The following is a 56,522-nucleotide window of genomic DNA, read 5'->3' on the forward strand; positions in this document are numbered from 1 at the left end:
CGGCTGTACCGCACGGGTGATCTCGTGCGCTGGAACGCAGAGGGGCAGATCGAGTACCTGGGCCGCATCGACCATCAGGTGAAGATCCGGGGCTTTCGCATCGAGCTCGGGGAGATCGAGGCGCAGCTGCTGTCGCAGCCCGAGGTGCGCGAGGCCGTGGTGGTGGCCAGGCAATCCCCCGGCGTTGGTCGCGCCTCGCTCGTGGGCTATGTCGCGGCGCATGCCGGGCAGGCCGCCGACAGCGTCGTGCTGCGCGAGCGCCTCGGGCGCGTGCTGCCCGACTACATGGTGCCGCGCGCCATCGTCACGTTGCCGTCGCTGCCGCTGAACGCCAACGGCAAGGTCGACCGCAGCGCGCTGCCCGACCCCGAAGCGCTCGGACGCGAGCGCGCATTCGATGAGCCGCAGGGCGAAGCCGAAGAGGCGCTGGCCGGCATCTGGCGCGACGTGCTCGGCGTGGAGCGCGTGGCGCGCGACGACAACTTCTTCGAGCTGGGCGGTGACTCGATCCTGAGCCTCAAGCTCATCGCGAAGGTGCGCCAGCAACTGCCCGGCGGCAGCCAGCTCGGCCTGGCCGACGTGATGCAGGCGGGCAGCCTCGCCGCGCTGGCCGACCGGTTGCAGCAGCGCCTGGGCGATTCGCACCACGCGGTCTGCTTGCATGCGGGCGGTGCGGGCATTCCGCTGTTCTGCATGCCGGGCCTGATCGTCAACACGCGCGAGTTCCAGGTGCTGGCGCAAGCGCTCGAGGGCGACCGGCCGGTGTACGGCTTCGTGAGCCACGTCTACACCGCCAAGCGATGGCGCGGTTTCGCGATCCACGAGTTGGCGGCCGAGTACGCGGACTTCATCCTCGCGACGGCCACCGGCGGGCGCTGCGCGCTGCTGGGCTGGTCGCTCGGCGGCGACCTGGCCTTCGAAGTCGCGCGGCAACTGGAAGGGCGCATCGAGGTCGCGTTCATCGGCGCGGTGGACGTGTTCGAAACCGAGCCCATGATCCCCGCCGGCACGCTGACGGCAGCGCAACGCGCGCAGGCCGACCAAGCGCTGGCCGAGTGGCTCGCGCGCTCGGAGATGGCCGCGCAGTGGAAGGCGCTGATGGCGCGCATGGACGAACGGGAGCGCGACTGGGTGGCCGAGCAGATGCTCGACCCCGTAGAGGCGTTTCCATCGGACGGCGCCGGCGACGAGGCGGCCGAATACCTGCTGTGGGCGACGCTCGACAGCCGCGTGCAGTCGATGCGCTATGCGTACGAAATGTTGTCGCGGCCGGTGCACGTGTTCCAGGCCGAGAGCTCGCTGCGCAGGGACGGACGGCTGCGCGACTGGTCGGCCCACGCACCGGTGGCGGCGACCGACGTGCTCGAGAACGCCGATCACCTGGACATCATTCGCCACCCGCAGTTGGGTGCGCTCGTGAAGCAGCGGCTGCTGGCTGCCGACGCGGCGTAGTTTTTTCTTTCGCAGCGCCTGCGGGTGCCGCATGAAAAAAGGCCGGATGCCTCGGGGGCATCCGGCCTTCTTGCCGTCTGGCGATCTGCGCTTACCAGCGGTAGGTCGCGGTTGCGAGCACCTTGCGCTGGTCGCCGTAGTAGCAGCTCTGCGAGGGTGTGTCGCAGTTGGCGATGTAGGTCTTGTTCGTCAGGTTGCGCACGTTGAGCGCGAGGCTCCAGTGTTCGAAGTCGTAGCCGACCATCGCGTCCAGCAGCGTCACGCCGGGCACCCTGATCGGCGAGCCGCCGCCGTTGCCGCGGGTGGGGCCGGTGTAGCGCACGCCCAGGCCGACCTTGATGCCGTTGGCGAAGCGGTAGTCGCCCCATGCCGACAGCTGGTTGCGCGCCACGGCGTTCGCCTGCTTGCCGATTTCCTCGGGGCGCGCGCTCGACGTGACGATGGCGCGCGGCGTGTAGCTGTACGACGCGGTGAGGTTCATGCGGTCGGTGGGCTGCGTGGTGGCTTCCAGTTCCAGGCCGCGCACCGAGATCTCACCGGTCTGCTTGGGCTGGAATTCGGTGTCGTAGCTGATGTAGTTCTTGCGGCGCAGGTCGAAGATGGCGGCGCTGAAGCTGTTCTTGGTGCCCGGCGGCTGGTAGCGCAGGCCCACCTCGTACTGGCGGCCCGATTCGGGCTTGAAGGGCTCCTTGGTGACCGGATCGACCACGCCGGTCGGCTGGAACGATTCGGAGTAGCTCAGGTAGGGCGCCCAGCCGTTCGGTGCCAGGTAGACCAGGCCCGCGCGGCCGGTGAACTTGTGGTCGGACACGGTGGTCGAGGTGCCGTCCAGGCGGCTGAAGACGCTGCTCTTGGCGGTGTCGTAGCGACCGCCCAGCGTCAGCTGCAGCGTGTCGCGCCACTTGATCTGGTCCTGCAGATAGACGCCGGTTTGCGTGAGGCGGGTGGCGTTCACTTCGTACGGGTCCGGAATCTCGAACGGGCCGTTGAAGTAGTACGGGTTCGCGATGTTCAGGTCGGGGGCCGAGCCGCCGCTGTAGCTGTTGGTCTCGAAGTTGTTGTGCTGGTAGTCCACGCCCACCAGGATCTTGTGCTTCCAGTCGCCGGAGCGAACGTCGGCCTGCACCTGGTTGTCCATGGCGAAGGCGCGCACCGATTCGCGGCTGCCGAAGAGGGTGCGCGAGAGGTTCTGGAAGTTGACCGGATCGAACTCGTTGTCCGGATTGACCGTGGTGAAGTTCGGTGCCTGCAGGCCGCGGTAGTCCACCTTCAGGCGACCGGCGCGCGCGCTCTGGCGGAACGTGACGGTGTCGTTGAAGCGGTGCTCGAAGTTGTAGCCGAACAGCTCCTGGTCCTGGTTGAAATGATCGAAGTAGGGGTTCCCCTGGAACAGCTTGGCCGGAATGAACGTGCCGATGGCGCTGGGCACCAGCGAACCGGCCCACGGGCGGTTGCGCGTGTACACGCCCGCGCGGTTGCGCATGACTTGCGCGTACAGCGTGAGCGAGGTGTCGTTGGTGATCCTCCAGGTGAGCGAGGGCGCGAGGTACGTGCGGTCGTCGGCCATCTTGCCGGCCGGCAGCTGCGCATCGCGCAGCACGCCGGTGAGGCGGTAGAGCACCTTGCCGTCGGCGTCCAGGGCGCCCGAGAAATCGCCCGCGACCTGGCGGTGGTTGTTGGTGCCAACCTGCACCTGCAGTTCGCGGATGGGCGTGGCCGTGGGAAGCTTGCTGACCACGTTGACAACGCCGCCGGGGCTGCTCAGGCCGTAGAGCACCGAGGCGGGGCCGCGCAGCACTTCGATGCGTTCGGCGCCGTAGTTCTCGGTCTTCCACACCGAGAAGCTGTTGGCGTTGCGCAGCGGCAGGCCGTCCTCGTAGAAGCCGGGGCTGTAGGCATCGAAGCCGCGCACGGCGATCCAGTCGTAGCGCGAATCGGAACCGAAGGGCGCGATGTTCACGCCCGGCGTGTAGCCCAGCGCATCGCGCAGCCGCGTCGCGCCGATGGCCTGGAAGCGGTCGGCCGTGATCACCGACAGCGATTGCGGCGTCTCGATGATCGGAATGTCGGTCTTCGAGCCGGCCGTGCTGCGGCGGGCGAGGTAACCGTTGACGTGTCCGTTCTCTTCCGTGTCGGCATTCACCGTGACCGAGGGCAGCGCGGCGCCCGTGCCGGCGTTGGCCGCATCGGGTTGCGCGGCCGTCTGGGCCGAAGCCGACATGCCCCAGAAGGTGATGACAGTTCCGAAGGCCGCCGCGAGCGAGGCATTCAGCAGGCGTTGGCGAGGCAGGGGAAGAGTGCGCATGAGTAGGACAAAAGGTGGATGGATGGAGGGACCGCGCGGATTCTAATGAGAATGGTTCTTATTTTGATAAGACTGTGAAATCGCATGGTCCGAATGACGCGTTTCCACTACAAAGCCCGTTCCCTTGCCGCTGGATGCAGGCGGCCTTTCGACGGCCGCATGCCTCAAAGCGCCGCCGACAGCGGACGCCCCGAGATCACCGCCGCGTCGTCGCGCGGCAGCCAGAGCGCATCGCAGAAATAGCGCTCGCGCAGCATCATCACGAGCATCGCGCGCTTGTGCGGCAGGTCGAATTCCTTCACCTTGGCGTAGCCCGATTTGTCCAGGTTGCGGATCTGCTGCACGTGGTCGATGCGCGGCTCGCCCATGGCGCGCTGCGTGCGCGGGTCGCAAAGAAAGATGTAGTGCGAGATCGAGGTGAGCCAGGCCGTCGCACAGGCCTTGCCGCGGAACGCCGGCTCTCCCACCAGCACGTGCCAGCCGCGGTCGTGGTCGTCCACGTCGTAGAAGGGCGCGATGCGGCTTTCCTTGGCCCAGTACATCTCGAAGTAGGCAAAGGGCTCGCCGTCGAAGCTCGCGATCATCGAGTACATGTGCGGATCGCGGTCGATCGCATCCAGGTAGGCGCGGTGCTTGTCGAGGTCGCCTTCTTCTTCCCAGATCTTGGCCACGTCGGGGTCGTTCATCCAGCGGTTGAACAGCGGCAGGTCGCGCTCGAAATCGATGCTGCGAAACGAGAAGGTCTTGCCCAGCCACGGAATGAAGCGCTGGTAGAGCACGCCGCGCGGCTTGGGCGGGCGCACCGGATGCCGCTTGCCGTTGGTCAGCGCGAACTGCAGCGCGATGGGCGTGTGCACCGCGGGCAGCCACAGCCGCGCGTGCTGCCACAGCATGTCGCGCCACGCCCGCGCCTCCGTGCCGCCCGCGATGGGCAGCAGCACGCCCGACTGCGCGAGCTCGGCGAAGCGGCCCGCATCGGCCACGACGATCGAGCGGTTCGCCGGGTGGTGCGCGAACGCGGCCTCCAGCGCCGCGAGCAGATGCGTCGCCGTGCCCGGGCCCGCTGTCTCGCCCTCGACCTGCGCGAGCGCAAGGCCGGGGGCCGCGGCCGCGCCGCCGATCTTCCATTGCGACAGCGCGCCGGTCGCGCGCGTGCGCACCATCAGGCTCGCGCCTTCGAGCGTGACGTCGTGCGCCTGGCCGTCGGCGTACGAAACCAGCGGGTTCTTCGGTCCCGTGTCTGCAGCCGGGGCCGGCTGCGGTGTGACGAGCGTCATAGGTCTCCTTGGGTGTTGTGTGCGCCGTGTGCGCCATGTGCGCCATGTGCATCGGACGGGCGCCGGATGTGCGGGGCCAGAAGCGCCAGCCCCTGGTGCATGGCCGGAAAGAGGCTGCGGTTGAAGTTGTTCCAGCGCAGTTCGAGGATCGTGTCCTCCGGGTCGATGTCGGTGCCGAGCACGTCGAAGATCACCTCGCCCGAATCGATGCCGTTGTCCACGTAGTGCAGCGAGGCGCCGGTCTTGCGCACCGTCGGCACGGTCGTCTTCTCCATCGTGGTCCAGTTCGTCACCTTCTGGCCGCGCACGCCGTGCAGCGCATCGAGCGTCGCGCACGCGCCGCGCCGTTCGTACGGCGACTCGATGCGGGTGATGCCCGGATGGATGTTGACGATCTTGCGATGGAAGTGCGCCCCGGGGCGCACCAGTTCGTCGAGGATGACCAGGAGCCCGTCGAGCACGACCGCATCGGCCTGCAGCGTCAGGAGCTTGTCGAGCAGCGCGCGCTCGAAGGCGCTCTTGCCCGCGGCGCGCTCGGCCTTGGCATCGAGCGGCAGGCGCCGGTACGCCGAGGGCACCGGATGCAGCATGTCGCGCAGGAGCCGCCCCTGCGCCCGCAAATCCTTCGGAAAGATCCACTTGCGCTCGGGGTGCCAGGCGAAGCCGTAGTCCTTCAGCGCCGCCTGGTCGCGCGGCGATTGCGCGTCGTCGTCGTAGACGATGCCTTCGAGCGAATAGTCGTCGCCCAGCGGCGTGGTGTCGAGCGCCTCGGCCAGGTATTCGAGCGGCGACTTCATGTAGCGCTGCTCTCCCTTGAAGTCGATGTGCTGGCCTGCCTTGTCGGCGGCGGCGTTTCGCAGGGACAGGATGTAGACGAGCTTTGCCTTGGGCATGGATGTGGGATGAATGAGTGACGTTGAAATCCGCGCGGCACCCGTGGGGGCGGGCGCGCCTCCCAGGGAGACGAAATCGCGCCGGATCTGTTCATCGCACGGCGTTGTGCGGCACGCTCAGGACCCGGGCGCCTCGGTTTCTGTTTCGGTCTCGCGGTGCGCCGGCGCCAGCGGGCAGGCGCCGCAGTAGTCCTCTCCGGGCAGCAGGTGGTAGAGACAGCACTGGCGGTGCAGCTTCACCGTGTCGTAGTGGTCGTCGTGGAACATGCGCACCTCGCGCTGCCGCCCGTGCAACGGGTTGTCGAATCCCTGTTGCAGCGTGGGTTCGGTGCCGCCGCAATGGCGCGGGGGCCAGACCGGATCGCGCACCAGCCGCGCCCAGTCCTCCGCGATCGCCGGCAGCCCGGTCAGCGCCAAGGCTTGCTCGAAGACCACGTCGAACTCGCGCGCCGCGTTGCCCCAGAGGATCTTGGGCGCGAGCCGGGTCAGCGGGGCGATCGTCTCGAAAAGCGGCGCCAGGTGCTGCCAGAGCAGGGGCGCATAGCGAATGGTCGTCGCCGCACCCGGCATCGGCGCGCCCGTGTGCAGGATGTGAAAGCTCCCGGGATTGCCGTCGTCGTCCAGCACCACCCACGTCTCTTCGGCGCCGATGGGAAATACCTGTTCCAGCACCGTGGCGGCCGCGATCACCGGCGGCAGCAGCGCCGCCAGGTATTCGAGGCTCCAGGCCGAGGCGATCGGGCGCAGGTCGCGCCCGTCGCTGCGGCGAAAGCGGGCGCTGCGGCGCATCACATCCATCAGCGCGTCGGGCGCGAGCAGGTCTGCCACGCGCACGGCGCCGGCCGGTGCGACCGGCGCGCACTGCAGCCTTTCGCCGAACGGCCGCAGGTCTTCGCCTTCGAACAGGGGCGCGAGGATCGGGATCATGGGTTCGTGGGCAGCAAGGCAGTGAGACGGTGCGCGGAGTCCATCCAGGGAAGACGCGCCAGCGGCCCGCATGTTCATGCGTCCTCTCTTTCCAATCGCCCGCGATGCCGCCGCGTGAACATCGGCGAGGCCGGATCGTCTATGCAAGGAGCGGCGTGATGCCGCCGGGGCCGTGCCTTCGGGCGGGGTCGTTCTCCAATCGTTTCCGGTCCGGCGGCGGGTGTCTGTGCCGCGCGGCCGCTGTCTCGCCTTCATGGGCGGAAAGAGTTCTCGTATGTCATCTGCCAGTGGCAATGCCGCGGAGGTCCGGCGCCTGCTGAAACCCTTCGCCCCCTGGTTCGTGCTGTCCGCGGTCACCGGCATCGCCGCGGGCGTCGCCACGGTCGCGCTGCTGCGCACCATCAACCAGGTGCTCAACCAGGAAGGCGGCATGGCCGGCGGCCTGCTGCTGACCTTCATTGCGCTGTGCGGCGTCGCGCTCTTCGGCCGCATGGCCTCGGACGTCTCGACCAACTTCGTCGGCCAGCGCCTGGTGGCCCAGGTGCGCAAGAGCCTCGCGCAGAAGATCCTCGCGGCGCCCATCGATGCGCTGGAGCGCTACCGCACGCACCGCCTGATGCCCGTGCTGTCGCAGGACGTGGACATGATCAGCGATGTGGCCTTCGTGCTCTCGTCCACGCTGATCGCGATCGCCGTCGCGCTCGGCTGCCTGGTCTACCTGGCGATTCTTTCGCTGCCGCTGTTCGGCCTGCTGGTGGTGATGCTGGTGATCGGCGCCACCATCCAGATCATGGCGCAGGCCCGCGCCGAAGTCGGCTTCTGGAAGGCGCGCGAATACGAAGACCAGCTGCACAAGGCCTACCGCGCGATCAGCGAAGGCGCCAAGGAACTGCGCATGCACCGCGCGCGCCGCACGCACATGTTCGGCGGCCAGATCGAGCGCATCGTGGACATCATCCGCAGCGTCAACGGCCGCGCGATCAACACCTACGTCATCGCCTCCGCATTCGGCTCGGCGCTGTTCTTCCTGCTGATCGCGCTCATCCTGGGCTGGGCCGCGTTCCGCAACACCGACCCGGCCGTGCTCAGCGGCTTCGTCCTCGTGCTGCTGTTCCTCAAAGGGCCCATCGACTCCATCGCGCTCGCGCTGCCCAACGTCGGCCGCGCCAAGGTCGCCTTCCAGCGCATCGCCGACCTCTCGGCGCGCTTCGCCACGCCCGAGCCGCACCTGCACCTGGAGCACCCGGCCAGCATCGCCGCGCTCTCGCACGGCATCGGCATGCGCGGTGTGCGGTATGCCTTCGAGCCCGCCGAAGGCAGCGAGCCCTTCGTGCTCGGCCCGATCGACCTGCAGCTGCGCCGCGGCGAGATGGTGTTCGTCGTGGGCGACAACGGCTCTGGCAAGACCACCCTCATCAAGCTCCTGCTCGGCCTCTATGCGCCGCAGCAGGGCGAGGTGCTGCGCGACGACGCCGTCGTGACGCCCGAGACCCGCGACGACTACCGCCAGCTCTTCACCACCGTGTTTTCCGACTTCTACCTGTTCGAGGACCTGGTCGCCAACAACAAGGGCGAAGAGAGCGCGCAGGCCTTGCCGCAGGCGGCGCTGCCGTACCTGCAACGCCTGGAAATCGCCCACAAGGTCAGCGTGAAGGACGGCTCGTTCAGCACCGTCGACCTCTCCACCGGCCAGCGCAAGCGCCTCGCGCTCGTGCACGCCTACCTCGAAGGCCGCCCGGTGCTGGTGTTCGACGAATGGGCGGCCGACCAGGACCCGACCTTCCGCCACCTGTTCTATACGGAGCTGCTGCCCGAGCTGCGCGCCAAGGGGCACCTGCTGGTGGTCATCTCGCACGACGACCGCTACTTCCACCTGGCCGACCGCGTCATCACGATGAAGTCGGGCCGCATCGCGGAAGACCGCGCGCGCGCGCCGCAAGGCCTTGCCGCGTGAAGGCACTGCAGCACTCGCTCAGCGCCGCCGTTTCGTTCACCGCCCCGAATCAGCGATGCCGTGCATCCGCGGGCGTTCGCACATCACCACAGGAGTCGACATTCCATGCAACACATCCATGACCTGATCGGCGTCGGATTCGGTCCGTCGAACATCGCGCTGGCCATCGCGCTCGAAGAAAAGCGCCACGGCGCCAAGCCGGTGGATGCCTTGTTCATCGAGCGCCAGTCCAGCTTCGCCTGGCATCCGCACATGCTGCTGGACCAGGCGCACATGCAGATTTCGTTCCTGAAGGACCTGGCCACGCTGCGCAACCCGACCAGCCGCTTCACCTTCATCAACTACCTGCACGAGAGCGGGCGGCTGCCGGACTTCATCAACCTCAAGAGCTTCTTTCCGAGCCGCCACGAGTTCAACGACTACCTGGGCTGGGCCGCGGGCCAGTTCGAGGCGTCGTGCGCCTACGGCGAAGAGGTGTTCGAGGTGCTGCCCGAAAAGCAGGGCGGCGAAGTCTCGCTGCTGCGCGTGCGCTCGCGCGGCGACGACGGCCGCGTGCAGGAGCGCCTGGCGCGCAACCTGGTGGTGAGCATCGGCGGCACGCCCAACATTCCCGAGGGCTTTCGCGCGCTGCGCGGCGACGGCCGGGTGTTCCACTCCAACAGCTACCTCAAGGACATCGCGCGCCACGGCCAGGCCCAGCGCGTCGCGGTCATCGGCGCCGGCCAGAGCGCGGCCGAGATCTTCATGGACCTGCAGGGGCGGCCGAACGCGCCGCAGGTCGACCTCATCATGCGGGCGCGGTCGATCCGCCCGGCCGACGACAGCGCGTTCGTCAACGAGGTCTTCAATGTCGAATTCACCGACTACGTCTACAGCCGTCCGCAGGACGAGCGCGCCGCGCTGCTGGACGAGGTGTCGCAGACCAACTACGCGGTGGCCGACCTGGACCTGATCCAGCAGATCTTCAAGGTCTTCTACGACCAGAAGGTGGCGCGCGGCAACCGCCTGCGCATGCTGCGCCAGCACGACGTGCGGGCGGTGCGCGCCGCCAGCGACGGCGTGCACCTGCAGCTGTTCGACCAGGACGCGGGCCGCGAGAGCAGCGTGCGCTACGACGCCGTGGTGCTCGCCACCGGCTACGTGCGCGAGCAGCACAAGGACCTGCTGCAGCCCCTGGCCCCCTACCTGGGCGACTTCTCGGTCGACCGCTACTACCGCCTGGCGGCCACGCCCGACTTCCATCCGGGCATCTTCCTGCAGGGCGCCTGCGAGGACAGCCATGGCATCAGCGACACGCTGCTGTCGGTGACCTCGGTGCGCACCGGCGAGATCGGCAACGCGCTCCTGGCCGCCATGCCGCGCATGCGCAGCAGCGCGCGCAGCGAATCGACGCTCGCCCGGATCTAAGCCCGCCTGACCGGCGCCCGGCCGCCCGGCCGGCTCTTTCCCGCCGCGCCGTGCGCGCACGGGCAGGCAGTCGGCGGCCACGGGGTGCCTTGCCTTTTCTCCATGCGAAGAATCATTCCTCTCCTGCTTGCCGCCGTGCTGTCGGCCACCGCCGGCGCCGGCTACCTCTGGGCGCGCCGCCCGGCCACCGACATCGAGTCGGTGCCGGTGGTGCGCGCGAACATCGAATCGAGCGTGACCGCGCTCGGCACGCTGCAGCCGCGGCGCTACGTGGATGTCGGCGCCCAGGTCTCGGGGCAGATCCTTCGGCTGCTCGTGCAACCGGGCGACGCCGTGCAGAAGGGGCAGCTGCTGGTCGAGATCGACCCCAGCGTGCAGCGCGCGACCGTCGATGCGGGCCGCGCCTCGCTCGCGGGCCTGCGCGCCCAGCTGGCCGAGCAGCGCGCGCAGCACCGGCTCGCCGACCAGCAGCATGCGCGCCAGCGCCGCATGGCCGCCGATGGCGCCACGCGCGAGGAAGACGTGCAGGGCGCGGAGGCCGCGCTCGCCTCGGCCGCCGCGCGCATCGACAACCTCGCCGCGCAGATCGCGCAGACCCAGGCCACGCTCAAGGCCGACGAGGCGCGCCTGGGCTACACGCGCATCTTCGCGCCGATGGCCGGCACGGTCGTCTCGGTCGAGGCGCGCGAGGGCCAGACACTCAACGCCACCTACCAGACGCCGAACGTGCTGCGCATCGCCGACCTCTCGTCGATGACGGTGTGGTCCGAGGTGTCCGAGGCCGACGTGCGGCGCGTCAAGCCCGGCATGCCGGTCTACTTCACCACGCTGGGTGCCGACCAGCGCCGCTGGCACGGCAAGGTGCGCCAGCTGCTGCCCGCACCGCCGACGCCGGCGCCCAAGGCCGGAGGCTCCGAGGGCGGCTCGGCGCCGCAGACGGCCGCGAGCAAGGTCGTGGTCTACACGGCGCTCTTCGACGTCGACAACGCCGATGGCGAACTCATGCCGCAGATGACCGCGCACGTCGCCTTCGTCGAGGCCTCGGCCAAGGATGCGGTCTCGGTGCCCGCGAACGCGCTGGTGCCGGTGGCGGGCGGCCGCGCCGACCGCGCCGCGGTGCGCGTGCTGCACGCGGACGGATCGGTGCAGACGCGCGAGCTGCGCATCGGCGTGCGCAACCGCGTCGCCGCGCAGGTGCTCGACGGTGTGCAGGTGGGCGATCGCATCGTCACCGGCACCGCCGAGCGCAAGGCGGCGAAGCCGTGACCTCCGTGGCGCCTGCGGTGGGCGTGCCGCTGATCGAACTGCAGGACATCCGCAAGTCCTATGGCCCTCCTGCCGGCGAAAGCACCGGGGCTGCCGAAAGCGCCGAATCCCCGCCGCCCGCGATGGTGTTGCGCGGCATCTCGCTGAAGCTCTTCGCGGGCGAGTTCGTCGCCATCGTCGGCGCCTCGGGGTCGGGCAAGTCCACGCTGATGCACATCCTCGGATGCCTCGACCGGCCGAGCAGCGGGCGCTACCTCTTCGAGGGCGAGGACGTGGCCGGCTTCGACGCCGACGCGCTCGCCTGGCTGCGCCGCGAGGCCTTCGGCTTCGTGTTCCAGGGCTACCACCTCGTGCCGACCGAGTCGGCGCGCGAGAACGTCGAGATTCCCGCGCTCTACGCCGGCATGCCCGAGGCTGAGCGCCGCGTGCGCGCCACCGCCTTGCTCGAGCGGCTGGCCATGGGCGCGCGGCTGGACCACCGGCCCAGCCAGCTCTCGGGCGGCCAGCAGCAGCGCGTGGCCATCGCGCGCGCGCTGATGAATGGCGGCCGCATCATCCTGGCCGACGAGCCCACCGGCGCGCTCGACAGCCAGAGCGGCGCGGAGGTAATGAAGCTGCTCAACGAACTGGCCGACGCGGGCCACACGGTGATCCTCATCACGCACGACCGGAACGTGGCCGCGCAGGCGCGGCGCGTGATCGAGATCCGCGACGGGCAGATCGTGGCGGATTCGGGCGGCATCCCGCCGGCCATCTCAGCTTCGACTGCTGCACCGGCCGCGTCGCGGCGCAACGCCCGCCACGCACCCCAGGCCTCGCTCGCCGCCGACCTGCACGAAGCGGCCCGCGCCGCCTGGCGCGTGATGTGGAGCAACCGCTTTCGCACCGGCCTCACGCTGCTGGGCATCGTGATCGGCGTGGCCTCGGTGATCGCGATGCTCGCGGTCGGCAGCGGCTCGCAGCAACAGGTGATGGCGCAGTTCGAGACCTTCGGCGTGCGCACCATGTTCGTCGCCGCGCGCGAGGGCAGCGTGCGCGCGCCCGGCGCGCCGCTCACGCTGGCCGATGTCGAAACGGTCCGGGGCCTCGCGAACGTGGAGGCGGTGGCGCCCTACATCGAGGACCGCGTGGTCGTGCGCCGAGGCAACGTCGACCATGCGGCCGAGGGCGGCGGCACCACCGTGGGCTTTGCGCATGTGCTCGGCTGGGGCGTGAGCGAAGGGCTCATGTTCGACGAGGCTGACGAGCAGCGCGTGGCCAAGGTCGCGGTCATCGGCCAGACCGTGCGCCGCGCGCTCTTTGCCGACGGTACCGACCCGATCGGACAGGACGTGCTGATCGACAAGGTGCCCTTCCAGGTGGTCGGCGTGCTCGCCGCCAAGGGCACCAGCGACGGCGAGGACCAGGACGACCGCGTGGTCGTGCCGTTCTCGGCCGCCGCGGCTCGCCTCTTCGGGCACCAGAACCCGACCTGGATCGGCGTGCAGGTGCGCGACATGGAGCAGGCGACGCAGACGGCCGAGGCCATCGAGACCGAGCTGGCCGAGCGCCGGCGCGTGCGCGACGTGCGCGTGTGGAACCGCGTCGAGGCGATCCGCGTGCAGTCGGCCACCGCACGCGCGATGACGATGATGCTCGGGCTGATCGCCGCGATCTCGCTGGTGGTGGGCGGCATCGGCGTGATGAACGTGATGCTGATGACGGTGCGCGAACGCACGCGCGAAGTCGGCATCCGAATGGCGACCGGCGCGCGCCAGACCGACATCCTGCGGCAGTTCATGACCGAGGCAGTGCTCGTGACGTCGGTGGGCGGCACGGTGGGCGTGGCCGTGGGCCTTCTCATCGTCGCCGCGCTGATGCTGGCCGACGTGCCGGTGGTGTTCTCGCTGCTCGCGAGCATCGGTGCCTTCGGCTGCGCGGTGTTGACCGGGCTGGTGTTCGGTTTCATGCCCGCGCGCAACGCGGCGCGGCTGGACCCGGTCGTGGCATTGGCATCGCAATGAACGGCATGACGAACCCGACCGGATCGCGCGGCCTCCTGTCGTTGCTGTGCGTGTGCGCGGGTGCGCTGTTGTCCGGATGCACCGCGACGGCGAACGACCCGCAGCCGCACGCCGTGGAGCCCCCTGCAGCGTGGCGCAACGCCCAGGTTGGCGTGAACGGCGCCGCCATCGTCGATGCGCACTGGTGGCGCAGCTTCGGCAGCGGCGAGCTCGACGCGTTGATCGAGGAGGCCCAGGCCCGCAACCAGGATCTTGCGACGGCGCTGGCCCGCGTCGATGCCGCGCGCGCACAGGCCCGCATCGCCGGGGCTGCCCTGGCGCCCGAGCTCTCGGGCCGCCTCGATGCGGCCCGCGAAGCGCGCATGGGCGGCCGCGCGGATGTCGACGGCAACACCAGCTTCGTCGGCTTCGCTGCAAGCTACGAACTCGACCTCTGGGGGCGCCGCGGCGCGCTGCACCAGGAAGCATTGAAAGGCCTGCGCGCGAGCGAATTCGACCGCGATGCGGTGCGCCTGGGCGTGACGGCGGAGGTCGCCTCGTCCTGGCTGCAGCTGCGCGGCCTGCGCGAGCGCGAAGCCATCGCGCGCGACAACCTGGGCAACGCGCAACGCGTGCTGCAGCTGGTGGAAGCGCGCAGCCGGGCCGGCGCGGTCACGCCGCTGGACCTCGCGCAGCAGCGCGGACTGGTCGCCGCGCGGCAGCGCGAACTGGCGGCCTTGCGGCGACAGGCGAACGATGCCGAGACCGCGCTCGCGCAGTTGCTGGGCGCGCCGGCACTGCCGCCTGCGCTGTGCGCCGACCGGGAAGAGGGCGCGCCGGGCACCGCGCGTCTCGCATCGCTCCGGCTGCCTTCGATCGACGCCGGCATTCCCGCGTTGGCGCTCACCCGACGCCCTGACATCGCGCGCGCCGAGGCCCGCCTGGCCGCCGCCGATGCGAACCTGCAGGCCGCGCGCGCGGCGCTGCTTCCAAGCGTCAGCCTGAGCGCCAGCATCGGCCTGCAAGGCCAGGCGCCGGGCAGGCTGATCGACAACCCGCTCTACAGCCTCGCAGCCGGCATCGTGGCGCCGATCTTCGACGGCGGGCGGTTGCGGGGCGAACGCGACGTGTCGGAAGCGCGGCGCCGCGAGCTGCTCGCGGGCTACCGGGCCGCGATCCTCGGCGCCTTCGCGGACGCGGAGACCGCGCTCAACGCCGTCGCGGGCACCGATGCCCAAGCCTCGGCGCAGGACGAGGAACTGCAGCAAGCGCGCCGCGCGGCGGCGCTTTCGGAATCGCGCTACCGCGCGGGCGCCGAAACGCTGCTGGTGCTGCTCGATGCGCAGCGCACGCTCTACGCGGCGCAGGATCTTGCAGTGCAGTTGCAACAGCAACGCCTGCAGGCGCGCGTGGCGCTGTATCGCGCGCTCGGCGGCGGATGGCGCGGCGATGCGGTCGCGCCGCTGGCGCAGGGCGGGCCCTGACGGCGCGGGGCCGCGCGCGCCACGCCTTGCCCATGTGTGCGCCCGCTTCTTCGGAACAGTCCGGAATGAACATATGCAGCGCTCCTTCGTCAATACCAGAACGAGGTCGAATCCGGCCACAGACGAAGGCAGTCGACGATGTCCACCCGAACCGATGTTCCTGCAAATGCTGCTTTCGATACGGCGTGGGCGCTCTTCTGCCAGCTGCACGACACGCCCTCGCGCGCGCATGCGGACCAGCTCGTGGTCTGGCTCGCCGAGAGCCCGGGCCATGTGCGCGCGCTCGACGAGGCGCTCACGCTGTGGGCGCTCGCGGGCGCCGCGTTGATGAAGCCCGTGCTCGACGAATCGCTGCGCACAGGTCCCGATCTGCAGTGAGCGGCGCGGCGCCCGCGCATCCCTTTCTTTTTCTTCTTCATGACGTACGGCGGGCGGCGCGATCCGCCGCGTCGTGCACTTCTCATGCCCACCGGGGAACGCCGTGAAACACGTATCCAGACTGCGCAGATATCCGTGGGTCCGCCGCGCGGCCATCGCCGCCCTCATGGGCGCCTTCATCGCCGGCGTTCCGGCCTGGGCTCAGCGCGAGCGCGGGGCGGTGCCGGCGTCCGCCTCCTCCATCGACATTCGCCGCACCGCCGACGGCATTCCCCACGTGCGTGCCGACAGCTGGCGCGGCCTGGGCATCGGCTATGGCTACGCGCAGGCAGAGGACGCGTTGTGCACGCTGGCCGACCAGTTCGTCACGTTCAGGGGGGAGCGCTCGCTGCACTTCGGCCCCGATGAAAAACCGCCGACGCGCTCGACCTTCGGCCAGCCGAAGAACATCGACCTCGATTTCTTCTTCAAGGCCTTCGCGGATGCCGATGCCGTCGAAGCGTTCCGTCGCGAACAGCCTGCGGAGCTGAACGAATTGATCGCCGGCTACGCGGAGGGCTACAGCCGCTACGTGCGAGCGCTCGCGCCGCAAGCGCTGCGCGGCGGCAAGGCGCGCGCGCAGCATGCCTGTGCCGGGGCGCCCTGGGTCGGCGCCATCGACCCCGACGACATCTATCGCCGGATGATCGCTGCCGGCCTGGCGGGCGGCTACGCGCGCTTCGTCTCCGAGATCGTCAACGCGAAGCCCGCCGCCACCGCTGCGGCGACATCGCCCGCGCCGGCCGGCGAACGCTCGCTGCAATCGCGCTTGGGCATTCCCGTGGGCGACGTGCGCGGCATCGGAAGCAACGTGCTGGCCTTCGGCCAGGCCGCCAGTGGCGAGCGCGGCGGCAGCGTGCTGTTCGGCAATCCGCACTGGTACTGGGGCGGGCCGGACCGCTTCTACCAGGTGCACCTCACGCTGCCCGGAAAGCTCGACGTGGCGGGCGTTTCGTTCCTGGGCATTCCGCTTGTCATGATCGGCTTCAACAACGACGTGGCGTGGAGCCACACGGTGTCGTCCGCGCGGCGCTTCGGGTTGTTCCAGCTCGCGCTCGACGCGACGGACCCCACGCGCTACATCGTCGATGGCGTGTCCGAGCCGATGCGCGGCGTGCCGCTCGCGGTGCAGGTGCGTCGCCCCGACGGCGGCATCGACACCGTGCGCCGTACGCTCTACCGCACGCGCTTCGGCCCGGTGATCGACCTGGGCGCGCAGAACGAGGCGCTGGGCTGGCGTGCCGGCACCGCGCTCGCGATGCGCGACGTCAATGCCGGCAACCACCGCATCTTCCGCAACTTCTTTCGCTGGGACCAGGCCAAGTCGCTCGACGACTTCATCGAGATCCAGCGTCAGGAAGCGGCGGTGCCCTGGGTCACCACCACCGCCATCGGCCGCGGCGACGGCCGCACGTGGTTTTCCGAAGTGGGCGCGGTGCCCAACGTGCCCGACGACCTGCGCGAGGCCTGCGCCACACCGGTTTCCAAGGCTTTCGCGGCCATCGACGCCGGCACGCCGTTTCTCGATGGCAGCCGTTCGGCCTGCGAGTGGAAGATCGATGCGGCCGCGGTGCAGCGCGGTGCGATGCCGGCGGCGCAGATGCCTGGCCTGCTGCGCAAGGACTACGTCGCCAACATGAACGGCAGCTACTGGCTGGCCAACCCCGCGCAGCCGCTGGTGGGCTTCGCGTCGATCCTCGGGGGCGAGCGCCAGCCGCTCACGCTGCGCGGGCGCGAGGGACACCGCATCGCGGCCGAGTTGGCCGGTGCGGGCGCCGGTTCGGCCGAAGCCCTCGCGCAGCGCGTGATGCGAAAGACGCTCGAAGCGCGCGCGTATTCGGCGGACCAGTTCAAGAAGCCGCTGCTCGACCGTGCCTGCGCGCCGGGCCGCGTCGAGTTCAAGCCCGATGCCGAGGACAGGGCGCGAACCGTGGACATGCGCCAGGCCTGCCAGGTGCTTCGCAAGTGGCCGAACCGCGCCGATGCAGGGGACCGCGGCGCGCTGCTGTGGGACGCCTTCTGGACGCGCCTGCAGCAGGTTCCGGAAGCCGAGCTGTATGCCACGGCGTTTTCAGCCGACGCGCCATTGCAAACGCCGGGCGAAGTGAACGCGGCGGACCCGCGGGTCGCGCAAGCGCTCGCGGGCGCGGTCGACGACATGCGCCGCCGCGGCTGGGCGCTCGACGCGCCGCTGGGCAGCAAGCGCATCGTGCGCAGTGGGGGCCGTGAGGTCGCGCTCTTCGGCGGCTGCGACACCGAGGGCTACTTCGCCGTGTCATGCAGCGCCGATGGCGACGACAAGGACGACTACACCATGGGCCCGACGTCGCACGGCAACAGCTACCTGCAGGTCGTCTGGTTCGACAGGCGCGGGGTGCACGCCCGCACGCTGTTGGCGCACGGCGAGACCGACACCGCCGTGGCGGGCGGCCAGGGCGCCGCAGCGGTGGCGCGCTATGCGAGGAAGGATTGGCTGCGCTTTCCCTTCCGCGAGGAAGACATCGCGCGCGATCCGTCTTTAGTGCGGCAGACGCTGCGGCCTTGAGAGCCGCATCCGAAGGTCAGCCGCGCTTGGGGATGTTCAGGCCGGACACGACCGCCGGCCGCGCCACGAAGGCTTCGAGCACGCGCGCGACGTTCTTGAAGTCCTTGAAGCCCACCAGGTCGCCCGCTTCGTAGAAGCCGACGAGGTTGCGGATCCACGGGAACGAGGCAATGTCGGCAATGGAGTAGTCGTCGCCCATGATCCACGCGCGGTCTGCCAGGTGCTTGTCGAGCACGCCGAGGAGGCGCTTCGATTCGGCCACGTAGCGGTCGCGCGGGCGCTTGTCTTCGTATTCCTTGCCGGCGAACTTGTTGAAGAAGCCCAGCTGGCCGAACATCGGCCCGATGCCGCCCATCTGGAACATCACCCACTGGATGGTCTGGTAGCGGCCGGCGGGGTCCTGCGGCATGAACTTGCCGGTCTTCTCGGCCAGGTAGATGAGGATCGCGCCCGACTCGAACAGTGCGAGCGGCTTGCCGCCGGGGCCGTCGGGATCGAGGATCGCCGGGATCTTGTTGTTCGGGTTGAGCGACAGGAACTCCGGCGACATCTGGTCCTGCGTCTCGAAGCTCACCAGGTGCGGCTCGTAGGCGAGGCCGGTTTCCTCCAGCATGATCGACACCTTCACGCCGTTGGGCGTGGGCAGCGAGTAGAGCTGCAGGCGTTCAGGGTGCTGGGCGGGCCATTTTTTCGTGATGGGAAAGCTCGAAAGATCGGTCATGGGTTCTCCTGAAAAAGCGCAAGCGGGGCATTCTGCCCCCGCTGCGTTTCAGGTGCCCGGCGTCAGATTCCGAGCCAGCGCATCGTGTCCGCTTCCGTATCGCCCGATGCGGGAACGAACCCCGTGTAGTTCGACGCGGAAAGCGCGCGTTTGCCGGCGTCGCTCTGGTTGAGGCCGAGCAGCGTCTCGCGCACCGTGGCCGCGGTGGCGGCATCGGTCTTGGTGGCCAGGAGCCACTGCTTGATGGGCACCGCGCGCGATTCCGCGCAGACCTTGCCGCCGCCGTCGGTCCAGGTCTTGACCACGCCCGCCGACGCGGTGGCGCCGTAGGCGGCAAAGCCGTTCGTCACATAGAAGGGCACGGCATCCTGGAAGCGCGTGTTGGTCACCTTCACCGCGGACTCCGCCACGCCGTGCTCGCGCAGCATGGCGCGTGTGATCACCGAGGTGATCGAGTCCACGTCGGGCAGCACCAGGCTCTTGCCCGCCACGTCCTTCCAGTTGGAGATGGGTTGCTGCTTGCACAGGAACGAGACCTTGTAGTCGGTGAAGCCCGCGGTCCAGGCCACGGCCTTGTAGTTGCCCGACTTGATGCCCTCCAGCGCCACGTGCGCGGGGTGGATGAAGACCAGGTCGACTTCCTTCTTCTTCATGGCTTCGCGCGCGCTGTTGTACGAGATCAGCACCTTGACCGTCACCGGCTGCTTGAGCGCCTTGCTCAGGGCCTCGGCGATGGGCTCGAAGCGCGGCGCGATCTGCGCCTCGGTGACCTGGTAACTCACGCCTTCGGTAACGCCGATCACCAGCGCATGGGCCGAGGCGCCGGCCGTGACGAGGAGCGCCGCCAGCCCGCGTGTGGCCAGGCGAAGCGACGGGGGGAGGGAGCGGAGTTCCATCGAGAGCTTTCCTTCAGCCTGCGGCCGGATTGTTACAACATGTTTGTTTCGATCATAGACAGCCCACAGGGCTGCGGCTTCGCGGGTTAGTACTAAGGGCAACATTTTTGATGCGTGCAGGCAACGCCTGCGGGTATCTCGTTCGGAGATACGCAGGTCTTCAATCCATATGAATCTTGCGTGTTAACCCGCTGCGGCGAGGCGGCACGGCGCCGCGACCATCGTCTCCACAACGAAAGCGAGACACCACACCCATGAGCACTCCCGCAATGACACAGCCCTACGAGGGCCGGTTCGACAGCACTTCCGACGCGATCTACCGCAAGGTCAGCTGGCGCCTGATTCCGCTGCTGTTCCTCTGCTACATCGTGGCCTACCTGGACCGCGTGAACGTCGGCTTCGCCAAGCTGCAGATGCAGGGCGACCTGCAGTTCAGCGAGGCGGTGTACGGCCTGGGTGCCGGCATCTTCTTCGTCGGCTACTTCCTCTTCGAGGTGCCGAGCAACGTGGTGCTGCACCGCGTGGGTGCACGCCGCTGGATCGCGCGGATCATGGTCACCTGGGGGCTCCTGTCGGCAGCGACCATGTTCGTGAGCTCGCCGATCTCGTTCTACGTGATCCGCTTCCTGCTCGGCGCGGCCGAGGCGGGCTTCTTCCCCGGGATCATCCTGTACCTCACCTACTGGTACCCGGCCGCGCGGCGCGGCAAGGCGACCTCGCTCTTCCTGGCGGCGATTCCGTTCGCGGGCATCCTGGGCGGGCCGATCTCGGGCTGGATATTGCAGGGCATGAGCGGCGTCAACGGCTGGGCCGGTTGGCAGTGGCTCTTCCTGCTGCAGGGCCTGCCGACCGTGGCGCTCGGCGCGGTGGTGTGGCGCTACCTGGACGACCGCGTGAAAGACGCGCAATGGCTCACCCCGGCCGAGCGCGAGCTCATCGCACGCGACATCGCGGCCGAAGACGCCGGCAAGTCGGAGGCAAAGATCCTCACCGTGCTCGCTAATCCGCGCGTCTGGCTCCTGGCGCTGGTTTATTTCTCGTTCGTCTCGGGGCTCTACGGCATCTCGTTCTGGCTGCCCAGCATCATCAAGGCGATCGGCGTGAAGGGCGCACTCGACATCGGCCTCGTCAGCGCCATCCCCTGGGCCTTCGGCGTCGTCGCGATGTACCTGGTGGCACGCAGCGCCGACCGGCGCCTGGAGTACCGCTGGCACAGCGCGATCGCGGCCGTGGTCGGCGCCGTCGGGCTGGTGCTGAGCGTGGCCTTCCACGGCAACGCGGTGTATGCGATGGCAGGGCTCACGCTCGCCACGATGGGCATCATGGCCACGCTGCCGATCTTCTGGGGCATGCCGACCGCGTTCCTCGGCGGCGCGGCGGCTGCAGCGGGCATTGCTTTCATCAATTCCTTCGGCAACCTCTCGGGCTTCAGCGCACCTTTCATGATCGGCCTGATCAAGGACGCGACGCAGAGCACCGACGCGGGCCTGCACATGCTGGCCGCGCTGCTCGTCGTCGGCGCGGTGCTCGTGCTGTTCGTGAAGCCGAAAGCCGCGCTGCCGAACAAGCGCTGAGGCGTTTCCCTGCACCGCGGCGTTCGTCCGCGGTGCTTTTCCAGAGTTCAGGAAAGAAGACCCCATGGATGCGGTTGTGAGTTCCCCTGCGCGCGCGAAACGCCGCGCGCCCTCCAGCGAGTTGCTCGCGTTGCTGCAGCGCCGTTTCGGCGAGCGCTGCTCGACCAGCCAGGCCGTGCTGCTGCAGCACGGCACCGACGAGTCGGCCTACCTGCCGCAGCCGCCCGATGCGGTCGTCTTCGTGCAGAGCACCGACGAGGTGGCCTTCGTCGTGCGGGCCTGCGCCCGTGAGCGCGTGCCGGTCATCGGTTTCGGCGTCGGCTCGTCGGTCGAAGGGCACCTGCTCGCGGTGGAGGGCGGCGTGTGCGTCGACTTCTCGCAGATGAACAAGGTGCTGGCCATCCGCCCCGGCGATCTCACGGCGACTGTGGAGGCCGGCGTGACGCGCGGCCAGTTGAACGCGGCGCTGCTGGAAACCGGCTTCTTCTTTTCGGTCGATCCGGGTGCGGACGCATCCATCGGCGGCATGGTCGCCACCGCCGCGTCGGGCACGAACACCGTGCGCTACGGCACGATGCGCGACAACCTCGTGAGCCTCACCGTGGTCACCGCGAACGGCGATGTGGTGCGCACCGCGTCGCAGGCGCGCAAGAGCTCGGCGGGCTACAACCTCACGCAGCTGTATTGCGGCTCCGAGGGCACGCTGGGGCTCATCACCGAAGTGACGGTGCGACTGCATCCGCACCCCGAGGCCTATGCGGCGGCGGTGGTGCATTTCCCGACGGTGGCCGCGGCCGTCGATTGCGTGATCGAGTCGATCCAGATGGGCGTGCCGCTCGCGCGCGCCGAGATGCTGGACGCGCTCACCATCCGCGCCGTCAACGCGCACAGCCGCACCACGCTCGCCGAGCACCCCACGCTGTTCCTCGAATTCGGCGCGAGCAAGGCGCAGATCGACGAGCAGTCGGACATCGTTCGCGAGATCGCGGCGAGCCACGGCGGCGGCGAGTTCCAGTGGGCCAACCTGCAGGAGGAGCGCTCGCGCCTGTGGACGCCGCGCCATCACGCCTACTTCGCCTGCCTGCAGTTGAAGGCGGGCAGCCGCAGCCTGACCACCGATGCCTGCGTGCCGCTGTCGGCGCTCGCGCAGTGCGTCGAAGAAACGCAGGCGGACATCGAAGAGCACGGCCTGCTCGCGCCCGTGTTCGGCCACGTGGGCGACGGCAATTTCCATTGCCTCGTGCTGGTCGATCCGAACGACGCGGCCGAGAACGAAGCCGCCGAAGCCTTCAGCCACCGGCTCGTGCAGCGCGCGCTGCGCCACGGCGGCACATCGACCGGCGAGCACGGCGTGGGCCTTCACAAGATGCAGTACCTCGTCGAAGAGCACGGCGTTCACACCGTCGGGCTGATGCGCGCGATCAAGCAGGCACTGGACCCGCACGACATCTTCAACCCCGGAAAGATCATCGGCCCGGCCGAGGCTGACCATACCCACCAGGAGACATAAGAAATGAACAACAAGCACACGCTCGTCTCGATCGCGATTGTCATGTTTGCGGCCGGTTGCGGCGGAGGCGGGGCCAACGGGGGCTTCTCGCCGCTGCTGCCTCCGGCCGCTCCTCCAGCGCCTCCCGCGCCGCCGCCCGCGGCACCGCCGCCGCCGGCCATGTCGCTTGCGGAGAAATGCCCCACGCTCAAGGGGCAGACGCTGGCAGGGGGCGCCGTCGCCATCGACGACGCAAAGCTCGTCGCCGCATCGGCGCCGCAGCCCGAGTACTGCGTGGTGACCGCGAGCTTCAAGGGCTCCACGTTGCGCTTCGAGGCGCGCCTGCCGACCTCGGGCTGGAACGGCAAGCTCGCCTTCATCGGCGGCGGCGGCTTCGACGGCCAGATGCCCACGGCGGCCGCGGCGCAATTCAGTGAATCGATCTTCACCGAGCGCTACGCGACCGTGGGCACCAACGGCGGCTACGACTACCCCGGCGCCACCGATCTCAACTACTTCAAGGGCGAGTTCGCCCTCGACGACGCCAAGCTGCTCGATTTCACCCAGCAGTCCGAGCACCGCGCGCTGCCGCCGGGCAAGGAGGTGATCGCGCAGTTCTTCGGCACCGCGCCCACGCGCAGCTACTTCGAAGGCTGCTCGATGGGCGGGCACGACGCGATGATGCAGGCGCAGCGCTTTCCGGAAGACTTCGACGGCATCGTGGCGCGCGCGCCGGCCGGCAACATCATGGGCCTCTTCATGCAGTTCAACCGCATCGCCAAGCAGGTGCGCGTGCCGGCCAACACGCTGAATCCGGCCAAGCAGACGCTGCTGGCGAACGCGGTGCTCGCGCAGTGCGACGGGCTCGACGGCGTGGCGGACGGCATCATTTCCAAGCCCGCAGCGTGCACCTTCGACGCGACGCCGCTGCGCTGCGCGGGCGGCACCGATACCGGCGACAGCTGCCTGTCGGACGCGCAGATCGCCACCGTGAATACCATCACCTCACCGACCGCGACATCGGACGGCGCGTGGTCGCACACGGGCTACAACTTCGGCGCTGAGAACTCGCCCAAGGGCTGGGGCGAATACATCTGGCCGCAGGCGGCGTTCGGCGGTGCATCCGTGCAGGGGCTCTTCTCCGATGGCTTCGTTCGGTCGTTCATCACGCGCGACGCAGCCTTCGACACCAGCACCTGGAATGCGGACCAGTGGCTCGCGCGCATGGGCGTCATCGGCGGGCTGTTCAGCGCTGCCGACCCCGATCTTGGCCGCCTGCATGCACGCGGCGCGAAGCTGATCATGTGGAACGGCACCAACGACACCTCGGTGAGCGCGCGCGACAACGCCCGCTACTACGAGCAGGTGGTGAGCACCCTGGGCGCGCAGAAGGCGGACGAGACGGTCGAGCTCTTCCTCGCGCCCGGCGTGGGCCATTGCTTCGGCGGCGCGGGGCCCGACAAGGTCGACCTGCTCAAGGCGATGTCCACCTGGGTGGAGCAGGGCGTGCCCGCCTCGGCGCAGAAGCTGGTGCACCGCAAGGTGGATGCGGCCGGCGCCACCACGATGGCGCGCCCGATGTGCAAGTACCCCGCGTACCCCCGCTACAAGGGCACGGGCGACGTGAACGACGCGGCGAGCTTCGACTGCGTGAATTGAAGGGCTTGACGGGCGCCTTGCCCGGACCCCGGTCCTAGAATGACCGGCCGCCCGCTGCACCCCCGCAGCCGGCGGCCGGAGACACCCCGATGGAGTTGCGCCAGTTCAAGTATTTCGTTGCCATCGTCGACTGCGGCAGCCTTTCGCGCGCGGCCCAGCAGCTCTTCGTGGCGCAGTCGGCGCTCAGCAAGCAGATGGCCGAGCTCGAAGGCGAACTGGGCACCCAGCTGCTGCTGCGCAGCCGAAACGGCGTGACGGTGACCGAGGCGGGCAAGGTGTTCTACGAATACGCGCAGGGCATCACCAAGCAGGTGGGCGATGCGAAGGCCGCGGTGCACGTGGCGGCCGATTCGGTGGTCGGCTCGGTGGTGGCGGCGCTGCCGCAGAGCGTGTCGCCGATGATCGCGCTGCCGCTGATGCGCGCGGCCGCAAGGCGCTACCCCGACGTGGTGTTCCACCTCAACGAAGAGCTCACCGGCAACATGGCCGACCAGCTGCTGCGCGGCCGTGTCGACGTGGCGATCTTCTCGCCCACGATGCCGACGGAAGACATCGCCTTCACGCCGCTCGTCGAAGAGGATTTCGTCTTTCTCGAATCGCCGCAGGACCCGCGCGCATTGCCGCCGGGCGACGTGAGCATCGCGCAGGCCACCGCGCGGCCGCTCGTGTGGCCCGCCAATGCGCATGGCCACTGCACGCGATGGCTGGTGGACGCGGTGCTCGAGGCAGCGGGCCAGCCGCCGGCGCGCGTGGCGGCTGAAATCAATTCGGTCTACACGCTGAAGGCTGCGGTCGAGGCGGGGCTCGGCGCGACCATCATGCCGCTGGGCCTTGCGCAGCGCGAGGTGCGCGAAGACCGGTTGAGGGCGCACCGCATCGATTCGCCCGCGATGTTCCGAACGCTCGGCCTGTGCGTGTCGGTGCACCTGCCGACCACCAATGCGAAGCGCGCGATCTGCACGTTGATCAGCGATGTGATCCGCGACCTGTGCACCAGCGGCCAGTGGGAAGGCACGCGGCTGGCGGCGCCGACCGGCAAACCGAAAAGGGCGTAGGCGCCCCCGGGTTCACGCCTTGCGCTTGCGCGCAGCGGGCTTGGCTGCGGGTGCAGCGGGGGCGGCGGGAAAGAGCCGCGAGATGGAGCGGCGCACCGCCGCCTGCATTTCCTCGATGGCCTTCGCGTCGCCCGAAAGGTGCTTGAGCAGCGCCTGCTGGAAGAGCCCATCGAAGAGCGCGTAGGTGGCCGAAGGCGGCAGGCCGGGCTGCTCGCCCGAGAGTTCGGCGAAGCGGGACATGATGCGCCAGATCATGTCTTCCAGGCTCTTGTCGATGTGCACCACGTCGTCGTGGAAGGCCTTCTCGAAGAGCGCCTGCGAGCGCAGGTCGTACCAGAGCCGGTGGACGTGTCCTTCATCCCGGAGCGTGTCGCCCAGGCTCTGCAGGAACCCCTCCAGCAACTCTTCGAAGCTGGTGGCGCTCTCCACCCCGTGGTCGTAGCGCGTGACGCAGCGCGCCTTGTACTGCTTGACGCTGCAGATGATCAGGTCGACCTTGTCGCTGAAGTAGTAGTGCAGCACGCCGTGCGAGAACTCGGAGTTCTGCGCGATCTCGCGCAGGCTGGTGCGGGCGTAGCCCAGCGTGGCCAGGGTGGTGAGGGCGGCTTCGCCGAGTTCGGCGCGGCGCTCGGCGAACTTGTCCACCCGTGCCTTGGGTACGCGCGTGGCGTGTTTCTTTACCCGTTCATGTGACGTCATTTCGAGCCCGGCCGGCGGCATGCCGGCCGCCGTGTTTCCTGATGATTCCAAACCATAGCACGCATGCGGGAGAAGGCCCACATTTGGTGACATGCATGTCATTTTATGAAATCTTGACACTCGTCAAAGAAAAACTTGACACCCGTAAAGTCGATTTTTAGGATGCCTCTTCCATCTCAACAACAGATATACAGGAGACAAGTGATGGCCAAGTTCGACTTGAAAGGGCGCAAGGCCCTGGTGACCGGCGGCGCGCGCGGCATCGGCGCGAGCATCGCCGAAGCGCTCGTGCAGGCGGGCGCCTCGGTGATGATCGGCGACGTGCTCGCCGACGTCGGCCGCGGAACGGCGCAGCGGCTCTCCGCCTCGGGGGCCAAGGTGGGCTTCGTTCCGCTCGACGTCACGAATGACGGCGACTGGGCTGCCGCCGCGGAGACCACGGTGAAGGAGCTCGGCGGCTTCGACATTCTCGTCAACAACGCCGGCATCGAGATCACCTCGCTGGTGATCGACGTCGACGGCGACGACCTGCGCCGCATGCTCGACGTGAACGTGGCCGGCACGCTGCTGGGCATGAAGCACGCGTTCCGCGCGATGCGGCCCGGCGGCAGCGCAGGCAACGGCGGTGCAGTGGTGAACATCGCCTCCGTCGCGGCCACCATCGCGTTCCCGGCGATCGCCGGTTATTCCGCCACCAAGTCCGCCGTCGATCGCGCCACGCGCGTGGCTGCGATGGAGTCCGGCAAGCTGGGCTACGGCGTGCGCGTGAACTGCATCTACCCGGGCCTCGTGCCCACCGACATGGGCATGAAGCTCGCGAGCGACATCGTGGCCGCGGGCCTGGCGCCCAGCGTCGAAGCCGCAGTCGGCGACGTGATCGGGCAGACGCCGCTCGGGCGCCTGGGCGAAGTCGGCGACATGGCCGACGTGGTGGTCTTCCTCTGCTCCGACGCCGCCCGGTTCATCACCGGCGCGGGCCTCGCGGTGGATGGCGGCATGGGCATGTGACGGGTCACAAAAAGGAGAGACAAGAATGAGCAGCAGCAAAAAGAAACCCGTTGTCGTCTACGGCGCCTCCGGCTACACCGGCCGCCTCGTGTGCGAATACCTTAGGGAGATGAACATCCCCTTCGTCGCCGCGGGCCGCAGCAAGGAGAAACTGGACGCGGCCATGAAGTCCAACGTGCCCGGCATCGAGACCGCGCGCTACGAGGTGGTGGAGGTGGCCCATTCGGTCGATGCGCTCACCGAGCTCTTCTCAGGGGCATCGGTGGTGCTCAACACGGTCGGGCCGTTCGCGAAGTTCGGGCCCGAAGTGGTCCAGGCGTGTCTTGCGGCCGGGTGCCACTACACCGACACCACCGGCGAGCAGGACTGGCTCATCACGCTCGAAGAAAAGTTCGGCGCCAAGTTCGCCGACGCAGGCCTCCTGCTCTCGCCGGGCCTGGCGCACATGTACACCACCGGCGAAATCGCCGCGCAGCTGTGCCTGGAGACACCGGGGCTCGACACGCTGGACATCGCCGTGTTCTGGGGCGGCAGTCCGACCATCGCGTCCACCCAGACCATCCTGGTGAACGCGGCCACCTCCAAGGCCTACTACCTGGAGCAGAACGAGTACGTGGAGTGGCAGCCCGACGCGGGCCTCTACCACCTGTCGATTCCCGGGCAGCACGAGGCCGCACTCGCGCTGCCCTGGGGCGGCACCTCGCACCCGGTGTGGTTCAAGCGCGATCCGCGCGTGGCCAATGTGAAGGTGCTCGGCGGCGTCTTCAACAAGGCGCTGATGCAGGGCGTGCCGCAGATCGTGGCCGCCGCGCTCAAGGCCACCGAGGGCATGAACGAAGAAGACCGATACGCCGCCCTGGCCCGGACGGCCGCGGGCGTGATGAACACCATGCCGCCGCGCGAGAACCCGCGCATCAACAAGTCCGTCGATTCGGTGCATGCCTCCGGTCCGCTCGGCCGGGTGCATTGCGTGATCTTCGGCAACTGCAACTACAAGCAGACCGGCTTGCTGCAGGCCTATGCGGCGGCCTCGCTGCTGCAGCAGCCGCCGCGGCGCGCGGGCTTCGCGTCGGGCTGCCAGGCCTTCGGGCATCGCGAACTGCTGGGTGCGCTGCGCAGCTTCGGACTGGTGCAGGAACCCATGTTCACCCGGATGGGTTGACCTCGATGCGCCTCGTCGACTACCTGGACAAGGGCGCGCAGCTGGGCGCCGACGCGCCTTGCCTCTGCATGGGCGACACGCGGCTGTCGTATGGCGACGTGCAGCGCCTGAGCCACCGCGTGGCCCGCGCGCTTCAGCGCAGCGGCGTCGCGCCGGGCAGCAAGGTGGCGGTGCTCTCCAGCAACGACCCGGTCGCCTTCGCCTGCGTGTTCGGCGTGTCGCGCGCCGCGGCCGTGTGGTGCCCGATCAACCCGCGCAACGAGGCGGCCGAGAACCGCTTCGTGCTCGACGCCTTCGACTGCACTTGCCTCGTCTTTCACAGCAACTACGCGCCGCTGGTCGAAGAGATGCGCGTCGACTTGCCCAAGATGAAGACGCTGGTGTGCCTCGACCAGGCGATGCCGTTCGCGCCATCGCTCGACCAATGGCTTTCCGGCACGGACGGCGCGCCGATCGACGTGCCCGTGATCGACGACGTCGCGATGATCGCCGGCACCGGCGGAACGACCGGCCAGCCCAAGGGCGTGATGCTCTCGGGCCGCAACCTGGAGACCATGTCGGCGCTCACGCTGATGGGGTATCCGTTCGAAGGCCGCCCCGCGTACCTCGCGCTCGCGCCGCTCACGCATGCGGCCGGCGTGCTGTGCCTGCCGGTGATGGCGCTCGGCGGGCAGGTGGTCATCATGCCCAAGCCCGACCTTGCCGAATTCCTCGCGCTGATCGAGCGCCACCGGATCACCCACACCTTCCTGCCGCCGACGCTGATCTACATGCTGCTGCAGCATCCGCAGCTCGCCGCGACCAAGCGCGATTCGCTGCAGTGCTTCTGGTACGGCGCCGCGCCCATGTCGGCGGCGCGGCTCGAGGAAGCACTGGAAAAAATCGGCCCCGTCATGGCGCAGCTCTTCGGCCAGACCGAGGCGCCGATGATGATCTCGATGATGTCGCCGCGGGAGCACTTCAACGCCGATGGCTCGGTGGCAAGGCAACGGCTGTCGTCCGCGGGCCGGCCCGGTCCCCTGGTGCAGGTCGGCGTGATGAACGGCGAGGGCATGCTGCTGCCGACGGGCGAGAGCGGCGAGATCGTGGTGCGCGGCTCGCTCGTGATGCTGGGCTATTACAAGGACCCGAAGGCCACCGAGGAAGCCTCGCGCCACGGCTGGCACCACACGGGCGACATCGGGTACTTGGACGCCGACGGTTTTCTCTTCATCGTCGACCGCGCAAAAGACATGATCATCTCGGGCGGCTTCAACGTCTACTCCGCCGAGGTCGAGCAGGTACTGATGCAGCACCCCGACGTACAGGACAGCGCCGTCGTCGGCCTGCCCGACGAGAAGTGGGGCGAGCGCGTGGTGGCGGTACTGCAGCTGCACGCCGGGCGGCAGCTGGATGCGGAAGAGATCAAGGCCTTCGTCAAGGCGCGCATCGGCAGCGTGAAGGCGCCCAAGCAGGTCGAGGTGTGGGCCGACCTGCCGCGCTCGAAGGTGGGCAAGGTGCTCAAGAAGGAAGTGCGCGCCGCGCTGCTGCGCGCCGCGCCACACTGACGCCGCCGCCCGCGAGCGGCGGCGCCATGTGCGTCAGAAGCGCGCCTTCAGGAAGGCCGACGGGCCTTGCAGCCGCACCTTCAGCCGCGAGTCGGCGGAGTCGCTGTCGCGGGTGAGGTCGATGTTGGTCACGCCATACGAGACCACGACGCCGACGTTCTTCACCGGGAACCATTCGACGCCGGCCGAGGCGTTGTAGATGTTGCCGTGGAAGCGGCCGCTGCTCTTCCACACGCCCGAGGCATCGGCGAACAGGCGCAGGTCGGGCGTGATCGCATGGCGCACGCCGATCTCCAGCAACGGCGCGATGGCGTTGTCGCTCGAACTCTGGCTCAACGTGCCCACCTGGCCGTTCACCGAGACCAGTGCGCTCGCGCCCAGCGTCGCGCGATAGTAGGCCGCGCCGGCGCCCAGGCCGAGCACGGTGTTGCCCGAGCCGATCCACCACTTGTAGGAGAGCTTGGCGAAATCCAGCTTGGTGTTGAAGTTCGCGTTGCCGATGGTGCTCAGCGTGCCGAAGGGGCCGAGCGAGGTGTTGTTGTTGAACTCGCTGCCGTAGTCGCGCTTGTACTGGTAGTAGTCGAACGAAATGCCCTGGCTGTCGCCCAGAAGCACGTCGCCGGTGATGCGCGGCATCGTCACCCGGCCGGGCTTGATGTCGCCCGAATCGAGCGAGCCGTAGGGCGTGGCGACCGAGGCGTTGAATTTCGGATCGGCGCTGAATGCCCCGACCGAGAAACTGAACCGGTCCAGTGCCGGCGATGGGTCTGCCAGCGCAGGTGCGGTGGCAAAGAGAAAGCCGGAGCCGACGAGCGCGCCGAGGGCGCCGAATCTGACCGACCAATCGAACGGACGGGAGCGAAGCGACAACATGAGGATCCTTGAGAAAGAAGAAAAAATGAGGGTCCCGGGCACAACGCGTGGCGCAGCGGTCTGGGCTGCGGTTGGTGCCTCGAGGCCGGACTCCCTTGAACCAGCCGTACCTTAGTGAGGGTGCGCGACGCTTCGAATGCGTGGAACGCGGGTCTTCTTGTAGGAATTTTTTGATGCCATCGGGCCGGCGCTACAGTGCCGCATGCGCAAACACCTCTCCACGACCACCGGCCCTCAGCGTCTTCTCTATGGCACCGTGGTCGGTGTCGCCGTGGCGCTGGCGCCGTGGCCCATCGGGGGCATGGCGCGCGGGTTGGCCGGCTGGTGCGCCGGCGTGCTGGTCTACCAAGTGCTCACCTGGTGGCTGATCGAGACCTTCGACGCACGGCGAACCCGCGAGCGCGCTCAGTCGCTGGACCAGCCCAACGTGATGATCCTGGTGTCGATGCTGGTGGTGATCTGCGTGAGCGTGGTGGCCATCGCGATGCTGCTGCAGCAGGTCAAGCAGCTCACCGGCTGGGAGCGTGCCGGCCACCTCGTGCTCGGCGTGGTGGCGCTGGTCGGATCGTGGCTGATGATGCACACGATCTACGCCTTTCATTACGCGCACCGCTACTACATCGACCAGAAGGGTGGCACGCCCGATGGCGGCCTGGACTTTCCGGGCAAGGACGACGCGCCGGACTACTTCGACTTTCTCTACTACTCGTATGTGATCGGCATGACCTCGCAGGTGTCCGACGTGCAGGCCACCTCGCGCGAGATGCGGCGCATCACGCTGGTCCACAGCGTGCTGGCCTTCGCGTTCAACATGCTGATCCTGGCGCTGTCGATCAACGTGGTCGCCGGGGCGATATAGCTCGCCCCCAGGCTGCGCGCACTTCGTGTCGCTGCGCCTACCCCCTACCGGGGGCGGGCCGGCCGCTTCGGGCGGCCGTGCGCGGCGGCCCTCGCGACGAAGAAAGTCAGGTCGCTTTGGGCTTGGGACCGAGCCGGACGATGCCGGTGGAGAGCGCCACGCCGCACACGATCACCACGGCGGAAATCAGCATCCACTGCGTGATGTTCTCGCCGAGGAACACCGCACCGTAGAACAGCGCGAACACCGGTACCAGGAAGGTCACGGTCAGCGCGCGCGCGGGGCCGGCGCGTTCGATCAGCCGGAAGAAGAGGATGTAGGCCACGCCCGTGCAGGCGATGCCCAAGGCCAGCAGCGCAAGCCAGGCACGCAGGCTCGGCATCTGCGCGGGCCAGAGCCAGATGGCGGGCAGTGCCAGGAAGAGCGTGGCGCCCAGCTGGCTGCCCGTGGCGGTGGCCAGCGGCGGCACGCCGCCCAGGTAGCGGCGCGTGGCGCTGGCCGAGATGCCGTAGCACAGGCACGCCCCGAGACAGGCGATCACCGCCCAGAGCGCGGCGTTGCTGCTGGCGCCTGCGTGCAGGCCCGCGCCGCGGCTGGCGAGCATCGCAACGCCGGCAAAGCCGATGACGAGGCCGGCGATGCGCGAACCGTTCGGCCGTTCGCGGAACCACGCCCAGGCCACCAGCGCACCGAACATCGGGACGGTCGCGTTGAGCACGGCGGCCAGGCCGGAGTTGATGGTCAGGAGCGCGAAGCAGAAGAGCGCGAACGGCATCCCCGAGTTGAAGACACCGACGCCGAAGGTGGCCTTCCAGTGTTGCGCCAGGGCCGGTCCCTGTCCGCGCAGCAGCGCGATGGGCAGCAGGAAGAGCGCGGCGATGCTCACCCGCACCGCAGCCGTCGGCAAAGCGCCGAATTCGGCCGCGCCGATGCGCATGAAAAGGAACGATGCGCCCCAGAGCGCACCGAGCAATACGAGGTCGATGAGCCAGGGCTTGGCGGAGCTGGTGGCGATGTTGTTCTGTGTTGTTGTGTTCATGCGTCTCTCGATTGTTCCAGGAGCCCTTCCAGAAACACCGCGGAACCGGCTCTGCCGGGCCGCTGGTGTTGCCCCCTGTCGGGCGAAGGCGAAGCGACACGAAGTGCGCGCAGCCTGGGGGCGGACCTTACCTTGCGCCTTCCAACTCCAGGAGCGCGGTCTTGCGATGAAGCCCGCCAGCGTAACCGGTCAGCGAACCGTTGGAGCCCAGCACGCGGTGGCAGGGCACGATCACGCTGATCGGGTTGCGCCCGACCGCCGCGCCCACCGCGCGCACCGCGGCCGGGTTGCCCACGTGCGCGCTGAGCGCTCCGTAGGTCATGGTCTTGCCTGCGGGAATGCCGCGCAGCGCATGCCACACGCTTTGCTGGAACGCGGTGCCGTGCGACAGGTCCAGCGGCATGTCGAAGTCGCCACGCTTGCCCGCGAAGTAATCGCGCAGTTGCGTGCCCGCTTCGATGAGCGCAGGGTGGTCGTCCTTGGTGATCCAGCCCGTGGTATCGGGCCAGTGGCGCTGCTCGTCGAACCAGACGCCGGCCAGGCCCTGGTCGGTGGCCGCCATCGTGATGCCGCCCAAGGGCGTGTCGATGTGCGAGGTGTAGATGGTCTTGCTCTTGAACTTCATGACATTTCAGGCTGCGACGCCTGCCGTTGTGATGTTGGAGGAATCCGCCGGCGCTTGCGCAGCAGCCGTGGAAGGAGAAGAGGGCGCGTGCCATGCACGCAGCACCGCGTAGCTGCGCCAGGGCCGCCACGCCTGCGAGGCCTCGCTGGCCGCGCGCGCGGTGGTCACGCCCAGCGCCTTCTGCAGCGCGACGTCGCCGGCCGGGAACGCATCGGGCCACCGCAGTGCACGCATTGCGATGTACTGCGCGGTCCACGCACCGATACCGGGGAGCTCCTGCAGCGCGGCGATGGTCGAGGGCACGTCGGCGCCCGCATGCAGCGCCAGTTTGCCGGCCGCCACTTCGCGCGCAATGGCCTGCAGCGCGGCCTGCCGCTGCCGCACGATGCCCAACTGCCCGAGCGCATCGCCGCTGGCTGCTGCAATGGCTGCCGGCGTGGGAAACAACCGGTCCAGCCCGTCGATGGGCGTGGCGATGGGTTCGCCGAATGCATCGACAAGCCGCGAGCCCAGCGTGCGTGCCGCGGCCACCGTGATCTGCTGGCCCAGCACCGCGCGCACCGCGAGCTCGAAGCCGTCGACCGTGCCCGGCACGCGCAGGCCGTCGCCGTGCGGAAAGGCCGCATGCAGTGCGGCGTTGATCGCCATCGGTTCGGCATCGAGATCGAGCATGGCGCGGGCGCGGCTGATCACGATCGGCAGCACCGCGGCGAGCGAATCGCTGACCGACAGCAGCATCTGCTCGCGTTCGATGTCGAAGCGCAACTGCAGCCATCCCGCGTGTGCCTGTCCGCCCTGCTGCACACGGAGCGTGCGGGCGAGGCGCACATAGGTTGGCGTGTGGCCCTTGGCGGGCGCCTTGCCTTCGGCCGTCGTCGCGACCTCGACGCCCCGCAGGGCGCGGCGCGCGAAGAAGCCGAGCATCGCGTTCACGTCGTAGGGCGGGCGAAAGCCCAGGCGCACTTCGATCGCCTTGGCTTCGTGGCCCGGGGTGCCGCTCTGGGCGCCACCCGCGCGCCGCAACGCGCTTGGGTTCAGGCCGTAGTGCTCCACGAAGGCCGCATTGAAGCGCCGCACGCTCGCGAAGCCGCTGGCCAGCGCCACCTGCGTCATCGGCAGGCGCGTGTCGGCGATCAGCTGCTTGGCGGCCAGGAGGCGCCGCGTCTGCAGGTACTGGAGGGGGGAGACGCCGAACTGCGCCTCGAAGATGCGCCGCAGGTGCCGGTCGCTCACGCCCAGGCGCGCCGCGACCTGCGCCGCGCCGGGCCCGCTGTCGTCGCCGTGGACCCATGCGTCGGGCTCGTCGATCAGCCGTGCCGCCTGCAGCGCGAGGATGCGCGAGGCATCTTCGGTGGACCAGCTGGCCGAGCGCGGCGCCAACTCGGGCCGGCAGCGCAGGCACGGGCGAAAGCCCTCGGCTTCGGCTTGTGCCGCATGGCGGAAGAACCGGCAGTTCTCGCGCCGCGGCAGCTTGACGCGGCACACCGGCCGGCAATAGATGCCGGTGGAGGTCACGGCGGTGAAGAAGGACCCGTCGAAGCGCGCATCGTGCGTCTTCATCGCCAGGTAGCAGGCGTCGCTCTCGAGCGCTTCAGAGGGGGCGTGGGTGGCAGGCATGGGCAAATGATACGGTTTCGCCTCGTTTCAACTGGCCGTTTTCGGACATGTGGGCAGGCGGGGCGTTGCCTACAATGCCCCGTTCCGAAAACAACAGGGAAACGCCTTTCATGCAGCTCAGCGCGTCGATCTTCAAGGCCTACGACATCCGCGGCGTCGTACCCGTCACCCTCGATGCCGAGGTGGCAGAAGCGCTCGGCCGCGCGTTCGGCAGCGCCGCCCGCGCCGCCGGCGAGAAGGCGGTGGCCGTGGGGCGCGATGGACGCCTGTCGGGCCCCGCGCTGGTCGAGGCGCTGATCAAGGGCCTGGTGGCCACCGGCGTCGAGGTGATCGACGTGGGCGCGGTCACCACGCCCATGCTCTATTTCGCGGCCCACACGCTGTGCACGAGCGGCATCCAGGTCACCGGCAGCCACAACCCCAAGGACTACAACGGCTTCAAGATGGTGCTGGCCGGCCGCGCGATCTACGGCGACGAGATCCAGGGCCTGCGCAAGACCATGGAAGACGGCACCGCGAAGCTCGCCCCCGGGGGCAGCGTGCGCAAGGTCGACGTGACCGATGCGTACGTGAAGCGCATCGCGGGCGACATCAAGCTCGCACGCCCGATGAAGATCGTGGTCGATTCGGGCAACGGCATCGCGGGCGCCACGGCCCCTGCCATCTTCCGCGCCATCGGCTGCGAGGTGGTCGAGCTCTTCAGCGAAGTCGACGGCGACTTCCCCAACCACCACCCCGACCCCAGCAAGCTGGAGAACCTGAAGGACCTGATGGCCGAACTGGCCAAGGGCGAGGCCGAACTGGGCTTGGCCTTCGACGGCGACGGCGACCGCCTGGGTATCGTCACCAAGGACGGCCAGAACATCTTCCCCGACCGCCAGATGCAGCTCTTCGCGCAGGACGTGCTCTCGCGCGTGCCGGGCGGCACCATCGTCTACGACGTGAAGTGCTCGCAGCGCCTGGCGCCCGCCATCGAAGCCGCAGGCGGCAAGCCGCTGATCTACAAGACCGGCCACTCGCTCATCAAGGCGAAGATGAAGGAAATCGATTCGCCCCTGGGCGGCGAGATGAGCGGCCACATCTTCTTCAAGGAGCGCTGGTTCGGCTTCGACGACGGCACCTATGCCGGCTGCCGCCTGCTGGAGATCCTGAGCAAGAGCCCGGACGCGAGCGATGTGCTCAACGCGCTGCCCACCAGCTTCTCGACGCCCGAACTCAACGTGGCCTGTGCCGAAGGCGAGCCGCACGCGGTGGTCGACACGCTCGTCAAGAGCGCGAACTTCGCGGCGCCCGCCAAGGTCTCGACCATCGACGGCCTGCGCGTTGACTGGCCCGATGGCTTCGGGCTGATCCGCGCTTCCAACACCACCCCCGTGCTGGTGCTGCGCTTCGAAGGCCAGACCGACGCGGCGCTCAAGCGCATCGAGGCTGAAATGCTCGCGCTGCTGCGCACGGTCAAGCCCGACGCCAAGCTGGCCGAAGCCTCTCACTGACACCTGTGCGTTCCCTGCTGCTGCGCCTGTACGGCGCCTTCACCACCGTCGTGCAACCGCTGGTGCGCCGCAAGCTGCGGCGCCGCGCGGAGGCCGAGCCGGGCTATGCCGTGGCCGTCGAAGAACGCTTCGGCCACTACGACGCATCCATCACCGGCGAAGCCCAGTGCTGGGTGCATGCCGTGTCGCTCGGCGAAACGCGTGCGGCCGCCATCCTCATCGCCGAGCTGCGCCGGCAGTACCCGGGCATTCCGATCCTTCTCACGCACGGCACCGCCACCGGCCGCGAGGAGGGCGCCAAGCTGCTCGAGCCCGGCGACACGCAGGTCTGGCAGCCGTGGGACACGCCCGGTGCCGTCGATCGCTTCCTGGACCGCTTCAAGCCGCGCATCGGCGTGTTGATGGAAACCGAGGTCTGGCCGGTGATGGCCGCCGCCTGTGCCGAGCGCCGCATTCCGCTGGTGCTGGCCAATGCGCGGCTCAACGAGAAATCGCTGGGCGCGGCCGAGCGCCTGGGCTTGCTCGCGCGGCCCGCGTACTCGGCCCTCACGGCCGTGTGGGCGCAGACCGAGGCCGACGCGCACCGGCTGGTGTCGCTCGGCGCCAAGGTGGCCGGCGTCTATGGCAACCTCAAGTTCGATGCAACGCCCGACGCGCGGCAGCTCACCGCCGCGACCTCGCTGCGCGAACGCCTGCCCAAGCCCATGGTCGTGCTCGCAAGCTCGCGCGACGGCGAGGAGCGGCTGCTGCTCGAAGTGCTCAAGCGCTTCGGCGCCACGTCGCCCGTGCCACCCGAGCAGGGCGCGATCCGCTCGATCGCCAAGCGCGTGCACGACGTGCAATGGATGATCGTGCCGCGCCATCCGCAACGCTTCGACGAGGTGGCGGCGCTGATCGAATCGCAGGGCTTCGCGGTCGCGCGCCGCAGCGCGGCCGGCCAGCCGACCGATGCGGAGATCTGGCTGGGCGATTCGCTCGGCGAGATGGCGCTTTACTACGGCCTCGCCGACGTGGCGCTCCTGGGCGGCAGCTTCGAGCCGCTGGGCGGACAGAACCTCATCGAGCCGGCCGCATGCGGCTGCCCGGTGGTCATGGGGCCGTCGACCTTCAACTTCGCCGAGGCCGCGCAGCTTTCGCTGGCCGCAGGCGCGTCGCTGCGCGTCGAAGGCATGGAGCAGGCGGTGACGGCAGCGCTCAAGCTGGTAGAGAACCCCGAGCGGCGCGCCGCGATGGCGCAGGCCGCCCTGGCGTTTTCGTCGTCGAACCGCGGGGCTGCGGAACGCACGGCGGCGGCCGTGCTGGCCATTGCGCAGGCGACGGAGCCTGCCGAGCCCGTGGAGCCTGTGCTGGCGGAAGGCGTGCCGGTGGGTGATGCGCGGGCGGAGCCTACGCTCGACTGAGCCCGGCGGTATCGAATTTTTCACGGATCGGCCTGGTACTTGAAACCAGGCCCGCCGACCCGGAATCCGGGTGACGATTGTTCGCAGTGTGATCAGCGCAGGCCTCGCAAACTGCCTCGACCCATTCCTTACCATGGAAGCCGTCGATGCCCTGCTTGCTCTCGATCCGATCCCCTGCTTTCCTCTTTCCCCGTCCTCTTCGTGCGGCGAGCGATGCCCGCTTTGATTCCCGCGAATCTCTCTGCGAGACGCGCGCATGATCATCAGCCCGCCTTTCCTGCCCGATCGTGCCGGCCAATCCGAGGATTCATGGCTCGACACGGCCATGGCACAACCCGCCTCTCGCCTCGCGAGCACCAACGCACCTGAAGGCTCGTTCCCCCTGAGCCTGAAATTGGCATGGCACAACGGGCTCCACATCCAGGCTCCCGTCGCCGGCGGAGCATATTTGCCGGTGCGCGCCATTGCCGATGGCAAGGTCGTTTTTGTTCACGCCCCCACTGCGCAAAACGCTGAACTCGATCACCCGCTCAACTACAACCCGTTCCGCGCCGATACGCCCACCGCCGCATGGACCAGCGATGGCTTCCTCGTCATCGAACACAGGACAGAGATCGGTGCCGAGGGGGCGCTTCCTGTCGAAATCGTCTACTACAGCGTGCACATGCATCTGGGCAGCATTGCCGCTTGTCCCAGGACAGGCGCCCCATGGTCCGTCGGCAATGCTGTCTACCGCAAGGAAGAACTAGGGGCACCGGGGGGGATCTACGGCCATGGCGGTCAGATCCATTTCGAGATTTGCTGCAACAAGGCGAACCTCGCGTCGTTGACAAGGCGCGGGCCCGACTGGGTCGACCCGCTGGCCCTGCCGCCACCTGTCGCCGATGGCCGTACTGACAGCGTCTTTGGCAGCATCTACGTCTTTCTGCCCGCCGGCACGCCGACCAGTACGAGCCAGCCGACCCATCATTTGCGCCCAACCGGCAATGTGGGCGGCGGGGCAAGCGCCGCTTCCGACCATTTCCCGCCCAATACGCTGCGCACCCCTTTGTGGGTGCAGATCGATTATGCGAACGGAGGCGCGACTTTGGCGACCTACGACGCGCATGGCGAGCCCGTCGGCTCGCGCAGGAGCGATGGTCGGGACGACTACATTCGCCGCCCCAGTACGCCGTCAGCAGCCAGTCGAAGCTTCGAATACGAACTGTGTGCTGCCGCTAAAGATCGCCACGACGCATTGAGCGCCGCCGACCAAGGCGCAAGCAGCCCCAGCGGCTGGTATGAACTGCTGCGCTTCGGGCGCAATCTGGGAGCCGATCCGCTCCCAGCCAATGCGGCGCACTGGCGAAAGATCGTCACGTCCTCGGGAGAGGTATGGGCCGACCTCAATGCACAAGGCACCTTCAAGTTCAGCGACGCTGATTTCCTGGCAGTGATGGGCTGGAATTGCTTCGGCGACGACGCGGCACCGACCGATCAGCGGTGCGACTCTCCGCACATGAAAGCGCTGATCCGTGACCCCGATCACGCGAACGCGCAACGCATGCAGCCTGCCCAGTTGGCACGCCGATTGGGCGAGCCCGACGTAAGGAAAAAATTGCGGCGTGCCATCTGCAACTTTCCCAGTGAATGGGACCAGCGAAGCGTCGAGGCGCGGTATGGCTGGCTGGAAACCGAAGACTTCAAGCCTACGGACGATGACCCGGCTGGCGCGCAGAAGTGGGCTCGTTTCGTAAAACATGCAAAAGCGCTCAGCTTTCTAGAACTTCCTGCAGAGCTACGAGATGCCGAATGGCGTTTTCATCCGAGGGAGTTCGTCGGGCACATGAGGCGATGCGGTTGGCTGAGCGCTCAGGAACTGGCGCAGTGCTTTCCGCGAAGACAGCTGCATCTGAGCGGAATTTCTTTCAGTTCGTCGACGTTTGCATGGCAAACGGCCATTGCACGAGCAAATGAATGGATGCTGCCATTCAACAGGGCAACAAGAAAATATGGAATCAGCACATCCAAGCAGCGATTGCTTCATCTTTTCTCTCACGTCATTCCCGAAACTGCAAATCTGAGCATGGTGAAAGAGGGTGGCGGCGAGAATGCTGTTTACAGCCCTTATTACGGGCGTGGGCTCATTCAGCTGACACATCTCGAAAATTACACGGCATATGGCGAATTTAGAGGCTTCAAAAGAACGTTTCCTGCAGCCACTTTTCCCCAGCTTGGATGGGATCCGGATGTCCTGATTGCCCGGGACAACAGAGGCGGAAGAAATGCTGAGAACTGCGTGGACAGCGCGTGTTTTTATTTGGCAAGAAGAGCAAACATGCTAAGTCATATGGATTCGGGGGTTTCACAGGCCGATGCCATCACAGTCAGCAAAGACGTAAATGGCTATGTGGCAATCGAGAATCTGAATGGCCTGGATGCCAGATTGCAAAGCGTGATCTATCTCAAATACATGCTTCTTGATGATTTGCCCCGTGGTGCGACGGAGACGGTCAACTTTACGTGGCGCAGAAACAGCCGAAAGGAGGCTGTCATGGACGCCCAGGGTCGACCGGTTTTAACTGGAAACCCGCCGCGTGCTGCAATGAAATATTATCCCGTTCAACACACCATGAATATCTCTCTTGAAAGGCAAAGGCCATGATCAAGAATTTTTCCAAACCAATGGCGGCAATAGTTTTCCTGTGCCTGCATCCTTTTGGAATCGCCCGCGCCGATATCTCCAGTGAAACTGCTTGCTATGTATCCAGTGATGGAAAACCTGTGCGGTTCGAATTCCACTCCTATCATGACTCTGGCCGTAAATGGAGTGGTGGATTCGTTAGATATGAAAATTCAACGGAGTCGATTCCGGTGATATTCATTTCGTCAAACACGGCAAAAAATTTCGGCGAAAGCGTACTTGAGCCCTCATCCAAATGGCTGGAGATATCGCGTGGAAAAATTTCCGGGGAATATGTTCTTTTGCGCGAAGGAGCCGGAACGGGGGTTTCTGGCTATGTGGCGACGTACCGGAATTACGAAAAAAACAAAGTACTCAATTTCGTATTGAACCCAGCAGCCGGCTTTGAGGCGGCCGGCTGCAAGTGGGTTAATTGAGCTATCGGTTGTTGAACTCCGAAGTCGAGCGAAATCCGGCTCGATAGCTCCCGATCAACGTACCGGCGGATTCACGATCACCGGCGGCACGGGCGCCGAAGGCATCGCAGGCGGCGCCGGATTGAACGGTTGCACCGGCACTGGCGGCACCACCGGAATGCTGGGCGGCGTCACCGTGGTCAAAGGCGCGGAAGAGCGGTCTGCAGGCGTGGGCGAAGGCACGGCCGGCGTGTTGCCATTGCTCGCCAGGGTCGCATTGATCGCGTTCATGTCCGCCGTCGTCAGCGTGCCGTTGGCCTGGCGCAGCTTCAGGTTCCCCAGCAGCACGTTGTAGCGCGCCTGCGCGAGGTCGCGCTTGGTCTGGAACAGCTGGCTTTGCGAGTTGAGCACGTCGATGTTGATGCGCACGCCCACCTGGTAGCCGAGCTTGTTGGCGTCGAGCGCGCTCTGGCTCGAGGCCTCGGCCGCTTCCAGCGCCTTGACCTGGCCCGCGCCCGACACGAGGCCCAGGTAGGCCGCGCGCGTGGCCTGGGCCACGCTGCGCCGGGTGCCGTCGAGCACGCTGCGCGACTGGTCTTCGAGCGCCAGGGTTTCCTTGATGCGGTTCTCGGTCGCAAATCCCGCGAAGAGCGGCAGGTTGAAGGTGACGCCGACCGTGGCGGCGTTGACGCGCGTGCCCACGGTGCTGGTGCTGGTGCCAGTGGGATTGCGCGTGACGTTGTAGCCCAGGTTGGCGTCCAGCGTGGGCTTGTGGCCGGCCTGCGCCTTCTGCACTTCGAGCCCGGCGACGTCCAGGCCCAGGCGCGCCTGCTGGATCGCGGGATGCACTTCGTCGGCCTGCGCGACCCACGCGTTGATGTCCGCGGGCTGGGCGGTGGGCAGCACGACCGGCACGGCCAGCGGCACCGGCACGCTGCCGGGGCGGCCGACGAGCTGGTCGAGCACGATCTTCTTGACCTGCAGATCGTTCTCGGCGGCGATCTCTTGCGCGATCACCAGGTCGTAGCGGGCCTGGGCCTCGCGCGAGTCGGTGATGGTCGAGGTGCCGACCTCGAAGTTGCGCTTGGCCGAGGCGAGCTGCTCGGCCACGGCGACCTTCTGCGCGCGCACCAGCGCCAGGCTGTCCTGGCTTGCGAGCACGTCGAAATACGCCTGGCTCACGCGCACGATCAGGTCCTGCTCGGCGGTGGTGAGCACCGCCAGCGCGATCTCGGTCTGCCGCTTGCCCTGCTCGTAGGTGGCCCAGTTGGCGGGGCGGTAGAGCGGTTGCGTGGCGTTGATGCCGACGTTCTGCGTGTTGAAGTCGCGCGAAGCGCTGGCGCCGCGGCTGGTGCCCGTGAGGGTGTCGATGTCCAGGTTGCTGCGGTTCACGCCGGCCGTGAGCCCGACGGCGGGCAGGATGCCGGCCTTGGCCTGTGCGGCGCGCGCGACGTTCGCGTCGTACTGCGCCCGCGCGCCCTGGTATGTGGCGTCGTAGCCGCGGGCGGAGTCATAGAGTTCGTTCAGTGTCTGGCCCTGGGCCGGCAGTGCAAGCAGGGTCGCGATAACGCTGGCGAGTGCTGCGGAAAGTGGCAGAAGCCGGGGCCGTGGAGGCATTGAACGTCCTTGAGGAATGAGAAAGTCTTTTTTCGCGCACGCCTACGCATCGGCGGCGGCGCCACCCCATAGCGCCAAGCGCAGCGGGGCTTCTCCCAGGAACACCACGGAACCGGCTTTGCCGGGCAGTCGGTGTTGCCCCCTGCGAGGGGAGAGGAGAAGCGACACGAAGTGCGCGAAGCCTGGGGGTGTCATTCAATACCGCGGGACCGAGGGGTCGTGCGACGACCAGGCGTCGATGCCGCCCGCCACGTTGGCGAGCTGGTCAAAGCCGTTCTGGTTCAAAAACGCGGCCACGCGCTGGCTGCGCGCGCCGTGGTGGCAGAGGCATGCAATGCGCTGGCCTTCGCCCAACTCGGCGAGGCGGCCGGGGATCTCATTCATCGGAATCGCCACCAGCGTGAAGCCCGCGGGCGAGACGCTCGCCGTCTGCAGCTCCCAGGGTTCGCGCACGTCGAGCAGCACGGGGGCGGCGTCGGCGTCCTGCGCAAACCAGGCGGCGAGGTCGGCGGGGCGGACTTGGTCGATCATTCGTGCGGCCCCGCTCAGAACGAGAAGCGCGAGGGCTCGGGGAAGTTCAGGAGGCGCGGCGCCACGGTGTCCCAGGGCTGGACCGTGTCCCACTTGCTTTCGCTGGTGCGGGTGACGAAGTGGGCGCGCATCATCGGCTCCTCGCCCACGATGGCCGCGAGGCGCCCGCCGACCTTCAGCGATCCCAGCAGGTTCTGCGGAATGCGGGCGACCGAGCCGCTCAGCACGATCACGTCGAAGCTCGGGCCGCTCGCCAGGGGCACGGCGCCGTCGGCATGGCGCACTTCGACGTTGGCAACGCCGTTCTGGCGCAGCGTCTCGGCGGCGCGTGCGGCCAGCACGGGGTTGATTTCGAGCGACAGCACCTGGGCGGCGCGGGCACCGAGCAGGGCGGCCATGAAGCCCGAACCGGTGCCGATTTCGAGCACGGACTCGTGCTTTTGCACCTTCAGGTCGTGCAGCGTGCGGGCCTCGACCTTGGGAGAGAGCATGAATTCGCCGGGCACGGAGCCGTCGAGCAGCGGCAGCTCCATGTCGAAGAAGGAGAGCGTGCGGTGGGCTTCCGGCACGTAGTCTTCACGGTGGATGGTGGACAGCAGGTCGAGGATGTCCATGTCCAGCACATCCCAGGGGCGGATCTGCTGTTCGATCATGTTGAAGCGCAAGCGCTCGAGGGTGGGGGTGGGGTTCATGGCGTGGCTTTCCTTGTGGGCTCAGGACAAACCTTCAATTTTAGGTGGCCCGGATGACGCCAGCGGCCCGCTCGGCCATACGAGAGTCTTCTTCATGCCTTGCCTTCGGGTCGCACGCTGAGCCCATAGAGCACGGTTTCGGCCTGGGTGGCGAGGAATTTCTCGGGGTCCAGGGCGCTTTCGCCGTCGACGCAGACCATGGCCGAGTGCTTCCACAGCATCAGGAAGACCATGGGCGCGATCACCGAATAGATCGCATGGTCGATGTCGACCGGCGCGAATTCGCCGCGGTCGATGCCGCGCTGCAGGATGCGCCGCAAGAGGTCGTGGCCGGGGCGCACCACCTGCTGGCGGTAGAACTCCGCCAGTTCAGGAAAATTGCCGCCTTCGCTCATCATGAGCTTGGTCAGGCCCGAGGCCTTGGTCATGCCCACGCGCTCCCACCACACGTTCATGCAGTAGCGCAGCATCTCGGCGGTGGTGCCCTCGAAGGCCTCGAATTCGGCGTTCCACTCGGTGAAACGGCCGCCCAGGCTTTCCATGATCACGGCCTTGAAGAGCTCTTCCTTGCTCGGAAAATACAGAAAGAGCGTGCCCTTGGAGACGCCGGCGCGCGCTGCCACTTCCTCGGAACGGGTGGCCGCGAAGCCTTTTTCGACGAACAGGTCGAGCGCGGCGGCCAGCAGTTCGCCGGGGCGTGCTTCCTTGCGGCGCTCTCGCTTGGAGCGCACCGGGCAGAACTTGTCGACGAGGGAACGGGGAGTGGGCATGTGGGCTAATGACTCGCGGGTTAGTAATGTAGTGACCGGCATCCGCCACGTCAAGCCGCGACAATATCGGGTTCGCCGATTTCCAACCTGCCGGAGCAGTACCCATGTCTTCCCCGCCGTCGCCCACCGAAACCATCGTGATTGGCGGAGGCTGCTTCTGGTGCACCGAAGCGGTTTTCGACCGGGTGCAGGGCGTGCTCGACGTGGAGTCGGGTTATTGCAACGGCCAGGTCGTCAACCCGACCTACGAGCAGGTCTGCACCGGTCGCACCGGCCACGCCGAGGTCGTGAAGCTCGAATTCGACCCCGCCCAGATCAGCCTTCGCGAGATCCTGGAGATCTTCTTCGTCGTGCACGACCCGACAACGCTCAACCGCCAGGGCAACGACGTCGGCACGCAATACCGCAGCGGCATCTACTACACGAGCGACGCGCAAAAGCAGGTAGCGCAAGACGTCATCCGCGAGATCGAGGCCAGCAAGACCTACAGCGCGCCCGTCGTGACCGAGGTGGCGCCCCTCGCCAACTATTCGACCGCCGAGGCCTACCACCAGGACTATTTCCTGAACAACCCGAACCAGGGCTACTGCGCGTTCGTCGTCGGTCCCAAGGTCGAGAAGTTCCAGAAGACCTTCGCCTCCCGCGTCAAGTCCTGATCCAAGCCTGATCCCTCCGTTTCCGTGCTGCTGTCCTCCCGCCAATCCCCGCACTTCTCGACCCGCGCGATCCTCGTCGTGCTGGCGATCGCGTTGTGGTTCGCGGGCACGCTGGGCGTGATGCACCGTTCGCTGCACGTGCCCGGCCTGCCGGCCGCGGCGGCCACGGTCCAGGCGGCACAGGCCGAGAAGGGCGCCCACGTCCACCCGGGCCACGGCGTGGTCAGCCTCTTCGGCGACCACACCGATGCCGAGTGCCGGCTCTACGACCAGCTCTCGCACGGATCGAGCGTTCCCGGCGTGCCGCTGGTGGTGCTGCCGGTGCTGCTGCCCTCGGCCACGTTTGCTTATCTGCAGGGCGAAGCCATCGCCCGCTGGGTTGCGCTGTTCGACGCGCGCGGCCCGCCTTCCACTCGCTGAATCCCCCCGTGTTCCGGTCGCTGCGCCTGCCTTGTGCGGGTGACGGCGTGCCGTCCATTGATTCAACGAGTGTTCACCATGATTCCCAATTTCCGTCGCCACGCCATCGGCGTCGCCGTTTTTTCGCTCGCCTTCGCCGCTGCGTCCCACGCCCAGGAAGCCGCCCAGACCCAGACTCAGGCCCAGACCGCCGATGCCCCGGGCCTGGCCGCCATCACCGTCACCGGCAATCCGCTCGGCACCAACGACCTGATCGCGCCGACCGTCACGCTCTCTGGCGAAAAACTCCTGCTGCGTTCCGACTCGACCCTCGGCGAGACGCTCAACAACCTGCCCGGCGTGAGCAGCAGCTACTTCGGGCCCAACGCGAGCCGCCCGATCATCCGCGGGCAGGACGGCGACCGCATCCGCATCCTGCAGAACGGCGGCGGCGCGCCCGACGCCTCGGCGCTGAGCTACGACCACGCGGTGCCTGTCGACGCGCTGGTCACCGACCGCATCGAGGTGCTGCGCGGCCCCTCGGCGCTGCAGTACGGCGGCAGCGCCGTGGGCGGCGTGGTCAACGTGATCGACAACCGCATCCCGACCGAGCCCATCAACGGCTTCGGCGGCCGTGCCGACCTGGGCTTTTCCACCGGCAACAAGGAAAAGAACGGCGGCGTGGTGCTCGAAGGCGGCAACGACCGCTTCGCACTGCACGTCGATGCCTTCAACCGCGACTCGAAAGACGTCTCGGTGCCCATCGACCTGGATTGCAGCAAGCCCGGCTCGCCGTGGCGCGCCCGCAAGATCTGCAACTCGGCCAACGAGGCGAACGGCGGCGCGGTCGGCGGCACGCTCTTCTTCGACAAGGGCTGGATCGGGGCCTCGGCCAGCACCTATCGCAGCAACTACGGCACCGTGGCCGAGGACGACGTGACCATCCGCATGAAGTCCGACCGCTACGCACTCGAAGGCGAGTGGCGCCCGGGCGGCATCATCAGCAGCATCCACGCCAAGGTGAGCCACACCAACTACCGCCACACCGAGTTCGAGGGCCCCGAGGCCGGCACCACGTTCTCGAACATGAGCAACGACCTGCGCGTGGAGGCGCGCCACCAGAAGATCGGCAACTTCGAAGGCCTCGTAGGCTTCAGCAGCGAGACCAACCGCTTCGCCGCCGATGGCGAGGAAGCCTTTGCGCCGCACAGCCGCACGCGCTCGAACGCGCTCTTCCTCTATGAAGAGTACGGCGCCTCGTGGGGCAAGCTGAGCTTCGGCGCGCGCACCGAGAAGGTCCGCATCCGCTCGCTGGGCTATCCGGACGATCCGACGGTCACGCGCTTCGCCATCGGCGAGCGCACCTTCAACCCGCACAGCGCGGCGTTCGGCGCGCTGGTCAACCTCACGCCGCAGTGGCAGCTGACATCGAACCTCGCCTACACCGAGCGCGCCCCCAAGGACTACGAACTGCTCGCCAACGGCCCGCACGTGGCCACGGCCGCGTGGGAAGTGGGCGACCCGAACCTGCAGAAGGAAAAGTCGACGGGCCTGGATCTCGGCGCGCAATGGAAGTCGGGCCCCAACACGGCCCGCGTGAATGCCTACGTCACGCGCTTCAGCAACTACATCGGCCTCACCGCCTCGGGCCGCACGCTCGACGAAGAAGGCCAGGTCGTGACCGACCCCGCGGCCACCGACACGCTGGCCGAGTACCTCTACAGCGGCGTGCGCGCGCGCTTCACCGGCATCGAGGCGAGCGGCAACCTGCGCCTGCTGGGCACCGACGGCTTCGGACGCATGGCCGACGCCTCCACGCTCGACCTCGAATGGCGCGGCGACGTGGTGCGCGCGAAGAACCTGGACACCGGCGAGCCGCTGCCGCGCATCGCGCCGTTCCGCACGGGTGCGACGCTGGTGTACGGCAACGGCCCGTGGAGCGCGCGCCTGGGCTTCGACTACAACGCGGCGCAGCGCCACGTGCCGAGCGTGGGGGCGCGCGAAACCGATGCCTACACGCTGTGGAATGCGGCCATCTCGTACCGCATGAAGGTGCAGCGCGCCAACCTCACCTGGTATGCGCGCATCGAAAACATCACCAACAAGCTGGCCTACAGCCCGACGTCGATCCTCACGACGACGGTGTATCCGAACGCGCCGTTGCCGGGGCGGTCGATGAAGGTCGGGTTGCGCGTGACGTTCTGATGCTGAGTGGCTCGCTCCCCCGTTGGGGGAGTGCAGGGGTGGGGGCAAGCGGCCAGTGACGAGGCCATGGCTTTTGCAGGCGCCGCTTGCCCCCATCCCAGCGTTCCCCCAGAGGGGGAAGGAGCAAGGCGGCTATCCTCGCCGCGTGAACTCTTTCGTCATCTCCTCGCTGCTCCCCGTCGTCATCCTCATCGCCGCGGGGTATCTCGCCGGCAAGCGCCGGTGGATCGGCGGCAATGCGGTGAAGGACCTGTCGAACCTCATCTTCCTGCTGCTCGCGCCCGCGCTGCTGTTCCGCGCCATGAGCACGGTGCATGTGCAGGAGCTCAGCCTGAAGCCGGTTGCGGCGTATTTCATCGCCTCGGGCCTGCTCTTCGCGGGCACGCTCGCGTTGCGCGGTTTCAACCGCACGGCCGCGGTGATCGCGCTGGCCAACACCTACAGCAACACCGTGATGATCGGCATCGCGCTCGTGGGCCTGGCCTACGGCGAGGCGGGCATGGTCGTACTGCTGACGCTCATCTCGCTGCACTCGCTGGTGCTCATGACCAGCGCGACCCTCGTGCTGGAGCTGGCCGTCGCACGTGAACATGCGGTGGTCAGCGGCGAAGAGAAGCGCTCGATGGCGCGCACCGTGCTGCGTGCGCTGCGCAACGCCATCATCCATCCGGTGCCGCTGCCGATCATCGCGGGCCTCTTGTTCGCGCAGACCGGCCTCGTGATGCCCGAGGTGATCGACAAGCCCATCCAGTTGCTCGGCCAGGCCTTCGGCCCGGTGGCGCTCGTCATGGTGGGCATCACGCTCGCGCTCACGCCCATCGGGCGCCACTGGCGCGGCGCGCTGGTGCAGGCGCTGGTGAAGAACCTGCTGCATCCGCTGCTGGTGGCCGGCATCGGCTGGCTGCTCGGCGTGCGCGGCATCCCGCTCACCGTGATGGTGGTGGCGGCGGCGCTGCCCATCGGCGCCAACGTGTTCCTGTTCTCGCAGCGCTACCGCACGGCCGAAGACCTCGTGACGGCCAGCGTGGCGGTGTCCACGGTGCTCGCGCTCGGCACCCTCACGCTCGTGATGGTCTGGGTGCAATGGCTCCCCTGAGCGCCTGAGTCCTTCGGTTTTCCGCGCGCATCCTGCTCGCGGCCTTTCGCTTTATCGGCTGCTCGCCGGCCCCTATGCCGTTTGGCAGGGGTGGCCGTTTGGTGGAATGGCGCGCCGCGCCCATCGCCCTACATTTGCCGGCTGATGATTTACCCGGCGTGCTCTTCGCCCCTTGTTGCTATGGCGGTGGTCGCGACGGTGATCGCGCTCTTCGGCCCACCCGCGCGGGCGGCGGCCGATGGCAAGCCGTGCAGGACGCCGTGCCTCTCGGTCAACGTGCCGCGCGATGCACCCGAGAAGCCCGAAAAGCCAGCGGAGGCCGAGCCGAAGCCCGCGCCCGCGGCCCGACCGGTTGCGAAGCCCAGGCCGCAGGCAACGGCATCGGCGGCGCCCGCCTCGCCGTACGAGGCGCAGAAAGAGCCCGTTGCAAAAAAGCCTGCGCCATCGAAGCGCTGCACCGACATCAACATGCGCGCCGCGGTCGGCGAGCCGCTGTCGGACGAGGACATGAAGACATTGAGGAGCCAGTGCTGATGATGAACACCACCACTCGACGGGTCCGCACCGCGTTGCGCGTGCTGACCCTGTGCGCCGCCGCGCTCGCCGCCGCCTGCGCCACCCGCCCCGCGCCGGGCAACGCCATGCCCTTCGACCAGGCCGTCAACCAGGCGGTGGACGACCTGATGGTGCAGACGCAGAAGCTGCCGGCGTTTCTCGCGAAGGTCGAGTCGTCGCTCTCGCAGCGCCGCATCGTGATCGACCCGTTGCTCGAAGGCGCGAGCGGCCAGCAGACCGAGGTGACGCGCGTGGCCGAGCAGCGCATCGTGCAGCGCATGCAGGCGCAGTTCAAGCAGTTCACCGTGACGCCGTTCAACTCCGCAGAGCTGGGCAACGCGCAGTACGTGCTCAACGGCACGCTGATGCGCGACAAGGAGGCCACCGGCGGGCGTTACCGGCTGAACCTCGCGCTCACCGAAATCAAGAGCGGCATGGTGATCGCGCAATCGGTCACGCGCATCAGCGATGCGACGCTCGACACGCGCCCCACCGCGTTCTTTCGCGACAGCCCGGTGAACGGCAAGGACCGCGGCGTGGAGGGCTACATCCGCACCGCCGAGACCCAGCCGGGGCAGGCCGCCGATGCGCTGTACCTGGAGCGCCTGCCGACCTCGACCGTGCTGCAGGAAGCCACCGCGGCCTACGAAGCCGGCCGCATGAGCGAGGCGCTCGCTCGCTACGAGGCGGCGGCAAAGCGGCCCGACGGCCAGCAGCTGCGCATCTACAGCGGCATGTACCTCACGCAATCTCAACTCGGGCGCACGGCCGATGCCGAAAAGACCTTCGGCACCATCGCGCGACTGGGCCTGGAAACCAACAACCTGAGCGTCAAGTTCCTCTTCAAGCCGGGCTCGACCGATTTCCTTGCCGATCCGAAGATCAGCGCCGCCTACCCGATGTGGCTGCGGCAGATCGCGCGGCAGGCTGCACAGATCGATTCATGCGTGGTGGTGACGGGGCACACGAGCCGCACGGGCTCGGAGTCGGTGAACGAGCGGCTGTCGCTGCAGCGCGCGGTGAGCGTCAAGTCGCGGCTGGCGACCGAGGCGCCGCCGCTCGCGAAGAAGCTGCGCGAATCGGGCATGGGCTTTCGCGAGAACATCGTCGGCACCGGAGCCGACGATGCGAGCGACGCGCTGGACCGTCGCGTCGAATTCAAAGTGGTCGGCTGCGACGCTTGACCGGATTCAGGGGGCGAGCCGCTCGCGCACCCAGTCCGCGCCTTCGAGCCGGTAGCGCAGCCGGTCGTGCAACCGGCTCTTGCGGCCCTGCCAGAACTCCCAGCGGTCCGGCACCAGCCGGTAGCCGCCCCAGTGCGGCGGACGCGGCGGCGAGAGCAGGTGCTTGGCAGCGGCCACGGCCGCGTTCTTCACCAGCACGTCGCGGCCGCTGATCACTTCGCTCTGCGGGCTGGCCCAGGCGCCGATGCGCGAGTCGAGCGGGCGGCTCGCGAAGTAGGCGTCGCTCTCGTCGGCGCCGGCCTTCTCGACGCGGCCCTCGATGCGCACCACGCGCTCGAGCTCGACCCAGTGGAACTGCAGCGACGCATACGGATTGCCCGAGAGCTCGCGGCCCTTGCGGCTTTCGTAGTTGGTGTACCAGACGAGGCCGCGCGCGTCGTAGCCCTTGATCAGCACGATACGGCTCGATGGCCTGAGGTCGCTGCCCACGGTGCACAGCGTCATCGCATTGGGCTCGGGCACCTGCGCGTCGATGGCCTCGGTGAGCCAGCGTTCGAATTGCTTCAGCGGGTCGTCCGCGCTGTGGGCTTCGCCGAGCTCGGCGCGTTCGTAGCTCTTGCGCAGCGCGGCGAGCGCTTCGTTGGAGAGAGGGGAGGTCATGCCGGGATTGTTGCGCACATACTCGGACCATGACCACAAAGGCGACAAAGGCGAATTCCCCCACGGTGATCGTGCTGGCCTCGGGCCGCGGAGAGCGCTTCATCGCCGCCGGCGGCACCGGCTCCAAGCTCAAGGCACTGCTTGCGGGCAAACCGGTCCTGGAACGCACGCTCGATGCCGTGCGCGCAAGCGGCCTGCCGTGGCGCCTGGAGGATGTTGGTCATCCGGGCATGGGCGACTCGATCGCCGCCGCGGTGCGTGCCACGCCCAACGCCATCGGCTGGCTGATCCTGCCGGGCGACCTGCCGCTGGTGCGGCCCGAGACGCTTCAGGCGGTGGCCGCTGCGCTCAACGGGCGGGTCAATGCCGTGCAGCCGCAGTTCATGGGAGAGCGCGGCCACCCGGTCGCGTTTGCCGCCGGGTGTCGCGCGCAGCTCGCGGCACTGGAAGGGAACCTGGGCGCGGCGCCCGTCCTGCGGTCGATGCGCGCCATCGATTCGGTCGCGGATCTCGCGGTGGACGACGCCGGCATCGTGACCGACATCGACACGCCCGAAGCCCTCGCGCGCGCCGAGGCGCTGTGGCTGGAGCGCGCGGGCCGCTAGCGGCCGGATCAGCCCTTCGGAATCACTGCGCAGGCGATGCGCGGGCCCGAGTTGCCGGCCGGCTGCGTCGTGAAGTCGTCGCGGTCGCGATGCACCACCAGCGCGCGGCCCACCACGTTGTTGACGGCGCCGTCGGTCAGCGAGATCGAGTGGTCGTCCACGCTGAAGCGCGCCACGCCGCCGGCGTCGGCCACCAAGCTCGGCAGTTCGCCCGCGTGGCTGCCCGGCGCGGCGAACTTGCCGTGCGTGCCGCCGGTCGGGTTGAAGTGGCCGCCCGAGGCATTGCCGTTGTCGCCGCAATCGCCCTTTTCATGGATGTGGAAGCCGTGCTCGCTGCCCGGCACGAGGCCGCGCACTTCGCCCGAGACGCGCACGCCGTGGTCCAGGGCAGTGAGCTTGACCGTGCCGCGGGTCGGGTTGGGCGTGATCGCGGCGGTCGGCACCAGTTCGACGGACGTGCTGGGCTTGCCGCCCATGCTGCCGCAGGCGGCGAGCACGGCCGTAGCCAGGAGGGCGGTGCCGGTGGCGAAGAGACGACGATGGTTCATGGTTTTTCCTTGGACGGTCCGGATGAAGCCCCGGATGAAGGTTGGGAAGAATTGTCGGAAGACCCCGGAACATATACCGGAGCCGGGGGGGCATCGCAATCGGCCGCTGCCGCGGATGCCTGTTCGGCCTCGGCCAGCGCCACCAGCCGGGCCAGCGCCGCATCGTGGATCGAATGCCGCCGCAGCTCCAGCAGGGTCTGCTGCGCATAGTCGAGCGAGCTCCCGTAGCGGCCGACCGCGTTGGCGAAGATGTGGCGGTAGCGCTCGTCGCTCAAGTCGCCCGTGAAGTTGGGGCTGCGCCGCGAGAGCGTGAAGGCCAGCGCGTTGACCGGGCCTTCGGCCGTGCCGCAGCGCAGCCACTTGGGGTCGTACACGCCGGTGGGCATTTCGCGCAGCCAGAGGCGGCGCAGCGTCTCCAGCCCCTCGGCCTTCGGCACCCGGAACACCATGCCGCGGCAGCTGCCGCCCGAGAGGAGGCCGAACACGAGGCCCGGCGTCTGCACGCTGCCGCGATTCACGCGGCTCCACATCTTCAGCGCCCGGTGCCAGCCGTGCACCCAGGCCGGACGGCGCTCGATGAAGCCGAACTCCGGCCGCCAGATCAGCGAGCCGTAGCCGAAGAGCCACAGATCATCGTGTCCGCCCCAGTCGGCAATCGCCCGCTCGAGCATGGGTTGTGGGTCGCGCAGAGGCTTGGGCATGGGGTCGAGGCCCGGCGGTCCGGGGTCCGGATTCGGCGCGGGGTCCGACACGGGCCTGTCAGGAGCGCCGCCTACAATTTCCTTGTCATGGTTCACCGCACCATTATTTACCGACCCCTCAATTACGGAGCACGCGCACCCATGAGCGACGACGACGGCCAGCAGAATTTCATCCTCGGCTTTCTCATGGCGCTGATCGCGCTGGTGATCTTCTTCGTGGTGGGCATCGTGATCTGGCACAAGGGCCACAGTGCCACGAGCGCCGCGGTCGCCGCACCGGCCAAGCCGCCGGCGGTGGTCGTTTCTTCGCCTCCGCCCGGCGAGGCGCCCAAGCTGGCCGAAGTGACCGAGACGGTCACGGTCACGATCCCCGACGGCGCGAGCATCCGCGTGGTCAACGGCGTGGTGAACTTCTACTTCGCGACCGGCAGCGCCGACCTCGCACCGGGCGCCGCCGAGGCGCTGGCCGCGGTCATCAAGGGCGTGGAGAGCGGCCGGAAGGTGGTGGTCTCGGGCTTCCACGACACCACGGGCGATGCCGCCATCAACGAATCGCTCGCCAAGAAGCGCGCCGAGATGGTGCGCGACGTGCTCGTGGGCCTGGGCGTGCCGGCCGGCAAGATCGACCTGCACAAGCCCGAGGTGACGGCGGGCTCGGGCAACAACGCCGAGGCGCGCCGCGTCGAAGCCCGGCTGGTGGACTGACACCTCCGTCCGCCCGCAAATCCCCGCAAAAAAGCCCGGTGACGCCGGGCTTTTTCATGGGTTCAGCGCGTGAGGGCGCCATGGGCCATGCCTGAGTAAATTCGTATCGTTTGGCGCCCGGATTTCATCGGCCGTTTGTGGCTGGCTTGGTACGATGGGCCTCCAGGCCCCCAGTCGCTTCGGCGACACGCAGCAAGAGCCAACTACCCCCATGAGCAGCACACACCCCACCGTCCGCGACGTCACCGATCGCATCCGCGAGCGCAGCCGTGGCACGCGCAGCGCCTACCTCGCGAGGCTGGCCGACATCCGCGACCGCGACCGCGGCTCCGACCGCATGGGCTGCGCCAACGTGGCGCATGCCGTGGCCGGCATCCCGGCCAACGACAAGTTCAGGGTGGTGACCGAGCGCGCGCCCAACCTGGGCATCGTCACCGCCTACAACGACATGCTCTCGGCCCACGCGCCGTACCAGGGCTACCCGGACATCATCAAGCAGGAGGCAAGGCGCCTGGGCGCCACCGCGCAAGTAGCCGGCGGCGTGCCCGCGATGTGCGACGGCGTCACGCAGGGCACGCCCGGCATGGAGCTGAGCCTCTTCAGCCGCGACGTCATCGCCATGAGCACCGCCATCGCGCTCACGCACGACATGTTCGATGGCGCGCTGATGCTCGGCGTGTGCGACAAGATCGTGCCGGGCCTTTTGATCGGCGCATTGCACTTCGGCCACCTGCCGACCGTTTTCGTGCCCGCGGGGCCGATGCCTTCGGGCCTCTCGAACAACGCCAAGTCGAAGGTGCGGGAGCAAGCGGCGCAGGGCCTCGTGGGCCGGCAAGGGCTGCTCGATGCGGAAATGGCGGCCTATCACACGGTGGGCACCTGCACCTTCTACGGCACCGCCAACAGCAACCAGATGCTGCTCGAAGCCATGGGCCTGCACGTGCCCGGCACGGCCTTCATCCAGCCCGGCGATGCGATGCGCGAGACGCTCACGCGCGAGGCGGTGCGCACGGTGCTCGGCAAGGCGAGCGAGGTCGCCTTCAACTGCCCGCCGATCGGCGAGATGGTCGACGAGCGCTGCATCGTCAACGCCATGGCCGCGCTGCTGGCCACCGGCGGCTCCACCAACCACCTGATCCACTGGGTCGCGGTGGCCCGTGCGGCGGGTATCGTGATCGACTGGGACGATTTCTCGAAGCTCTCGGACATCATTCCGCTGCTCACCCGCGTGTACCCCAACGGCAGCGCCGACGTGAACGAGTTCCAGGCCGCGGGCGGCCCCGGCTTCGTGATCGGCGAGCTGGTCGATGCGGGCCTGATGCACGGCGACGTGCTCACGGTTCGCGCGGGCGGCATCAGCGAATTCGCCAACATCCCGACGCTGGTTGAAGGCGGCGAGCAGCGCCTGAGCTGGACGCCCGCCGCGCCGTCGAAGAACGACGCGGTCGCGCGCACGGTGGCCGAGCCGTTCAGCGCCACCGGCGGCCTGAAGCTGCTGAGCGGCAACCTGGGCCGCAGCGTGATCAAGGTGTCCTCCGTCCCCGACGACCGCCATGTGATCGAAGCGCCCGCGCGGGTGTTCGATTCGCAGGCCGCGCTGCAGAAGGCCTTCACGGCCGGCGAGCTGGAGCGTGACGTGGTCTGCGTGGTGCGCTGGCAGGGCCCGCAGGCCAACGGCATGCCCGAGCTGCACAAGCTCACCCCGCCGCTGTCGGTGCTGCAAGGCAAGGGCTTTCGCGTGGCGCTGGTCACCGACGGTCGCATGAGCGGCGCGTCGGGCAAGATCCCGGCCGCCATCCATGTGTCGCCTGAGGCGGCCGCGGGCGGACCGCTCGCCAAGGTGCGCGACGGCGACGTGATCCGGCTGGACGCGGTAGCGGGTACGCTCGCCGTGCTGCTGCCCGAAGACGAATGGGCCGCCCGCGACATCGCGACGCTGCCCGAGGCGCAGCGCATCGCCGACGGACACGGCCTCGGCCGCGAACTGTTCGCCGGCATGCGCCGCAATGCATTGACTGCTGAAGAAGGCGCCTGCTCATGGCTGTGAATGAGCTCGCCCCCAGGCTTCGCGCACTTCGTGTCGCTTCGCCTTCCCCCTACAGGGGGCAACACCTGCGGCCCGGCAGAGCCGGTTCCGCGGTGTTTTCTTGATTTGGCCTTGCGGGTTTTCAGACCGCGGGCCGTGAATAACGTACTGGAGCAATGGAAATGGCAGACAAACTCACCGCACTCGACGTGATGCGCGACGCACCGGTCATCCCGGTCATCGTGCTCAACGATGTGAAAGACGCCATTCCGCTGGCGCGCGCGCTGGTGGCCGGCGGCATCCGCATGCTCGAGGTCACGCTGCGCACGCCGCAGGCGCTGCAGTGCATCGAGGCCATCGCCAAGGAAGTGCCCGAGGCCGTGGCCGGCGCGGGCACCATCCGCAGCGCGGCCGATGCACAGGCCTCGGCGCTGGCCGGCGCCAAGTTCGGCGTGAGCCCGGGCTACACGCGCTCGGTCGGCAAGGCCTGCCACGACCTGGGCCTGCCGCTCTTGCCCGGCGTGGCGACCGGCAGCGAAATCATGACGGCGCAGGAAGACGGCTACACCGAGCTCAAGTTCTTCCCCGCGCTGCAAGCAGGCGGCCTGCCGATGCTCAAGGCGTGGCAAGGTCCGTTCGGCGACGTCACCTTCTGCCCGACGGGCGGCATCCACGCGGGCAACGCGGCCGAGTTCCTGGCGCTCTCGAACGTGGCCTGCGTGGGCGGCTCGTGGATCGTGCCGACGGATGCGATCCGCGACGGCGACTGGGCACGCATCGAACAGCTGGCACGCGCCGCGAGCCAGCTGTCCCGCTGACATGCGCGCCGAGTTCGACGCGAGCGACCTCAAGGTCATCGCGTTCGACGT

General features: G+C 68.1%; 49 protein-coding genes (1 of these 49 running past the window's edge). 30 read left to right on the top strand and 19 right to left on the bottom strand.

Going from position 1 to position 56,522, the window contains the following annotated elements; translation table 11 throughout:
• Nucleotides 1-1,452, top strand: a 1,452-nt coding sequence (locus tag RT97_RS34040; RefSeq protein WP_042581037.1) for a thioesterase domain-containing protein, incomplete at its 5' end; no start/stop codon positions are given.
• Nucleotides 1,453-1,543: 91 nt separating this feature from the next.
• Here RT97_RS34040 and RT97_RS22400 read toward each other — a convergent pair.
• From RT97_RS22400 to fhuF, 4 genes are all read right to left on the bottom strand, one after another.
• A complete protein-coding gene (locus RT97_RS22400; protein ID WP_042581038.1) occupies nucleotides 1,544-3,757 on the bottom strand; it encodes a TonB-dependent siderophore receptor in 2,214 nt (737 codons plus the stop codon).
• A gap of 164 nt (nucleotides 3,758-3,921) precedes the next feature.
• Entirely contained in the window at nucleotides 3,922-5,034 is a 1,113-nt protein-coding gene (locus RT97_RS22405) for a GNAT family N-acetyltransferase (protein WP_042581039.1), read from the bottom strand.
• Nucleotides 5,031-5,927 carry a formyltransferase family protein gene (locus RT97_RS22410; protein ID WP_042581040.1) on the bottom strand — a complete coding sequence of 299 codons (897 nt, stop codon included), beginning with the start codon at nucleotides 5,925-5,927 and terminating at the stop codon, nucleotides 5,031-5,033. Before RT97_RS22410 ends, RT97_RS22405 begins: the two co-directional genes overlap by 4 nt.
• A 117-nt stretch (nucleotides 5,928-6,044) precedes the next feature.
• On the bottom strand, nucleotides 6,045-6,854 hold the full coding sequence (fhuF, locus tag RT97_RS22415) for a siderophore-iron reductase FhuF (protein WP_042581041.1): 810 nt from the start codon (nucleotides 6,852-6,854) through the stop codon (nucleotides 6,045-6,047).
• A 274-nt stretch (nucleotides 6,855-7,128) separates the two neighbouring features.
• Between fhuF and RT97_RS22420 the strand changes: the two genes are divergently transcribed.
• The 7 genes from RT97_RS22420 (at nucleotide 7,129) to RT97_RS22450 (ending at nucleotide 17,909) form a co-directional block, all read left to right on the top strand.
• Nucleotides 7,129-8,808, top strand: coding sequence for a cyclic peptide export ABC transporter (locus tag RT97_RS22420; protein WP_042581042.1), 1,680 nt, complete (start codon nucleotides 7,129-7,131; stop codon nucleotides 8,806-8,808).
• 105 nt (nucleotides 8,809-8,913) lie between these two features.
• Nucleotides 8,914-10,215, top strand: coding sequence for a lysine N(6)-hydroxylase/L-ornithine N(5)-oxygenase family protein (locus RT97_RS22425; RefSeq protein ID WP_042581043.1), 1,302 nt, complete (start codon nucleotides 8,914-8,916; stop codon nucleotides 10,213-10,215).
• 102 nt (nucleotides 10,216-10,317) lie between these two features.
• Nucleotides 10,318-11,481, top strand: a complete 1,164-nt coding sequence (locus RT97_RS22430; protein ID WP_042581044.1) for an efflux RND transporter periplasmic adaptor subunit — start codon at nucleotides 10,318-10,320, stop codon at nucleotides 11,479-11,481.
• 5 nt (nucleotides 11,482-11,486) lie between these two features.
• The gene (locus tag RT97_RS22435; RefSeq protein WP_216595186.1) at nucleotides 11,487-13,484 is read left to right on the top strand and encodes a MacB family efflux pump subunit; all 1,998 of its coding nucleotides are present in this window, start codon (nucleotides 11,487-11,489) and stop codon (nucleotides 13,482-13,484) included.
• A gap of 5 nt (nucleotides 13,485-13,489) precedes the next feature.
• A complete protein-coding gene (locus tag RT97_RS22440; RefSeq protein WP_155403863.1) occupies nucleotides 13,490-14,947 on the top strand; it encodes an efflux transporter outer membrane subunit in 1,458 nt (485 codons plus the stop codon).
• Between the two features lie 138 nt (nucleotides 14,948-15,085).
• Nucleotides 15,086-15,325, top strand: coding sequence for a hypothetical protein (locus tag RT97_RS22445; protein ID WP_042581045.1), 240 nt, complete (start codon nucleotides 15,086-15,088; stop codon nucleotides 15,323-15,325).
• Between the two features lie 166 nt (nucleotides 15,326-15,491).
• Nucleotides 15,492-17,909, top strand: a complete 2,418-nt coding sequence (locus tag RT97_RS22450; RefSeq protein WP_042581046.1) for a penicillin acylase family protein — start codon at nucleotides 15,492-15,494, stop codon at nucleotides 17,907-17,909.
• A gap of 16 nt (nucleotides 17,910-17,925) precedes the next feature.
• Here the strand turns inward: RT97_RS22450 and RT97_RS22455 are convergent, their stop codons facing one another.
• Together RT97_RS22455 and RT97_RS22460 are read right to left on the bottom strand one after the other, a co-directional pair.
• On the bottom strand, nucleotides 17,926-18,630 hold the full coding sequence (locus RT97_RS22455; RefSeq protein WP_042581047.1) for a glutathione S-transferase N-terminal domain-containing protein: 705 nt from the start codon (nucleotides 18,628-18,630) through the stop codon (nucleotides 17,926-17,928).
• Nucleotides 18,631-18,692: 62 nt separating this feature from the next.
• Entirely contained in the window at nucleotides 18,693-19,526 is an 834-nt protein-coding gene (locus tag RT97_RS22460) for a phosphate/phosphite/phosphonate ABC transporter substrate-binding protein (protein WP_042581048.1), read from the bottom strand.
• Nucleotides 19,527-19,780: 254 nt separating this feature from the next.
• Here RT97_RS22460 and RT97_RS22465 point away from each other — a divergent pair, with 254 nt between their 5' ends.
• The 4 genes from RT97_RS22465 (at nucleotide 19,781) to RT97_RS22480 (ending at nucleotide 25,303) form a co-directional block, all read left to right on the top strand.
• Nucleotides 19,781-21,100 (top strand): MFS transporter, encoded by a 1,320-nt coding sequence (locus tag RT97_RS22465; RefSeq protein ID WP_042581049.1) that lies wholly within the window; start codon nucleotides 19,781-19,783, stop codon nucleotides 21,098-21,100.
• Nucleotides 21,101-21,164: 64 nt separating this feature from the next.
• Nucleotides 21,165-22,610, top strand: a complete 1,446-nt coding sequence (locus RT97_RS22470; RefSeq protein ID WP_042581050.1) for an FAD-binding oxidoreductase — start codon at nucleotides 21,165-21,167, stop codon at nucleotides 22,608-22,610.
• A gap of 3 nt (nucleotides 22,611-22,613) precedes the next feature.
• A complete protein-coding gene (locus RT97_RS22475; protein WP_042581051.1) occupies nucleotides 22,614-24,248 on the top strand; it encodes a tannase/feruloyl esterase family alpha/beta hydrolase in 1,635 nt (544 codons plus the stop codon).
• 89 nt (nucleotides 24,249-24,337) lie between these two features.
• Nucleotides 24,338-25,303, top strand: coding sequence for a LysR substrate-binding domain-containing protein (locus tag RT97_RS22480; RefSeq protein WP_042581052.1), 966 nt, complete (start codon nucleotides 24,338-24,340; stop codon nucleotides 25,301-25,303).
• 12 nt (nucleotides 25,304-25,315) lie between these two features.
• On the opposite strand, the gene RT97_RS22485 is transcribed toward RT97_RS22480, so the two are convergent.
• A complete protein-coding gene (locus tag RT97_RS22485) occupies nucleotides 25,316-26,002 on the bottom strand; it encodes a TetR/AcrR family transcriptional regulator (protein ID WP_042581126.1) in 687 nt (228 codons plus the stop codon).
• 204 nt (nucleotides 26,003-26,206) lie between these two features.
• Between RT97_RS22485 and RT97_RS22490 the strand changes: the two genes are divergently transcribed.
• Genes RT97_RS22490 through RT97_RS22500 form a run of 3 tightly spaced genes read left to right on the top strand, consistent with a single transcriptional unit; the run spans nucleotide 26,207 to nucleotide 29,719 of the window.
• Nucleotides 26,207-27,010, top strand: coding sequence for an SDR family NAD(P)-dependent oxidoreductase (locus RT97_RS22490; RefSeq protein ID WP_042581053.1), 804 nt, complete (start codon nucleotides 26,207-26,209; stop codon nucleotides 27,008-27,010).
• Nucleotides 27,011-27,035: 25 nt separating this feature from the next.
• Entirely contained in the window at nucleotides 27,036-28,172 is a 1,137-nt protein-coding gene (locus RT97_RS22495) for a DUF5938 domain-containing protein (RefSeq protein ID WP_042581054.1), read from the top strand.
• Between the two features lie 5 nt (nucleotides 28,173-28,177).
• Nucleotides 28,178-29,719 (top strand): acyl-CoA synthetase, encoded by a 1,542-nt coding sequence (locus tag RT97_RS22500; protein ID WP_042581127.1) that lies wholly within the window; start codon nucleotides 28,178-28,180, stop codon nucleotides 29,717-29,719.
• 33 nt (nucleotides 29,720-29,752) lie between these two features.
• On the opposite strand, the gene RT97_RS22505 is transcribed toward RT97_RS22500, so the two are convergent.
• Nucleotides 29,753-30,592, bottom strand: a complete 840-nt coding sequence (locus RT97_RS22505) for a hypothetical protein (protein WP_042581055.1) — start codon at nucleotides 30,590-30,592, stop codon at nucleotides 29,753-29,755.
• A gap of 202 nt (nucleotides 30,593-30,794) precedes the next feature.
• Between RT97_RS22505 and RT97_RS22510 the strand changes: the two genes are divergently transcribed.
• A complete protein-coding gene (locus RT97_RS22510) occupies nucleotides 30,795-31,451 on the top strand; it encodes a DUF1345 domain-containing protein (RefSeq protein WP_042581056.1) in 657 nt (218 codons plus the stop codon).
• 106 nt (nucleotides 31,452-31,557) lie between these two features.
• On the opposite strand, the gene RT97_RS22515 is transcribed toward RT97_RS22510, so the two are convergent.
• The 3 genes from RT97_RS22515 to RT97_RS22525 form a co-directional block, all read right to left on the bottom strand.
• Nucleotides 31,558-32,490, bottom strand: coding sequence for a DMT family transporter (locus tag RT97_RS22515; RefSeq protein WP_042581057.1), 933 nt, complete (start codon nucleotides 32,488-32,490; stop codon nucleotides 31,558-31,560).
• A gap of 127 nt (nucleotides 32,491-32,617) precedes the next feature.
• Nucleotides 32,618-33,115, bottom strand: a complete 498-nt coding sequence (locus RT97_RS22520; RefSeq protein WP_042581058.1) for a methylated-DNA--[protein]-cysteine S-methyltransferase — start codon at nucleotides 33,113-33,115, stop codon at nucleotides 32,618-32,620.
• 6 nt (nucleotides 33,116-33,121) lie between these two features.
• On the bottom strand, nucleotides 33,122-34,732 hold the full coding sequence (locus RT97_RS22525) for a DNA-3-methyladenine glycosylase 2 family protein (protein WP_042581059.1): 1,611 nt from the start codon (nucleotides 34,730-34,732) through the stop codon (nucleotides 33,122-33,124).
• Between the two features lie 110 nt (nucleotides 34,733-34,842).
• Between RT97_RS22525 and RT97_RS22530 the strand changes: the two genes are divergently transcribed.
• The 4 genes from RT97_RS22530 to RT97_RS33190 all read left to right on the top strand — a co-directional run bounded on the left by RT97_RS22530 (nucleotide 34,843) and on the right by RT97_RS33190 (nucleotide 40,724).
• Nucleotides 34,843-36,225 (top strand): phosphomannomutase/phosphoglucomutase, encoded by a 1,383-nt coding sequence (locus RT97_RS22530; protein WP_042581060.1) that lies wholly within the window; start codon nucleotides 34,843-34,845, stop codon nucleotides 36,223-36,225.
• A gap of 5 nt (nucleotides 36,226-36,230) precedes the next feature.
• The gene (locus tag RT97_RS22535) at nucleotides 36,231-37,625 is read left to right on the top strand and encodes a 3-deoxy-D-manno-octulosonic acid transferase (protein WP_042581061.1); all 1,395 of its coding nucleotides are present in this window, start codon (nucleotides 36,231-36,233) and stop codon (nucleotides 37,623-37,625) included.
• Nucleotides 37,626-37,881: 256 nt separating this feature from the next.
• Nucleotides 37,882-40,269: a M23 family metallopeptidase gene (locus RT97_RS32610; RefSeq protein WP_080898385.1), complete on the top strand. Its 2,388-nt coding sequence runs from the start codon at nucleotides 37,882-37,884 to the stop codon at nucleotides 40,267-40,269.
• Nucleotides 40,266-40,724: a hypothetical protein gene (locus RT97_RS33190; protein ID WP_155403864.1), complete on the top strand. Its 459-nt coding sequence runs from the start codon at nucleotides 40,266-40,268 to the stop codon at nucleotides 40,722-40,724. Before RT97_RS32610 ends, RT97_RS33190 begins: the two co-directional genes overlap by 4 nt.
• 54 nt (nucleotides 40,725-40,778) lie before the next feature.
• Here RT97_RS33190 and RT97_RS22545 read toward each other — a convergent pair whose 3' ends face one another.
• The 4 genes from RT97_RS22545 to RT97_RS22560 all read right to left on the bottom strand — a co-directional run bounded on the left by RT97_RS22545 (nucleotide 40,779) and on the right by RT97_RS22560 (nucleotide 44,313).
• Nucleotides 40,779-42,320 (bottom strand): TolC family outer membrane protein, encoded by a 1,542-nt coding sequence (locus RT97_RS22545; RefSeq protein ID WP_042581063.1) that lies wholly within the window; start codon nucleotides 42,318-42,320, stop codon nucleotides 40,779-40,781.
• 195 nt (nucleotides 42,321-42,515) lie between these two features.
• Entirely contained in the window at nucleotides 42,516-42,851 is a 336-nt protein-coding gene (locus RT97_RS22550) for a rhodanese-like domain-containing protein (RefSeq protein WP_042581064.1), read from the bottom strand.
• Between the two features lie 14 nt (nucleotides 42,852-42,865).
• Complete coding sequence (locus tag RT97_RS22555) at nucleotides 42,866-43,543, bottom strand: protein-L-isoaspartate O-methyltransferase family protein (RefSeq protein ID WP_042581065.1); 678 nt, start codon at nucleotides 43,541-43,543, stop codon at nucleotides 42,866-42,868.
• A gap of 92 nt (nucleotides 43,544-43,635) precedes the next feature.
• Nucleotides 43,636-44,313, bottom strand: coding sequence for a TetR/AcrR family transcriptional regulator (locus tag RT97_RS22560; RefSeq protein ID WP_042581066.1), 678 nt, complete (start codon nucleotides 44,311-44,313; stop codon nucleotides 43,636-43,638).
• A 104-nt stretch (nucleotides 44,314-44,417) separates the two neighbouring features.
• On the opposite strand from RT97_RS22560, the gene msrA reads away from it, so the two are divergent.
• From msrA to RT97_RS22580, 4 genes are all read left to right on the top strand, one after another.
• The gene (msrA, locus tag RT97_RS22565) at nucleotides 44,418-44,969 is read left to right on the top strand and encodes a peptide-methionine (S)-S-oxide reductase MsrA (RefSeq protein WP_042581067.1); all 552 of its coding nucleotides are present in this window, start codon (nucleotides 44,418-44,420) and stop codon (nucleotides 44,967-44,969) included.
• Nucleotides 44,970-44,993: 24 nt separating this feature from the next.
• The gene (locus RT97_RS22570; RefSeq protein ID WP_042581068.1) at nucleotides 44,994-45,389 is read left to right on the top strand and encodes a hypothetical protein; all 396 of its coding nucleotides are present in this window, start codon (nucleotides 44,994-44,996) and stop codon (nucleotides 45,387-45,389) included.
• 78 nt (nucleotides 45,390-45,467) lie between these two features.
• On the top strand, nucleotides 45,468-47,573 hold the full coding sequence (locus RT97_RS22575) for a TonB-dependent receptor (protein WP_042581069.1): 2,106 nt from the start codon (nucleotides 45,468-45,470) through the stop codon (nucleotides 47,571-47,573).
• Nucleotides 47,574-47,718: 145 nt separating this feature from the next.
• Entirely contained in the window at nucleotides 47,719-48,669 is a 951-nt protein-coding gene (locus RT97_RS22580; RefSeq protein ID WP_042581070.1) for an AEC family transporter, read from the top strand.
• A gap of 149 nt (nucleotides 48,670-48,818) precedes the next feature.
• Here RT97_RS22580 and RT97_RS32620 read toward each other — a convergent pair whose 3' ends face one another.
• A complete protein-coding gene (locus tag RT97_RS32620; RefSeq protein ID WP_080898387.1) occupies nucleotides 48,819-49,178 on the bottom strand; it encodes a hypothetical protein in 360 nt (119 codons plus the stop codon).
• Nucleotides 49,179-49,202: 24 nt separating this feature from the next.
• Here RT97_RS32620 and RT97_RS22590 point away from each other — a divergent pair, with 24 nt between their 5' ends.
• Nucleotides 49,203-50,408, top strand: a complete 1,206-nt coding sequence (locus tag RT97_RS22590) for an OmpA family protein (RefSeq protein ID WP_253278290.1) — start codon at nucleotides 49,203-49,205, stop codon at nucleotides 50,406-50,408.
• Nucleotides 50,409-50,414: 6 nt separating this feature from the next.
• Here RT97_RS22590 and pdxH read toward each other — a convergent pair whose 3' ends face one another.
• Nucleotides 50,415-51,068, bottom strand: a complete 654-nt coding sequence (gene pdxH, locus RT97_RS22595) for a pyridoxamine 5'-phosphate oxidase (RefSeq protein ID WP_042581071.1) — start codon at nucleotides 51,066-51,068, stop codon at nucleotides 50,415-50,417.
• A 29-nt stretch (nucleotides 51,069-51,097) separates the two neighbouring features.
• On the opposite strand from pdxH, the gene RT97_RS22600 reads away from it, so the two are divergent.
• Nucleotides 51,098-51,673, top strand: coding sequence for a nucleotidyltransferase family protein (locus RT97_RS22600; RefSeq protein WP_042581072.1), 576 nt, complete (start codon nucleotides 51,098-51,100; stop codon nucleotides 51,671-51,673).
• Between the two features lie 8 nt (nucleotides 51,674-51,681).
• Here RT97_RS22600 and RT97_RS22605 read toward each other — a convergent pair whose 3' ends face one another.
• A complete protein-coding gene (locus RT97_RS22605; protein WP_042581073.1) occupies nucleotides 51,682-52,221 on the bottom strand; it encodes a superoxide dismutase family protein in 540 nt (179 codons plus the stop codon).
• Nucleotides 52,218-52,922: a gamma-glutamylcyclotransferase gene (locus RT97_RS22610; protein WP_042581130.1), complete on the bottom strand. Its 705-nt coding sequence runs from the start codon at nucleotides 52,920-52,922 to the stop codon at nucleotides 52,218-52,220. The genes RT97_RS22605 and RT97_RS22610 overlap by 4 nt, the downstream gene beginning before the upstream one ends.
• Before the next feature lie 141 nt (nucleotides 52,923-53,063).
• On the opposite strand from RT97_RS22610, the gene RT97_RS22615 reads away from it, so the two are divergent.
• The 4 genes from RT97_RS22615 to RT97_RS22630 form a co-directional block, all read left to right on the top strand.
• The gene (locus RT97_RS22615; protein ID WP_042581074.1) at nucleotides 53,064-53,627 is read left to right on the top strand and encodes an OmpA family protein; all 564 of its coding nucleotides are present in this window, start codon (nucleotides 53,064-53,066) and stop codon (nucleotides 53,625-53,627) included.
• 211 nt (nucleotides 53,628-53,838) lie between these two features.
• Nucleotides 53,839-55,674, top strand: coding sequence for a phosphogluconate dehydratase (gene edd / locus RT97_RS22620; RefSeq protein ID WP_042581075.1), 1,836 nt, complete (start codon nucleotides 53,839-53,841; stop codon nucleotides 55,672-55,674).
• A gap of 161 nt (nucleotides 55,675-55,835) precedes the next feature.
• Nucleotides 55,836-56,471, top strand: coding sequence for a bifunctional 4-hydroxy-2-oxoglutarate aldolase/2-dehydro-3-deoxy-phosphogluconate aldolase (gene eda, locus RT97_RS22625; protein ID WP_042581076.1), 636 nt, complete (start codon nucleotides 55,836-55,838; stop codon nucleotides 56,469-56,471).
• Nucleotide 56,472: 1 nt separating this feature from the next.
• Nucleotides 56,473-56,522, top strand: the beginning of a protein-coding gene (locus RT97_RS22630; RefSeq protein ID WP_042581077.1) for a haloacid dehalogenase type II. 679 nt of this gene lie beyond the right edge of the window; 50 of the gene's 729 nt are visible here — the first part of the coding sequence; the start codon lies at nucleotides 56,473-56,475; the stop codon falls past the right edge of the window.

The organism is Variovorax paradoxus (assembly GCF_000834655.1).
GTDB classification, from domain to species: Bacteria; Pseudomonadota; Gammaproteobacteria; order Burkholderiales; family Burkholderiaceae_C; genus Variovorax; species Variovorax paradoxus_F.

Bases quoted from the DNA above. Each gene is read 5' to 3' on its own strand.
- RT97_RS22400 (WP_042581038.1), bottom strand. From the start codon at position 3,757: ATGCGCACTCTTCCCCTGCCTCGCCAACGCCTGCTGAATGCCTCGCTC.
- RT97_RS22405 (WP_042581039.1), bottom strand. From the start codon at position 5,034: ATGACGCTCGTCACACCGCAGCCGGCCCCGGCTGCAGACACGGGACCG.
- RT97_RS22410 (WP_042581040.1), bottom strand. From the start codon at position 5,927: ATGCCCAAGGCAAAGCTCGTCTACATCCTGTCCCTGCGAAACGCCGCC.
- fhuF (WP_042581041.1), bottom strand. From the start codon at position 6,854: ATGATCCCGATCCTCGCGCCCCTGTTCGAAGGCGAAGACCTGCGGCCG.
- RT97_RS22420 (WP_042581042.1), top strand. From the start codon at position 7,129: ATGTCATCTGCCAGTGGCAATGCCGCGGAGGTCCGGCGCCTGCTGAAA.
- RT97_RS22425 (WP_042581043.1), top strand. From the start codon at position 8,914: ATGCAACACATCCATGACCTGATCGGCGTCGGATTCGGTCCGTCGAAC.
- RT97_RS22430 (WP_042581044.1), top strand. From the start codon at position 10,318: ATGCGAAGAATCATTCCTCTCCTGCTTGCCGCCGTGCTGTCGGCCACC.
- RT97_RS22440 (WP_155403863.1), top strand. From the start codon at position 13,490: ATGACGAACCCGACCGGATCGCGCGGCCTCCTGTCGTTGCTGTGCGTG.
- RT97_RS22445 (WP_042581045.1), top strand. From the start codon at position 15,086: ATGTCCACCCGAACCGATGTTCCTGCAAATGCTGCTTTCGATACGGCG.
- RT97_RS22450 (WP_042581046.1), top strand. From the start codon at position 15,492: ATGGGCGCCTTCATCGCCGGCGTTCCGGCCTGGGCTCAGCGCGAGCGC.
- RT97_RS22455 (WP_042581047.1), bottom strand. From the start codon at position 18,630: ATGACCGATCTTTCGAGCTTTCCCATCACGAAAAAATGGCCCGCCCAG.
- RT97_RS22460 (WP_042581048.1), bottom strand. From the start codon at position 19,526: ATGGAACTCCGCTCCCTCCCCCCGTCGCTTCGCCTGGCCACACGCGGG.
- RT97_RS22465 (WP_042581049.1), top strand. From the start codon at position 19,781: ATGAGCACTCCCGCAATGACACAGCCCTACGAGGGCCGGTTCGACAGC.
- RT97_RS22470 (WP_042581050.1), top strand. From the start codon at position 21,165: ATGGATGCGGTTGTGAGTTCCCCTGCGCGCGCGAAACGCCGCGCGCCC.
- RT97_RS22475 (WP_042581051.1), top strand. From the start codon at position 22,614: ATGAACAACAAGCACACGCTCGTCTCGATCGCGATTGTCATGTTTGCG.
- RT97_RS22480 (WP_042581052.1), top strand. From the start codon at position 24,338: ATGGAGTTGCGCCAGTTCAAGTATTTCGTTGCCATCGTCGACTGCGGC.
- RT97_RS22485 (WP_042581126.1), bottom strand. From the start codon at position 26,002: ATGACGTCACATGAACGGGTAAAGAAACACGCCACGCGCGTACCCAAG.
- RT97_RS22490 (WP_042581053.1), top strand. From the start codon at position 26,207: ATGGCCAAGTTCGACTTGAAAGGGCGCAAGGCCCTGGTGACCGGCGGC.
- RT97_RS22495 (WP_042581054.1), top strand. From the start codon at position 27,036: ATGAGCAGCAGCAAAAAGAAACCCGTTGTCGTCTACGGCGCCTCCGGC.
- RT97_RS22500 (WP_042581127.1), top strand. From the start codon at position 28,178: ATGCGCCTCGTCGACTACCTGGACAAGGGCGCGCAGCTGGGCGCCGAC.
- RT97_RS22505 (WP_042581055.1), bottom strand. From the start codon at position 30,592: ATGTTGTCGCTTCGCTCCCGTCCGTTCGATTGGTCGGTCAGATTCGGC.
- RT97_RS22510 (WP_042581056.1), top strand. From the start codon at position 30,795: ATGCGCAAACACCTCTCCACGACCACCGGCCCTCAGCGTCTTCTCTAT.
- RT97_RS22515 (WP_042581057.1), bottom strand. From the start codon at position 32,490: ATGAACACAACAACACAGAACAACATCGCCACCAGCTCCGCCAAGCCC.
- RT97_RS22520 (WP_042581058.1), bottom strand. From the start codon at position 33,115: ATGAAGTTCAAGAGCAAGACCATCTACACCTCGCACATCGACACGCCC.
- RT97_RS22525 (WP_042581059.1), bottom strand. From the start codon at position 34,732: ATGCCTGCCACCCACGCCCCCTCTGAAGCGCTCGAGAGCGACGCCTGC.
- RT97_RS22530 (WP_042581060.1), top strand. From the start codon at position 34,843: ATGCAGCTCAGCGCGTCGATCTTCAAGGCCTACGACATCCGCGGCGTC.
- RT97_RS32610 (WP_080898385.1), top strand. From the start codon at position 37,882: ATGATCATCAGCCCGCCTTTCCTGCCCGATCGTGCCGGCCAATCCGAG.
- RT97_RS33190 (WP_155403864.1), top strand. From the start codon at position 40,266: ATGATCAAGAATTTTTCCAAACCAATGGCGGCAATAGTTTTCCTGTGC.
- RT97_RS22545 (WP_042581063.1), bottom strand. From the start codon at position 42,320: ATGCCTCCACGGCCCCGGCTTCTGCCACTTTCCGCAGCACTCGCCAGC.
- RT97_RS22550 (WP_042581064.1), bottom strand. From the start codon at position 42,851: ATGATCGACCAAGTCCGCCCCGCCGACCTCGCCGCCTGGTTTGCGCAG.
- RT97_RS22555 (WP_042581065.1), bottom strand. From the start codon at position 43,543: ATGAACCCCACCCCCACCCTCGAGCGCTTGCGCTTCAACATGATCGAA.
- RT97_RS22560 (WP_042581066.1), bottom strand. From the start codon at position 44,313: ATGCCCACTCCCCGTTCCCTCGTCGACAAGTTCTGCCCGGTGCGCTCC.
- msrA (WP_042581067.1), top strand. From the start codon at position 44,418: ATGTCTTCCCCGCCGTCGCCCACCGAAACCATCGTGATTGGCGGAGGC.
- RT97_RS22575 (WP_042581069.1), top strand. From the start codon at position 45,468: ATGATTCCCAATTTCCGTCGCCACGCCATCGGCGTCGCCGTTTTTTCG.
- RT97_RS32620 (WP_080898387.1), bottom strand. From the start codon at position 49,178: ATGTCCTCGTCCGACAGCGGCTCGCCGACCGCGGCGCGCATGTTGATG.
- RT97_RS22590 (WP_253278290.1), top strand. From the start codon at position 49,203: ATGATGAACACCACCACTCGACGGGTCCGCACCGCGTTGCGCGTGCTG.
- pdxH (WP_042581071.1), bottom strand. From the start codon at position 51,068: ATGACCTCCCCTCTCTCCAACGAAGCGCTCGCCGCGCTGCGCAAGAGC.
- RT97_RS22600 (WP_042581072.1), top strand. From the start codon at position 51,098: ATGACCACAAAGGCGACAAAGGCGAATTCCCCCACGGTGATCGTGCTG.
- RT97_RS22605 (WP_042581073.1), bottom strand. From the start codon at position 52,221: ATGAACCATCGTCGTCTCTTCGCCACCGGCACCGCCCTCCTGGCTACG.
- RT97_RS22610 (WP_042581130.1), bottom strand. From the start codon at position 52,922: ATGCCCAAGCCTCTGCGCGACCCACAACCCATGCTCGAGCGGGCGATT.
- RT97_RS22615 (WP_042581074.1), top strand. From the start codon at position 53,064: ATGAGCGACGACGACGGCCAGCAGAATTTCATCCTCGGCTTTCTCATG.
- edd (WP_042581075.1), top strand. From the start codon at position 53,839: ATGAGCAGCACACACCCCACCGTCCGCGACGTCACCGATCGCATCCGC.
- eda (WP_042581076.1), top strand. From the start codon at position 55,836: ATGGCAGACAAACTCACCGCACTCGACGTGATGCGCGACGCACCGGTC.